Genomic DNA, 55,861 nt, shown 5'->3' with positions numbered 1-55,861 from the left:
GCGGCCATGGTCACAGAGCGATACCCAATCACCCCATTCGTTCAGGACTACAAGGTAATCATTTCTGAGGCAGTTCAAGCTCATTTCATGGGGCTTGATCACATCGCGGTGGCTGGCTTGATGCCGGTGATCGAGGGTGCTGCCAAAAGGATCGCAGCCGATCGTGGGGTGCACTTTGGAAATATTCGGCCCGGATTCAAAGCGCTTGCTGATGATTGCAAAAAAGACGCCATTCAGAACGACAAAGGCGCAGTGGGCGAACTGGCTTCAATGATGGATTCCTTCTCGGACTTTACTGAAGGGAATATGTACATTGGGTCAGAAAAATATCCGCACCCCGATATGACAAACCGACACGGAATTCTTCATGGCGCGTACGCCGACGAAGACTATGGAAAGCCAATCAACTTCTACAAGTCCATCGCCGCAATCGATTTTTTGTGCCTGATCTCAGCGTTCAAGGCCCATGTATCCTGGATGTCTCCTAACTCTACTACCGAGTCGAGCAACCTTGCGCGTTTCTACTTTGCGTGCCAGGTTCTATCCAAGCAAAATCCACTGAAAAAGAATCCAACATAACTGTTCAGAACTTCTACACTCGACTAGACGTTTGCATTCGAATTGACCCACTTTTCCAATTAATCAATGTCAACGACGCCACAGGAAGCCATAAATGCGCGATCGGCTTGAGGGCGTGAAAGAAAGGCTGGTCACAAACGGCTGGGCTGTAGTCACTGCCCCCGGCTCAGCAGTGGAAACCCTTCAGGATCAGGTTTTCGATATAGCCCAGCAACTGGGATCGCCTAGGGCCAACCGCAAGGGAGGCGATCTGGTAGATCATCTTCGACCCACCAATGCCAGCACAGCTAAACCTAGATCCTTAAGTGCGCTTTATGGTACTGGATCATTTCCGTGGCACACCGATGGCGCACACTGGCCGGTTCCCCCTCGTTACTTGGTCTTAGCCTGCGCGCAAGCTTCAGCAAACACGGCAGCAACCATCATCTGGGATGCCCGTCAATGCCTTGCGCTGAATAGCGACGCGGCCCGGCAAGCAAATTTCAGGGTGTCCAATGGCGCCAACAGTTTCTACGCGACGGTCACAAGTCCACTACAGTCGTACTACCGCTTTGATCCGGGCTGTATGTTTCCTCTGGACTCAACCGCGCAGCGCCTGCAGGAAACGGTAGAGGAAGAAGGAACCTCGGTCTCAGACGAAATTGCATGGGCGCCTGGGCTAATCGCAGTAATCGACAATTGGCGATGCCTGCATCGGCGAGCGAATGCCGAGCAAGACTCTTCCCGCTATCTTCTTCGCACAACGGTAATGGAGTGACGATGAGCGACATGGAAAAGATGGATAAGCACTCGAAATCGACGCCGGGCAAACACGAGCCTGTGACGCTATCCGCAGGCGCGCTTTTTGCGAAGTCTCGAGTTTTCGCACATCGTGCGCTGAAAGCCAAAGATGGTGCGGATAATGACGTTTTCCAGATGTGGGCGGCCTTGGCTTTGGAGCTGTTAGCAAAGGCGTCGCTAGCAAAAATTCATCCCAGCCTTGTCGTCGATGCCGTCAATCCAAACAGCCTTCTTGAAGCGTGCGGATTCAATACCAACACAGTAGTAAGAACGGTTGATGCTAACGTCGTTTTTGCCCGGCTCAAGCATACAGTTCCGAATTTCGGCACACCCAATGCTGAGGCTTGCAAGCGCATATCAGCTCGCCGAAATGCCGAACTTCATTCCGGTCACGCAGCATTTTCCGGGATGCCGTTGGACGCGTGGGAAGGCGAATTCTGGAGCGCCGCGCAGCTTATCTTAATCTCAATGGGTCTGGATCTAGAGGCTTGGGTAGGCGCTGAGTCCCAAATTCCTTTGGAATTGCTACGACACTTTCGTGACATTAAGGCTCAGGCTGCGCGACATAGAATTGCCGATGCGAAGGCGACGTTTGTCAAAGACCACACCAAAAAAGACCAGGAGGCACTTCAGATTGCGGCAAGAAGCTTTAACAGCGTCTCTTACCTCGAAAACTTCCGTTATTCCTTGGATCACCACTGGGAGCAAACCTGCCCTGCGTGTACCTGCACAGGCTTCCTAGGGGGCGATCGGGCAGATGAGGAAGTGATTGATCAAGACTTTGGTTCAGGCTACGAGACGGTCAATGAGTTCTACTCCCCTATGGAGTTCTACTGCCCAACCTGCCAACTACACCTCGAGGGCGAGGACGCATTGGACGAAGCTGGTCTTTCCGACGAGTACTCCGAAGAAAGCGAACGAGAAATGGAGTACGAGCCGGAATATGGAAATGATTGATCGGCTTCACGTGCGCTTTATTAAAAAATCTCGATAGCTCAGCGAGCTTTTCTTAAAGCTCGCTATTTACCTTTTGGCCAATCCAAATCCCTAAGCTTAAGGATTTCGTTGACGACAGCCTTGGAGAAAGCGAAATAAATTCTACTGCGCGTACTATCTATCGCGACTTGCAACTTCATACTTCCGTTAATAAAGCTAGGTGCTAGGCCGTTAATGAGCCTATCCAGACGTTCCACGTCCTCTATCTCAGGTCCTTCTATAACCAAGATGGACGGGTCTATTGCGGCTCGCTCTGGAACAGAATCTATCTCAAAAGATGCCTGTTTTTGCATCTGTGCCAAGCTCGTCAAAATGGTTTCGATAGCTCCTTTTAGATAAGAAAGGTCATCGGGTGTGAGTTTCGTTTCGGCATTACTTTCTCGAAATGCATCCTGTAAACATTGGCCTGCGTTGACCTTTAATAAGCTTTCTGCGTAATGATTGCTCGTATCTGAACCAAGGGCGCGCGGCGGCTCCATGAGCCCTGAGCAAAGTGGTGCAGCGGAAACTATTCCTTTAACCAAATCGTTTCTATTACGCTCGTACATTTCAAGTTTTACCTTTGCAAGCGCAACAGTTGCAGCCTCAAGCTTCGTATTGGTGGCGCTTAGCTCTGATTCACGACGTGCAATGCTTTCCTCTAAAGCCGCTGTTTTGTACAGAGGTATCACCGTAAAATAAAGCGCACCTATGGTGAGCGCAAAAAGACCGAACTGAGAGATGTGGCTCAGCCGAGAAAGCCAAACATCCAGAGTGTTTGGGTGATTGTTTTGATTCGTGTGATTCTTGGGGGAATCAGACCTTTCTTCAATAGACCGTTTTTTTTGCAGGCGTTGCATGCGTATCACTCTCAAAAAAGGTATTGGGAGGCAACTGCATTGCAGATGGCTGTTTAGCATGATTAGCCAGAACTACAAGGCGGTCGCCATCCTCATTAAAAGCATCCCCTGGTTCTCTCCGTGAGTTTATTCAGGAGGCGAGTTCGGGCCGATCAGAGTAAAACCACTTTCCTGGAGCTCCTGTAACTCAACCATGGAGAGAGGCGTTTTTGCACGATCATAAAATGCACTAAAAAGATCGGCAAAAGCGGTTGGCCGTGGGTCCTGATCTAACCAGTATTCGAACTCATCTATACTGAGTACCAATAAGTGGGTGTGCTGCGAAAGTGGCTCAGGCATCAGACTGACAATTATATAATCCCAGGCTCCTGAGATAGGGTAACTTGAAGAACTACCTTTGAGATGATCGATTCTACGCTGAACTTTCTTTTCCCAGTCTCGGGTACGCTTTACATGGTCTTCAACAGCATCTGGCGCTCTAAAATAAACAGGAAGGGGTAATGAATGGCCCTTGCCTTCAACCAATACAGTGTGCCCCGTTTTTGGGTGGCGCAAAATTAGGTCAATGTCTCCTATATCGTACCTGCCTTCTTTCAAATCAAGTTCCCGTTCAAACTCTTCATAACCAGCGCCCGCTGCTACCATCGCCACCTTATCGATGAACTGGGCTGATCTGTGCTCCATGTACTTAGCCTTGGCTACAGGGCTTTCTAGCAAGGTGAAATGCGTATTGCCCAAGACACTATCGAAGATTAGCTCAGGGCTGAAAATGGCAAAGCCTTCACCAAATAAGAAAGGGCGCCTGGATAAATAATGGAATCGCAGTTCAGTGTCGCTGAAAGCAGTTCCGTCAAAAGTATGACTACGCAAGTAGGTTACGAACTCTGGACTGAAAGCAGCTTCCAACTCGGAGTCTGTAAACAACATCGCGTTCGCAATGGCGATGAAAGACTCCGCATGCGTTAGATCTATTCCGCCATCTTCATGGAGACCGCATCTACCTTCAGCCTCCTGAAGACGCGCAACAAGCGCAGAATGTAGTTCAAGCATCCCTTCACAATAGACCTCCAGGGTGACCCCCGTGGCGGTTGCAAACAAATCTGCGACGTCTGAGTAATCGTCATGAAGCTTTTTCATCAGGTCAATTATTGGAACGGTACCGTCGTTTCCTCCTGATGCAGACTCAACCCGCAATCCGTAATGTAAGTACTCTGTACGCCGCGGATCATCAAGGCCGGCGGCAAAGTCGATCATACAGTTCTGGCCACGGTCCCCTACAAGGCGCACGTTCGCAAAGTGCAGAACAATTTCGGTTTCGAACTTGGTATTTATATGCCGCGTATATTGGGAAATGGTCATAACACGCTCGTTGTCAAACCCATCAAGAGGTTTGTCCGCAGAGGTGTCATCACACCATTGTCCGTGCTTTGCTAGCAATGCGATCGCGTATTTCAGGGACTCAGTGCCCAGATCCAAGGCAACCTGTTCCGCGTGACTCAATGTCTCTGATGCACCGGGAACAGGCATGCTGAGCATCCGGGTGACTCTCAGCAAATAGCACAATCGTAAAAGATCCCAAAGGCCGCAGCCGGCCGCTACATCTGCGGTCAAAGCAATATCTTTGCTGAGCTCAGATCGAAGCTTACCGATTGCTTGAACTCGGAGGATTTCAGTTGTTGCGGCATCAGCGGCAATCATTATTCGTCCATGTGAATTGGTTCAGACAAAGTATATCCGTGTCCGAAAAGTTTCCTGAAGAAGATCGCTGCCGACAGCGAGTAAATGACTCACGCTCATGGCCCCTTTAACCGTGTTGTATCGACCGGTTGAATCCACAGCCAAAGCAGTCTCTCCGATGTGTTTTCCTCATCCACCACAGTAAAGAATTCACATAAAATACGGGTTTTATTAGGATAAACATAGGGATAGAAATTTTAGACATCAGAATAATTTCATTGTAAAACAGTTGCTTATTTTTCTATTCGAGTCCAGGTCGTGAGCCAGATAGAGAAAAGCCTGCAGAGATGCAGGCTTTTTTTTGTCCGGGATTTGACCCGGCAACAGCGTGGTATTAACGAGCACTACGCTGCAGGAAGCGATGCTCGAAACTCAACCGTCAGGTGACTGACTTCATGAACAGGCTTCAGCCGTTCCCGAATGTTATCTGCATTGATTGTAGTGTCACCGAGAACACTGACAATCGCAGCGTGGGCTTGCGGACCGACACGCCACACGTGCAGGTCGGTAATTTTGGCGTCGCCAGGTTGTTCAACCAGCTCGCGAATTTCCTCTGCAACATGCTCGTCGGTTTGATCAAGTAGAACACCCGCAGATGCGCCCATCAGGCTCCAGGCCCACCGTGCGATGACTATCGCGCCAACGATACCCATGGCCGGATCAAGCCAGACCCATCCGAGGTAGCGGCCAGCGAGCAGGGCAGCGATGGCAAGAACAGACGTCAGGGCATCCGCGATCACATGGACGTACGCTGACCTGAGGTTGTTGTCACCTGCGTGATGACTATGGTCGTGATGGTCATGGTCATGGCTGTGACCGTGGCCGAGCAAGAGCGCGCTCACTATGTTGACCATCAGGCCAACGACGGCAATCAGCGTTGCCGTTCCGAACTGGACGTCGGTAGGCTGGAGCAGGCGGATGACCGATTCAACGCCAATTCCCAGGGCGACCAATCCCAGAATAAGCGCTGACGCAAAGCCACCCAGATCACCAACTTTGCCGGTGCCAAAACTGAATCGAGTGCTGGAGGCATTACGCTTGGCATATGCATACGCCACCGCTGCGATCCCCAGCGCTCCCGCATGGGTCGCCATATGAAACCCGTCGGCCAGCAGCGCCATGGACCCCGTGATGTACCCAGCAGCAATCTCACCGACCATCATCACAACCGTCAGTAGCACCACCCAGAGGGTGCGCTTTGCATTCTCATCATGTGCCGCGCCGAGATATACGTGCTCGTGCGTGAAGCCCGTGTTGCCGTTCATGAAATCTGCGCCTGCGTTCGTCATTTGGAATAACGTCGAATGGCTACCAGAAGCTCTTCGACGCCTTTGGCGCGCTCTTCGTCGCTCAGCGCCGGATCAGCAACATGCTCCCTGGCGTGATTTTCGATGATTTCGTCCATCAGGCCGTTGATGGCCCCGCGCGTGGCGGCCACAAGGTGGAGCGTTTTGGCACAGTCATGATCTGACTCCAGCGCCCGTTCTACCGCTTGGATCTGGCCTGCAATGCGCTTCACGCGCTTGAGCAGATCGTCTTTGTTCGATGCCAGATGGCCCATGGTATACCCCCCTTACCTATGCCGAGAATTGCATACCCGCCCCCCCTATGCAAGACAGCGGTGCTTAAGCAGGGTTGCGAAAGCGTTGGGTCGCGCAGTAGGCATGCCAGCAATGCGCCGCCTACCTGCAATCACTCTGGGTTTATACTGGCCAGCTTCAAACACATTGAGGTCCCCATGAGCACTTCCCTTTCCCTGACCCCGGCGCGCAAGCCGTTCGCGCCATTGGTGGCCTTTATCGTCCTGATGGCGGGCGCCGTATTCCTGCAAAACACAGTGGGTGTGCGCCAGGTGTTGTTGCTGGTCGTCGGCGCCGCATTGGGCTTGACGCTGTACCACGCCGCCTTTGGTTTTACCTCGGCCTGGCGCGTGTTTATCAATGATCGGCGCGGCGCCGGGTTGCGCGCGCAGATGGTGATGCTGGCGGTGGCGGTGTTGTTGTTCTTCCCGGCGCTGGGCGCGGGCAGCTTGTTCGGCCAGCCGGTGGTCGGGCTGGTGGCGCCGGCCGGAGTGTCGGTGGTATTCGGCGCGTTTATCTTCGGCATCGGCATGCAGCTGGGCGGTGGTTGCGCGTCGGGCACCCTGTTCACCGTGGGTGGCGGCAATGCGCGCATGCTGGTGACCCTGTTGTTCTTTATCTGTGGATCGTTGATCGCCACGCACCACGTTGACTGGTGGTTTGCGTTGCCGTCGTTCCCGCCCGTTTCAATCGTCAAAAGTTTCGGCGTATTGCCGGCGTTGCTCCTGAGCCTGGCTGTTTTCGCGCTCATTGCGCTGGTGACCGTGCGCCTGGAGAAGGGCCGCCACGGTCAGCTTGAAGCCGGCGTGACCAGCGAACATCAGGGGCTGCGTCGTTTCCTGCGCGGGCCGTGGCCGTTGGTGTGGGGGGCGATTGGCTTGGCCTTGCTCAACTACGCCACGCTGGCGTTGGCCGGGCGGCCATGGGGCATTACTTCAGCGTTCGCGCTGTGGGGCGCCAAGGTGGCGAGCGGGCTGGGGGTGGACGTGGCCAGTTGGGCGTTCTGGCAGGTGCCGGGCAATGCCAAGGCCCTGGCCGCACCGGTTTGGGAAGACATCACCAGCGTCATGGACATCGGCATTATTCTTGGCGCGCTGTTGGCCGCCGGCCTAGCCGGGCGTTTCGCGCCGAGCTTGAAGATCCCGGCGCGCTCGTTGATCGCGGCGGTCATCGGCGGCTTGCTGCTCGGGTATGGTTCGCGCCTGGCGTACGGCTGCAACATTGGCGCCTACTTCAGCGGCATTGCCTCGGGGAGCCTGCATGGTTGGCTGTGGCTGGTGGCGGCGTTTATCGGCAATAGCGTGGGCGTACGCCTGCGACCGTTTTTCTTCGCCGGCGAACGGCCTCAGGTCGCCTTGAGTGGTTGCTGAACGAGCGGTTCATAGTCGCCTGGCTGGCAGTTGCCGGCCATGGCATCCAATGGCATGTCCGAATCCGTCCTGAATCGGTCCGCCTTGCGCCTGTTGTGCATCCGGCAGGGTCTCTACCATGGCTTGCAGCACTGCCTCCATACATAAGCCAAAAGGACCCGCCATGAACCGCAAAGCCCTGATCGTGATCGATGCCCAGCATTCATTCCGTCATTCACCCTACTGGTCCGAAAACGACCTGCCGAATTACCTCGCAAACCAGCAGGCCCTCATCGACGGCTGTGTTCAGCAGGGCATCCCGGTGGTACAAGTCTTTCATGTGGAAGACCAAGGGCACTTTTCGATGGCATCGGGTAACGTCAAGACATTGAGCGAGTTATCGATCGATCCGCAGTTGGTCATCCATAAGCACTACCACAGCGCTTTCGCCGGTACATCGCTGGCCGCGCGCCTCACGCAGATGGGCGTCACCACCTTGATCATCAGCGGCATTCGTACCGAACAGTGCTGTGAAACCACCACGCGGCAGGCCTCGGACAGCGGTTTTAACGTCGACTTCGTCAGTGAGGCTACGCTGACCTTCCCGATGACCCACGCACGCAGTGGCCGGGTGTACACCCCGACGGAGATACGCGAGCGTACGGAACTGGTGCTGGAGGATCGGTTTGCGCGCATCGTCACCGTCGCCCAGGCATTGGCGGGGTGAATCCATGAGCGTGCCGGTGCTGTTCGTGCTGTTGCCCAATGTGCTGATGCTCGACCTGGCGGGGCCTGCCGAAGTGCTGCGCCTGGCCGCGCAGGCCGACGACCCGGCGGCGGTGGATTTCGAGCTGCAGTACGTCAGCCCGGTGGAATCCCTGCACAGCTCCATCGGCCTGCCGTTAACGGGCCTGGCGCCCTTGCCGACCCGCTTGGCGCCGGGCACCCTGGTGGTGTTGGTCGGCTCCAGCATGAAGGTGCACAAAGCACGCCAGCAGGCCTTCGAATCCGCCAGCGACAGCCTGGTGCAGTGGTTGCAGACGGTGTTTGCACCCTCAGCCGAGCGCTTGATATGCGTGTGCGCCGGTGCGCTGACTGCCGCCCGTGCCGGGCTGCTCGACGGGCGCCAATGCACCACGCACCACACGCTGTGCGCCACCCTCCAGGCGCTCGCGCCCAAGGCCCGGGTCCTGGAAAACCGGCTGTACGTCACCGACGGTCGGGTCAGTTGCAGCGCCGGGATCACCGCCGGTATCGATTTGATGCTGCACTTGATCGCCGAGCGTGCCGGGCCAAGGCTGGCGTGCGCCGTCGCGCGGGACATGGTGGTGTACCTGCGTCGCAGCGGCGCTGACCCGCAGTTATCGCCGTGGATAGCCGGACGTAATCACCTGCACCCGGCCGTTCATCGCGTACAAGACGCCATTGCCGCCACCCCCTGCGACGCCTGGACCGTCACCCGCATGGCGGACCTGGCCTGCACCGGCAGCCGCCATCTGGCGCGCCTGTTCCACGAGCATGTCGGCATCAGCCCGCTGGATTACCTGCACCGTCTGCGCCTGGCCGTGGCTCGCGAGCTGCTGGTGGAGTCGAGCCTGGACATCGAAACCGTCGCCGAGCGCGCAGGCTTTGGTTCGGCGCGCCACCTGCGGCGTATCTGGGGCAAATATGAAACGGGCACGCCTTCAGCGATGCGCCTTATTCAGCCAGCGTCTCAGGGGGCGTAACCGACTCCTGGCCGGTCTCGGCCGCCAGCTTTAAACGGTCCGCCTTGCTGACGTATGTATCTTTGCTCTTCGGCGCCAGTTTGGCACTGGCCTTTTTGGCCTTGGCCTTGAAGAGCTGCTTGAGTTTTTTCTGGCGGTTCATGTGCGTTGGCCTGATGGGGGAGGGCGCGGATGATACCAGTTTGAAAACTGTGGCCGTGGTCCTGGATTGAAAGGCACCCCTCAAGGATGCGCTGTACCTGCGGCGATGGAGCAAGCGCCTTCGCCACAGATTAATGTGCGAGGAACTTGCTGATCAGCGTGACCACCTGCTGCTGGATCGCCGCCCGAGGCCGCCCGCCCGCGCCATCCTGGCAAATGATGCCGTCGCCGGGCGCATCCTCGTCGAGCATTGCCGCTGCGCCGGGTTTGCACTGCGCCATAAAGCTGAAGTGGCTCGCATCGCTGATTTCCACGTATTGCGTTGACGCCTTGGGGAGCCGCTTGGCCAGGTCGGCGGACTCCAGTTGCGTAGGCAATTCCACGGATGGCACGCCAGCGGCGATTACCAGTACCGGCACTGGCAGCGCGGCCAGGCTTGCATCGGTAAAACCGCGCGACAGGCCAATGTCCAGGGACACCACCGCAGTGACGCGCTTGTCGCTCAAGTCAGCAGCCAATTGAGCCTCGCCAGCCGGTGTACCGGCGGGGTTCATTTGCTGGTAAACGCTGCAACTGCTCAGTTGTGGATGGACGCCGCAATCCTTGGCAAAGCGCGCGTGATCAAAACGCGCACCGGCGCTTTCCAGCACGGTCCAGGCGCCGAGGGAGTGACCTGCCAGTGCAATGCGGCTTTGCGCCACGGCGCCGAACTGCTTGGGCTGTGCAAGCACCGAGTCAATGGCACGACTCAGGTCTTCGGGCCGCTGCCACAATCGTGCGGCGGCGGCGGGGCTGCGATCTTTGGTAGTGCTGCCCGGATGGTTGACCGCCGCCACGATATAACCCTGACGGGCCAACGCACTGCCCAGCCACGCCTGATTGCCCCAATTGCCACGATAGCCGTGGGAAAGCACCACCAGCGGGTGTTCGCCGTTGGCCGGCGGTGCGTCGGGTACGGCAAGGGTGCCGTAGAAAACCATGTCGTCTCGGATCAGCCGTGGCGTGGCTTCGGTTATCGCGGGATACCAGACCACTAATTCCCGCGGGCGCAGGTTGTGTACATCGGACAGCGTGGCGGTTTTGAAGCCGACAGGGTTGTCGTTGGCGAATGCGTGGCCGGTCAGGCAAATCAGGAACAGGGCGGCGAGGGCGGTTTTCACTGTTTTTATCGTCCTTGAAGTGAGGGCGCAGCATGAACTGGAACAGGCAGTTTTGGTAGGCGCGCAGGCCTTTTACCGCCGAACGCTTTACGGATCATCCTGAACAAGGAAAGCCGCCTGCTGCTCAATCGTAAGCGAACTGGTCAACCAACCCCAGACGTGGAACATGGCTGTTGGGTAGCAATATCGCGCCGGGAGCGATGACTGCATTTGCGCCAATCTTGCAGCCGTCGCCCACCAGGGCACCGAATTTGTTCACGCCTGTCTCTATCACGCCGGTTGCATGGCGGATCCTGATCGCCGCTCCATTCAGTTCGTTACGATAATTGGCGATGATCGCGCCGGCCTCAATGTTCACGCCTTGGCCAATCAGGGAGTCGCCGACAAAATTGAAGTGCGCCAGCTTGCTGCCCCCCAGCATGAAGGTGCTTTTCAATTCGCAACTGGGCCCCACGATGCAATGGCTGCCCAGATAAACCCCGCCCCGCAGGTACGCACCCGCCGCCACGAATGAGCCTTCGCCGATGATAATCGGGCCCTTCAGCACAGCGCCTTCTTCGACGATGGCGCTTTCATGGATGGCGCAGTCACCGTGGCGGCGAAAGCCTGGGCCAAGGCGCGAAAGCAGGGCTAGCACCTGGTTTTCGCAGTCTTGGGATACCTGCCAGGCGGTTGGGGGAGTCAGGCCGAGTGAGGGCCATTGGTAATGAAGGTGCTGATGTTGGGTGAACTCATGGAAAGCCTCCGGTTCGGGCTGCGAGCGTCAGGACAGAATAATGCGAGCCAGGTGACTTTTTACAGGGGTTGGCCTACGCCGATCCAAATGTGGGAGGGGGCTTGCTCCCGATGGCGGTGTGTCAGTCAGCCATTTTTTAACTGATAGACCGCCATCGGGAGCAAGCCCCCTCCCACATTGGATGTGTGCTGTGTCAGCGGGCGATCAGGGCGCCACGCCGGGGCGCCGTTGTTTGATCGGCCGCTTTAAACGCGGGGGAAACAGGTGCTAATAGTATCGATCGGCCGCTCGGGCGGGTGCTGGACTAGGGTTTTGCTTGCGGCTTTCATCGCAATTAAAAATTCACTGGCATCAACAGGGAGTAGCCAGTAGGCTACATGTGGCTTTGTGATCAATACGATTGGCAGGACGCCCGAGTTCGATACATGGCTCGACGGTATGAAGGATGTTTGGGGGAAAGCAGCGGTGCTGACCCGTCTCGACCGCGCCGAAGAGAACAATTTTGGCGACTGTGCGCCTGTCGGCGACGGCCTGAGCGAAATGCGTGTTTTTGTCGGGCCAGGCTACAGGATTTATTTTGTACGCACGGGCATCACCGCTTACTTGATGTTATGGGGAAGCGATAAAACCGACCAGAAAAGAGGAATCAAGCGGGCAAAAGAGATCCTCGATGCCCTGAGAGGTGGATGAAATGAGCAAATCGAAATTCAAACCCGAGGACATGCCGATCCTCGATCTGGATACATCCGGTACCCGTGTCTACGAAGCTTCACGCTTCCTCGACAATCCGCAGGCTATCAGCGCTTATCTGGCGCAGAGCATGAAGTCTCAGGACCCGCACGTCCTCATGAAGGCCCTTGCCGAGGTGGCCAAGGCCCAGGGCGTGAACAAGGTGGCCGAGGCGGCGGGGGTTAATCGGGAGAGTCTTTATAAAACCCTCAAAGGCGGCTCCAAAACGCGCTATGAGACGATCCAGAAGTTGATGGTGGCACTCGGAGTGGAGCTGACGGTGCAGCCGATTGCGAGCAAGCAAGCGCCTGGGGCAAAGCCGGCGACGGCCGGCCAATAATCGACCATGACACTGAAGACAGTGGCCGGCTTTGCCTCGAGGTCTTACCGCACCAGGCAAGGTCGCTTGTTGTTGAAGCTCCAACCTGGAATCAGGTACTGCATCGCCACGCTGTCGTCCCGCGCGCCCAGCCCCATGCCTTTGTATAACTCATGGGCCTTGGCCACGGCATCCATGTCGATATCCACCCCGAGGCCAGGCTTGGCCGGCACTTTTACGTAGCCGCCTTCAATCTGCAGGGGCGCCTTGGTCAGGCGCTGGCCGTCCTGCCAGATCCAGTGGGTGTCGATGGCGGTGATCTCGCCGGGTGCGGCGGCGGCCACCTGGGTGAACATGGCCAGGGAAATGTCGAAATGGTTGTTGGAGTGCGAGCCCCAGGTCAGGCCCCACTCGTTGCACAGTTGCGCCACCCGCACCGAGCCCTGCATCGTCCAGAAGTGCGGGTCGGCGAGGGGAATGTCCACCGATTGCAGCTGGATCGCATGGCCCATTTCACGCCAGTCGGTGGCGATCATGTTGGTGGCGGTTTTCAGACCCGTGGCGCGGCGGAATTCGGCCATGACTTCGCGGCCCGAGTAACCGTTTTCCGCCCCGCAGGGGTCTTCGGCATAGGCGAGTACCTGATGCTGGTCACGGCACAGGCGGATCGCTTCCTTGAGTGACCAGGCGCCGTTGGGGTCGAGGGTGATGCGCGCATCGGGGAAGCGTTCGGCCAGGGCCGTAACGGCTTCGATTTCTGCATCGCCACTCAGCACGCCGCCCTTGAGCTTGAAGTCGTTGAAGCCGTATTTGGCTTTGGCGGCTTCGGCCAGGCGTACCACGGCGTCGGCGGTCAGGGCTTTCTCGTGGCGCAGGCGGAACCAGTCGTCGTCGGCGTCGGCCTCGTTGCGATAGGCCAGGTCCGTTGCGCTGCGGTCACCGACGTAGAACAGATAACCGAGCATTTTCACCGCATCGCGTTGCTGGCCCTCTCCGAGCAGGGCCGCCACCGGTACTTCGAGGAATTGCCCGAGCAAGTCGAGCAGGGCAGCCTCCATCGCGGTAACGGCGTGAATGGTGATACGCAGATCAAAGGTTTGCAGCCCACGACCGGCCGCGTCCCGTGAGGCAAAGGTGGTGCGCATTTGATTGAGGATGCGCTGGTACTGCCCGATGGGCTGGCCGATCACCAGGCCGCGCGTGTCTTCCAGGGTTTCGCGGATGCGCTCGCCACCGGGCACTTCGCCTACGCCGGTGTTGCCGCAACTGTCCTTGAGAATGACGATATTGCGGGTGAAATAAGGGCCGTGGGCGCCGCTGAGGTTCAGCAGCATGCTGTCGTGGCCGGCGACCGGGATGACTTGGAAATGGGTGACAACAGGCGTGTTCATGGCAAAGTCCTTATACGCTCAAATAGATTTGCTGGCGGCGGCGCCAGTGGGCGCAACGCTGGGCGACATCAAGCCGGCAGACGGTGACGTCTTGGCGAAAAACACCAGGATGGCCGCGAGCACAGAGGTGCCGGCCAAGCCGTAAAGCCCGCCCTGGATCGAGCCGGTGGTTTGTTCCAGAAAACCGAAGGTGGTCGGTGCGACAAAGCCACCCAGGTTACCGATGGAGTTGATCAACGCGATCACCGCGGCGGCGATGCGCACGTCGAGGTAGCCCTGTGGGATCGGCCAGAACAGCGAAGAAGCGGATTTGAAACCGATGGCCGCAAAGCAGATGGCCACGAAGGCGAAGATCGGCCCGCCCGTGGTGGACATGAACATCCCGGCTGCCGCGATCAACAAGGCTGCCGCGACCCAGGCCTGCTGGAATTTGAATTTGCCCGACAGCGATGCGAAGGCGTACATGGCGATGATCGAGATCAGCCAGGGAATCGAGTTGAAGAACCCGACCTGCACATCGCTCAGGTCACCCATTTTCTTGATGATGCTCGGCAGCCAGAACGTCGCCGCATAGATCGTCAGTTGGATGCAGAAATACAAGGCGCAGAACAGCATGATCTGACGGTCCTTGAGCAGTTTGCCGATGGTCGGTTTGACCGTGGTCAGGGCTTCGCGATCACGCTGTTCCTGATCGATGGCGCCCACCAGCGCGTCCTGTTCTTCGCGGCTCAGCCACTTGGCGTCATGGGGCTTGGAGTCCAGCCAGAACCAGACGAAGAAGCCCAGCGCCACCGAGGCCAGGCCTTCGATGGCGAACATCCATTGCCAGCCGTGAAAGCCCAAGCCTTCAATCTGCAACAGCGCACCCGACAGCGGGCCGGAGATCAGTGAAGCAACCGCCGAGCCACTGAGGAAAATCGCAATGGCTTTGCCGCGCTCCACGCCTGGCAACCAGCGGGTGAAGTAGTAAATCACGCCTGGGAAGAAGCCCGCTTCAGCCACGCCCAGCAAAAAGCGCAGGATGTAGAAGTGGGTTTCGTTCTGGATGAACGCCATCATCGTGGCGACGATGCCCCAGGTGAACATAATGCGGGTCAGCCAGATGCGCGCGCCGACTTTTTGCAGCAGCATGTTCGACGGCACTTCGAAGATCGCGTAGCCGATGAAGAACAGCCCGGCACCGAAGCCATAGGCCGCCGCGCCGATGCCCAAGTCGTGCTCCATATGCGTGCGCACGAAGCCGATGTTGACCCGGTCGATGTAGTTGAGGATGAACATGATCACGAACAGTGGGAGCACATGGCCCTTCACTTTGCCCACGGCGCGAGCGAGCACCGAATCAGTTTCTGGTGTGGCAGATGCATGGCTTGAATTGTTCACAATTCAAAACTCCCCCTGATTTGTTTTTATGCGGGTTTGCGTGTCTTGTTGCCAGACATCATACAAGTTGTTTTTTGAAAACCGCAATGCGTTGGGATCTGTATTTATTCTTATAAAAGCGAAGAGCAGGCGTTCTTTTGGTTATTTAATAGATCTTTAATGGGTTTAAAAGCCTTGTAGCCGTCAGAATCCCCGGCAAAAAATCCCCGATACAGGAATGGAATTGATGTGTTTCAGGTTGGTTGTCATACAAGTTGGACGTTTCATGAATCAACCCAGCGCCGCGCCTGAGCCCAGTGTTAAGCTCCCACCTGCCCAACCCCGTGGAACCTGGCAATGCCCATTGAAAACGCCCCCGCTGTGCGCAAACGCTCCACCAACCTGGCCCAGGGCGTGGTCGACGCACTGACCCAGCGCATCCTGCTCGGGCAGCTCAAGCCCGGTGAAAAACTGCCGTCCGAATCCACCATCGTGCTTGAGCACGGGGTCAGCCGTACGGTGGTGCGCGAAGCCATCTCCAAGCTGCAAGCCTCTGGCCTGGTGGAGACGCGCCACGGCATCGGCACATTCGTGCTGGCGCAACACCCCCAGCAAGGCTTGCGCCTGCATGTGGACACGGTCGCCAGCGTGCGCAACATGCTGGAGCTGCGCCTGGGCCTGGAAGTGCAAGCCGTGGCGCTGGCCGCGCTGCGCCGTACCGACGAGCAACTGGCGCACATGCGTCAGGCGCTGGACGACTACCAGGCCTCCCTGGCCAACAACGACAGTTGCGTGGAAGAAGACAAGCGCTTTCACCAACTGATCGCCGAGGCCACCGGCAACACGTTTTTCAGCGAAATCATGCAGCACCTGGGCACTGCCATGATCCCCCGCACCCTGGTGCTGGGCGCCGAGCGCGGCGGCGCGGATTTTGCCAAGCTGGGGCAACTGGCGAACCTGGAGCATGAGGCGATCTTCAATGCGCTCAAGCGCCAGGATCCGGATGCCGCGCGGGCGGCGATGGTGCTGCATTTGACCAATAGCCGGGATCGATTTTCCGGCGAATGACAAGGAATCCCTGTTGAACGAACATACATTGTCCATGCGCCTGGAGCGCGTAGCGGCATGGGTGCCGGTTGGCGCGCGCCTGGCTGATATCGGCTCGGACCATGCTTACCTGCCGGTGGCGCTGATGCGTCGTGGTGTGATTGCCGGGGCCGTGGCGGGAGAGGTCGCGGCCACGCCCTTTCGCGCAGCCCAGCGCACCGTGCGCGCCAACGACCTGGAGCAGTGCATCCGCGTACGCCGGGCCGATGGTCTGGCAGCGATCGAGCCAGACGACGCCATCACCGCCGTCAGCCTGTGCGGCATGGGCGGCGAGACGATCCGCGACATCCTCGACAGCGGCAAAGCGCGGTTGAGCGGCAAGGAACGCCTGATCCTGCAACCCAACGGCGGCGAGCAACCGTTGCGCCACTGGTTGATGGACAACGGCTACCGAATCCTGCACGAGGAGCTGCTGCATGAGAATCGCTTCTACTACGAAATCATCGTCGCCGAACGTAGCGGGCCGGTGAACTACACCGATGAGCAGCTGTACTTCGGACCGCTGCACCTGCAGGCGCGCACCCCGATGTTCGTGGCGAAATGGCAACGCCTGCTGCGCGAGAAACACAAGACGCTTGCCGGTTTCGAGAAGGCCAGGCAGTCGGTGCCGCAAGCAAAACGGCAAGAAATTGCCCAGCACATCCAATGGATTACCCATGTGCTGGGCTGAACGCCGCCGCGTACAGCGTAGCTCCCCCGAAACTTTTGTCCCCGGCGGTTACAGGGCCTGCCCGCCGCTGAGTGCTTTTGCCCCATTTTCGCGCACCGTCGGTCGGTTTCGCGGTGCCATTACGCCTATCGCCAAGGTTTCAACCTGCGGCCCATATCTTGCTAATCAATGACATGGCATTTTGCCGTTAGTTATTTCACACGCTGTGAAGCTTGAGTTTGTTCAGGGGAGTTGCAGGGCATGCAAAGACTTTTATCACCGGGTATCCGCCTGCTTGGACGGTTCGGTTTCGCGCGCAAGTTCCAGGTGCTGTTCTTCCTGTTCATGCTGCCGCTGGCCGGGAGCTTGTGGATGATCGGCCAGGATTACCGCGACAAACTCGCGGTGATCTCCAGCGAACAGTCCGGTGTGCGCCAACTGTTGGCGCTGGACTCGCTCGATGTGCAACTGACCGCCCAACGCAACCTGGCCGCCCGCTGGAAAGCCCTGGATATTCTGCATACGCCAACCCCTGCCGCCCAGGCCGCAATGGACAAGGTGGACGCTGGCAGCCCAGTGATCCAACAAGGCCTGCAAACCCTGGGCGACGCGCTCAGAACCCATAACGCCAGCGCCGATACCCTGGCGCGCTTCGACACCTTGCAGGCAGCGGTCAAGGGCATGGACACCCAGGCCCTGCGCACCGTCGGCTGGTGGCCGGATGGCTATGACCGCTTTACCGCGGCCCTGACCGCGATGCAATCGCTGCGCGAACAGATCACCCTGGACGCCGGCCTGATCCTCGATCCGTGGCTGGAAACCTACCTGCTGATGCAGATTTCCAGCCAGCACACCCCGGACCTGATCGAGCGTATCGGGCGCACGGCCAGCGTCGGCCAATCCTCGATCGCCTCGGGCCAGTTCACCCTGCAAAGCCGTTTGCAGATGCGCGACCTGCGCGGCCGCATCGGAGATGCGCGCGACCAGTTGGTCAAGGCAGCCGGCGCGCTCAAAGCCAGGCAATACCCAGGCCTCGAGCCTTGGACGGTGCAGTACGAAACCAGCCTGCAACGCCTGGACAGCGAGCTGAAGACCCTGGACGAGGGCGTCTTCGGCGGCACCATCAAGCTCGACACCGCCGCGTTCAACCAAAGCGTTGACGCCATGCTCGCGGCCTTGGGCGCGTTGCGCAGCCAGTCGCTGCATTCGCTCGACGCGCGCTTGAGTTACTACCGTGAGCGCTCGCTGCAGCACTTCATCCCCGTGGCGGCGACGTTCAGCCTGCTGGCGCTGGCGGCGTTGTACCTGTTCGTCTGCCTGCAAGCGTCGATCCGCCGCAGCGCCAGCGGCATCACGACGCTGGCCGAGTCCTTGCGCGACGGCAACCTGCGCGTCGAAGTGGCGGTGGAGGGGCGCGACGAACTGGCCGCCATCAGCACGGCGCTCAACGTCGCCGTGGTGCAACTGCGCGCCAGCCTGCTCGGCGTCAATCATGAAACCCAGCAGCTGGGCGCCACCGTGCTCACCCTCAACGCGCAATCGGGCAGCACCCTCACCGAAGTCGAAGACCAGCAACACCAGATCAGCCAGATTGCCGCAGCCGCCACCCAGTTGGCCGCCACCTCCCTGGGCGTCGCCAAAAGCTGCGAGCAGGCTGCCGACAGCGCTCAGCAGACCCGGCGTATCGCCGAGGACAGCAGCCGCGACAGCCAGCGCACCACGGCCAGCATCCAGCAACTCAACCAGCGCCTGACCGACACCGCCAACGCGCTGGAACAAGTCAGCCAGCAGGGGCAGCAGATTCAATCGGTGGTCGACACCATTCGCGGGATCGCCGAGCAGACCAACCTGCTGGCCCTCAATGCCGCCATCGAAGCTGCCCGCGCCGGCGAGCAAGGTCGCGGATTTGCCGTGGTCGCCGATGAGGTGCGCAGCCTGTCGCAACGCACCCAGGCGTCCACCGCGCAGATCGCCAGCACCGTGGACAGCCTGCGCGCCACGGTCAGCCAGGCCGTCAGCCTGATGGGCGCCGCCTGCAACCAGGCGCTCAGTGACGCCGAATCCGTCACCGGCCTGGGCACGCGCCTCGGCGAAATCGCCGGTGCCGTGCAGAACGTCACCGACACCCTGGCGCAAATCGCCGCCGCCGTGGAAGAACAGGCAACGACGGCCGACGAGGTGAGCGGCAATATCCAGCAGGTGGACCAGGCGGCCGGGCGCTTGCTCGACGGCGCACGGGCAGTCAATCAGGCCGCCGACAGCCTGAGCAAGGGCAGCCGGGCGTTGAGTGCTAACACGGCGCGGTTTCGATTGGACTGAGCGCCCATTCAGGGCACTCTGCCGCCGTCGTGTAGTCTTCTCCTTAACCCTAACGGAGCTGCCCCCCTATGATTACCGTTCACCACCTCAACAATTCGCGCTCCCAGCGCATCCTCTGGTTGCTCGAAGAGCTGGGCCTGCCCTACGAGATCAAGCGCTACCAGCGCGACCCGAAAACCAACCTCGCGCCTCCCGAGCTCAAGGCCATTCACCCGCTGGGCAAATCGCCGGTGATCGAGGACGGTTCCCGTGTACTGATTGAATCGGCCGCCATCATCGACTACCTGATCCGCCGCCACGGCAACGGTCAATTTCAACCCGATCCGGCCAGCGCCAGCTACGACCAATACGTGCAGTGGCTGCATTTTGCCGAGGGCTCGGCCATGCTGCCGTTGATGCTCAACCTCTACGTCGGGCGCCTGGGTGAAGCCGGCGCACCGCTGCATCCGCGCATTGAATCAGAGCTGGCCAACTACCTCGGCTACCTGAATGACGTGCTCGGCAAAACTCCGTATCTGGTGGGTGATGAACTGACCGGTGCGGACATCCAGATGAGCTTTATCGGCGAGATTGCCAAGGCGCAGGGCAAGCTGCAGGCGTACCCGAACCTGGCGGCATGGGTAGACAAGCTCCAGCAACGACCGGCTTATCGCAAGGCAGTGGAGCAGGGCGGCGAGTATGCGTTCGCCAAATAGAGGCGCATGAAGGACCGCTGAACCTTTGCGCCAGGCAGCGCTCACTTAACCAGTGGCGCTGTCTTCTGGTCGAAAGGAATCTGCATGCATCCCATCTCGTCAACCCTCCCCGTAGAACGCGAACTCAGCCTGCGGGCAGTCATCACCGGGGTCCTGCTCGGCATCCTGCTGACCCCGTCCAATGTGTACGCGGGCCTGAAGATCGGCTGGTCGTTCAACATGTCGATCATCGCGTTGCTGATTGGCTATGCGGTCTGGCAGGGCCTGGCCAAACGCTCTGCTGCGGCGGTGCCGTGGACGCTGCACGAAAGCAACATCAACCAGACCGTCGCTTCGGCCGCCGCGTCGATCATTTCCGGCGGGCTGGTCGCGCCCATCCCGGCTTACACCTTGCTCACGGGCAACCAGCTGGAGGCAATCCCGATGATCGCCTGGGTGTTTTCGGTGAGCTTCCTGGGGATCTGGATCGCGTGGTACCTGCGGCCCTCATTGCTCAATGACAAGGCGCTGAAGTTTCCCGAAGGCATGGCCACCCTGGAGACCTTGCTGCACATCTACAACCACGGGCGCGAAGCCGCGACACGCTTGAAAGTGCTGCTCAGCGCCGCCATTTTGTCGGGGCTGGTCAAGTGGGTGGATACCTTCCTGTGGGCGCTGCCGCGCTGGTCGCCGACCGCACAGCTTGAGCGCCTGACGTTTAGCGCAGACCCTTCGCTGCTGTTACTGGGGTTCGGCGGCATCATCGGCATTCGCGTCGGCCTGACCTTGCTGCTCGGCGCCGTGCTGGCCTGGGGCGGGCTGGGGCCATGGCTGTTGGCGCAAGGACTGGTGAACATTGCGGCGGGTAGCAGCGGCCCACAATTTGCCGCGCTGGTGGAATGGCTGCTGTGGCCAGGGGTGAGCCTGATGGTGTGTTCCACCCTGGCGTCGTTGGCGATTCGCTTGTGGGCGCTGCATCGCTCCACCCGGGCGGGCGGCGGCACGCCGTGGACGCTGCCCAAGCCGGGCCCTGCCGCCGGCTTCATCCTGGCGATCGGCTTGGTGGTGAGCCTGCAGGCGCTGTTGTTCGGTATCAACCTGTGGATGGCACTGTTGACCATTCCCCTGGCAATCTGCCTGGCTGCCGTGGCGGCGCGGGTGGTGGGGGCCACTGGTATACCGCCGATTGGCGCAATCGGTCAGCTGTCCCAACTGAGCTTCGGCATCGCCGCGCCGGGGCAGGTGCCGATCAACCTGATGAGCGCCAACACGGCCGGCGGTTCGGCCGGGCAATGCACGGACTTGATGAACGACTTCAAGGTGGGCAAGGCGATTGGCGCTACGCCACACAAGCAGGTTATCGCGCAAATCCTGGGGATTTTCGTCGGCAGCATCGTCGGCGTATTCGCCTACCTGGCACTGATCCCCGACCCCCAGAGCATGCTGCTCACCGAGCAATGGCCGGCACCGGCCGTGGCCACCTGGAAAGCCGTGGCGCAAACCCTGACCCACGGGCTGGACTCACTGTCGCCGAGCATTCGCTGGGCGATTGCCATCGCGGCCTTGATCGGTGCAGTGCTGGGTGTGCTCGACAGCATGTTGCCTGTCGATCGTGCCCGCTATCTGCCCAGCGCTGCGGCATTGGGACTGGCGTTTGTATTGCCGGCCTCTGTGTCGCTGATGATGGCGTTGGGGGCGGTGGTGACCTGGGTGATCAGCTGCCGTTGGCCAAGCCTTACCGAGCGTTTTGCGATTACCGCAGCGGCCGGGCTTATCGCCGGCGAGAGCATCACCGGCGTGGGGGCTTCCTTGTGGCAGATGATGATGCAGGCGGGTTGACGCACGAACGGTGCGTGAGTTGCCAGGTGGAACTGTTCGTGGAAGTTCGCCACTCATAGTCCGCCCCTCTTACATGCATTGAAAGGGGGCATCTGGATAATTCAGGAAGGTCGGTTATAACCGCTTGAGGCACAGTGGCTGACGCTTGAGGGCATAGGCTGTGAATTCTGATATATCGAAAATACTACGCGAGACTTTATTGGATTTTGGCGTGCCCCAAGAACAAATAGGGCACTTTGATCGTCACTCGTCGATTGTACTTAACTTTAAAACTATCAGCCCGATCATGCTGACTGCTGATCATCACAGGGTGTGGATGTGGAGTGAGTTAAATACCTTGAACGGCGCCACGCTGAATACTCATGCAGAAAAACTGCTGCTTGCACTGCAATACCCATTGCCATCGGTAGTCACGGGCCAGGCCGTGTTGGGTAAAGGTCTACGTGGTTACGAAGTCAAGGCTTTGCTGGATGATATCTGTAGTGGTTCAGCCACACATCTGCAGGGGGCGTTGGATGGGTTTTTCAGGCTGATGATATCGCTGCACGGCATTTTCAAGTAAGCATCGTCCGACGTTAGTTATCTTATCCAATGGGAGTGAACACTGTGCCGATTAACAATACTACCGTTTTAAGAGCGTCGGCCGAGCTAGCGTCTGACCCTGACAGCAACTTGAAGAATGTCGAGTTCGTGAAGAACTTCGATTACCTGAAAAACAAGCCTATTGAACTGCAGTCGAACGCAGTGCCCACAGTCACGCTCAACGCTGAGGGGCAGGCGCGCCCGGTCAGTTTTCTCTACGGCGACGCGCAGCCCGCGCAAATCAGAAATGGCGCCATTTATAACGCCGTTATCACCAGTGATATCGTTGAAAAATACTCTCAGGACCGTATCTTGCCGGGCAAGGCGTTAATCAAGGATGGTGCGCTGAGCCTGGGGTTGAACAGGTTCAGGATGGCGGGGCCGACTGAAACCCAAACTCAGAAAATTCTCACTCGACTGCGCAGTATCCACGATCCTGATCAGCGTAAAGCAGAGCTGGTCAAGCTGGTCGTCAACGGCTCAGCGCAAGCTGCTGACGGTGCGATGAAGCTGAAAATGGTCAACGACCCGGTACGGCGTGCATTCGAAAGCTACTATGCCAAACATGCGTTGCAGGATTACTTCCGCTCGCCGGACATTTATAAAACCTTCTGCGCTATCTCAAACAACCAAGTGAATTACATCAAGGACAACTATGTCAGCGCACCGTTGTTCGAGAAATATCAGGCCGCTTGGAAAAATCAAAGTTTCGACACCCGCATCGTCGGTTTGGATCAGCTTCAGGGTTTCTACACGCGTGCCGAGAAAACCTTGGAAACCTTGAGTATTTCACCCGAGGCCAGAGCGGCCTTGTTTGATATCTACAAACACCGATATTTGAGCTACGCGCTGAAAAATGAACCGGATGCCGAGGCAAAACTCCCGGCAGGTCATTGGGACGGTGTGTTTGATCCCATCAGGGCACCGGGCAAAGGCCGTATAGAACTCAATGCCCGAGAAGGCAACCTGTTCAGGCAGGCCGACAGTTACAACGTCGGTATTTTGCGAAACATCGACGCGGCGCCCAGGGATTTGCGCCTGAACGAACCTTTTAATATTACGTATGAAAATGACTACAAGAACCAGTTGTTAGCCAGCGCCAGCACCCGTTGCCCCGACAGGCTTGAGATGCAGGATCCTGAACATCCTGATGCATCTCAACCCGGTTCTTATATGAAGACGCTTTTTGAAAAAGGCACAGGGACTTACGTCAACGGGCCGTCGGGTTCAATCGTGATTGAACAGGGGGCGGTACGTGCTTGCAAAGCGGTGCATGCCGATACACACCCTGACGACCTTGAAACCTATTTGGCCATCCAGGCCTTGCTGTTCATTTACGTGGATGGCGGGCACTCGATGGATGAAATTTCATACGCGCTGACGCATCCGAAGGTCCAGAATAAATTGCTTGAGGATTTTTCGGGTAGACCCGGGTTCGAGCATATTGGCGATAAGCTTTTCATGAATTATCACGCCCTGGAAAATGCCGCGAAAGACGCCGCTGCCTTTAATGATGTGCTTAAGGCCAAGGACGCCGCTCACCTGCAAATCACCCATGGCGACCCGGCGCGACAGGCTTCCCGGGCGACCACCAAAGAGTTGGCCTTCGCACAGACCGTCGCGGCGAGAAGCGTGCTTTACAAGCCCAGTGACATCCTGACCGGAGAGCTTGCGGCGGCAGCCAAGGTGTTGCATCGCGTGGTCTCGAACCTGAGCGCAGAACATCAGAAAATGATGGGTGCTCATTTGCTGGGGGAAGGACGGCTGCTGGCTGGAAAAACGACGGATGACTTGCTTGCAGCATTGGCGCGAGCCGCAGGCGCGCAGGCGGCAACGGGCAGCGTGGCTGCGAGCGCCACCGATAGAGCGGTGGTTATCGCACTGATGGGCGATATCGGCGGGTTTTACACCACCCCCGGCAATGCAGATGAGGGGCTGATGACAGCCCTCAACCATCTGCTCAAAGCCCAGGGGCTGGAGGTGCCGGATACTGTCGCCATCCAGCACTTGCGTGAGCAAGGCGGCTCTGCGGTTGTCGGCCCGGATAAACGCGCTGAACGAAAGGTCCGTTCGTTCAATTCGCCGGCCGACATGCCTTTTCGAGCAGGCGTACATAACAGCGGGCTGGAAGCGGATAAGGCACTCAATGTCCCCGCATCTGAACGTATTCCTGACAATCGCTGGGCGGTTTTTGACATTGGGACGGCCCGCGTCAAAGAAACGACCGAGCCGCTTGTCGGGCATATGTCAGCGTCGCCGGCCGAGATTTTACAGGCTTGGGACATGCTGCGCGGCGTAAGCGCACACGATCAATACGTGGGTGCGCTGCCCGATGGTCCCCGCGCTCAAGACGGTGGCACCATCATGCCTATGTCGGTCTTGGCGCCGGCCGAGCAGGACCAGCGCTATGCGCGTGCGGCAGGGGCGGGTGCGTTTTTGGTCGGCTTGGGTTATCACAGCGCGGTCGAAGTGCTGGAAGGAACGTTGGTTTATACCGGGCAAAGCATCAGAGCCGAAGGCACACTGGATCCTTCCCAGCGTGATTCCGCTGATGTCTTCGGGCATGGGGCGGCAACCGACCTCATGAGCGAGCTATTCAAGTCCAGTACAGCAGCGTGATGGGCTGTCGGGCAATCATGCGTCCCCATTGATTGCCCGGTGCGCATGCTGTGCCCTCAAACGTTGCAGTCGATTGGCCGATGTCGAGATCAGACACGATGATGCCGCGCTCAGGCTACTTTGGCGTTGTCCTGCGCACTTAAGGTGAGGGGTATTGGTCGCCCGAGAACCACAAAAACAATGAATAGTCTCAACTCCAACGATTCCAACGCTCAGCTGGCGCAGGGTTTCAAGCCGCGTCACGTCACCATGTTGTCCATCGCAGGCATCATCGGCGCGGGGTTGTTTGTCGGCTCCGGGCATGCCATCGCGGCGGCGGGGCCGGCGGTGTTGCTGGCTTATCTGTGCTCCGGCCTGCTGGTGGTGCTGGTGATGCGCATGCTCGGGGAGATGGCGGTGGCGCGCCCCGACACCGGCTCGTTTTCCACCTATGCCGACCAGGCCATTGGCCGTTGGGCAGGCTTCACCATCGGCTGGTTGTATTGGTGGTTCTGGGTGTTGGTGATTCCGATCGAGGCGCTGGCTGCCGGGCATGTGCTCAATCAGTGGTTTCCTCAGGTCGATGCATGGTTGTTTGCGTTGTTGTCGATCATTTTGCTGGTGATCACCAACCTGTTCAGCGTTGCCAAATATGGCGAGTTCGAGTTCTGGTTCGCGATGGCCAAGGTCATCGCCATCGTCGGTTTCATCGGCCTGGGGTTCAGCGTGCTGATGGGCTGGATTCCGGATCGTGAAGCCAGCAGCTTGAGCCGCTTGATGCAAGAGCACGGCGGCTTTGCACCCAATGGCCTGTCGGCCGTGGTGGGGGCGTTCATCACCATCATGTTCAGCTTCATCGGTACCGAGGCGGTGACCATCGCCGCGGCCGAATCGAGCAACCCGGCGCAGAACATCGCCAAGGCGACCCGCTCGGTGATCTGGCGCATCGGCGTGTTTTACCTGTTGTCGATCTCGATCGTTATTTCCGTGGTGCCGTGGAACGATCCCCTGCTGGCATCCGTGGGTTCTTACCAGCGTGCGCTGGAGTTGATGAACATTCCCAACGCCAAGTTCATGGTCGACCTGGTGGTATTGATCGCCGTGGCCAGTTGCATGAACTCCTCGATCTACATCTCCTCGCGCATGCTGTTCTCCCTGGGTAAACGCGGCGATGCGCCACGCGCCCTTAAACGCACTTCAGCGGCGGGCGTGCCCAGGGCGGCGGTGATCGCCAGCACCATCCTGGGTGCGGGAGTGACGCTGCTGAGTTACTTCATGCCCGCTGGCCTGTTCCAGTTTCTGCTGGCCAGTTCCGGTGCCATCGCGTTGCTGGTGTATCTGGTCATCGCCATCTCGCAACTGCGCATGCGTCGGCTGCTGCTCAAGCAGAACGTCGAGCTGACCTTTCGCATGTGGCTGTTTCCCTGGCTGACGTATCTGGTCATCGTGTTCATCTGCGCGGCGCTGGCCGTGATGATGGTGACGCCGGAACACCGCACCGAAGTGTCCTCGACGATTGGCCTGGCCCTGGTGATCTCGTTTATCGGCCTGGTCACTTCGCGTCAGCAGGGGCAGGCGGTGAAGCCGGTGGCGCTGGAGCATTCCTGATCATCTGTGCGCAGTAGGCGGGACGCGGAGCGTCCCAGGAGGCATTCCCACGCAGAGCGTGGGAACGATCAGGTGCGGTTCAGCGCACCCGCGTCCGGCTTTGCACCGCCAGGTCCAGCGCCTTCTGCATATCCAGCCGAGCCGAGCGCCCGACGTCCTTGTCGTTGAGCTGGTAGTTGCGCTCGGATGGAAGGATCGGCGCGGTGAGGTCCTGGGCGTCGCTGCGCTCAAAGTCGTGGTTCTCGCCGATCGCCATGGCGCTGCGGCGCAACAGCATGCGCAGCTGTTCGGGTTGCAGTTGCGGGTTGATCGACAGCATCGCCGCCAGCAAGCCTGCGACCATCGGCGTGGCGTAGGAGGTGCCGCAATGCACGGCGCCTTCCTGGCCGGCGTCGGGCGTGGACGCGTGGGCGCAGGCGGCAGCGGTGATGTCGACGCGCATGTCCACATTCGAGGAGCTGCGTGTAAGGGCATAGGCTGGGTTATCGACGGCGACGCCGCCACGCACGTTACGCTGGTGTCCGCCCACCACCAGCAACTGCTCGGTGATGAAGGAGGAGGGCAGGCGGTACTCGTCGCTGCCAGAAAATGCCGAACCGTTACCGGCGGAGTTCACCACGATCACATCGGGGTGTTCCTTGCGCAGCCACAGGAAGAACTCTTCGAGCAATTCTTCGTAGCCACTCATGGCAATTCCCGAGCGCACCAGCGAGTCGACGTCATTGCCATTGACGTCCTTGGTTCCGACGCGATGAATGCCCCAGCTCCAGTTGAGCACGCGCACCCCGTCCTCCACGAGGTTGACCGAGGCGGCGATATTGGCCGTGATGCCGGCATCGGAGTTGCGCTCGACAATCACGTCAAAGCCACCGCTGGCCTTGTCCAGCCCACGCAGAAAGCCGGTGTTGCCGCCGTTGTCCCAGCCTGCCGCGAGGATGCCGGCGACGGTGGTGCCATGGCCGCTCGCCGCATCTGTATCGCGGGCGTAGACGCAGGTACGCCTGGGGGCGCAGGCGCCGAGGTAGTCAGCGAAATCTGCGGTGTCGAAATCCACGCCGCGCTCGATCAGGCCGATGCGCACCGGTTGCGGCGTGATGGGCGTGTGTTGGCCCGGGATGCGCCGCTGATAATAGGCCACCGCATCGAGAAAGCGGTTGGCGGCCCATTCATCGGAGTCGGGCGATGGCTTCTGCGGTTTTTCGTGGCGCGTGGCGGCGTGCTCGGTTTCTTCGGCGGCGGATTCTTCGATCACCACCGCATCCACGCTGGTCTCGCTGCCCAGGCGTAGCACCAAGGCGTCGCGCTGCAGCAGGTCGGTGGCCGGCAGGCGCAGTTGGAACAGGTTCAGCGGCGCGATGCTGCCGACCACGCTCGCGCCGTATTTGCGCGCGAGGCGCTCGGCTTCCTGGCGGCCGTCGTGGTCTTCCTCGATCAGCACGCTGACCAGGTCGACATAGGTGGTCAGGCCGTCCATGTTCTTCGCCACTTCGCTGGGCCCGGCGGCGACCACATGGCTATTGCGCAGGGTCAGCCAGGCCGCATTGCTGGCGCGCGGGCCGTCTTCGAGCCACAGCGGGCCGCTCTGGTAGAGCGTGCTGTCCAGGCGCAGGCGCAACTGGTCGCCGTCACGCTGGAGGGCTTGCGGCGGCAGCGTCTTGCCCGACAGTTTCACCTGCGGCGTTGCTTCACCCAGCCCGCGCGCACTCAGGCACCAATCCTGCTCCCGGCTTTGCAGCAGGTCGCCGCAGCGTTTCAGGTTTTCCAGTCGCAGCGGCTCCTGGGCCATGGCCGCCGTGCTGGCGGCCAGGGTGAGCAGCATCGCGAGGGCAGCGTTATTCAGAGGCATCAGTGGGTTCCTTGCCGGGGCCTGATACTGCGACTCCAACCACTCGCCGTTCGTTCAGCGCGACCACGTTGAACTCCCTCGCCCAAGCCTCACTCCTAACTGGACGAGGCAGTGCACATGGACGGATGTGACAATGACCCAGCCACACTCAAACACCCCTGGCACGCTGTTCGAGACCGACCTGCCCGCGCGCCTGGACCGCTTGCCCTGGGGCCGCTTCCACACCTTGCTGGTGTTCGCCCTCGGGATCACCTGGTTGCTCGACGGCCTGGAAGTGACCTTGGCCGGCTCGGTGTCCGGCGCGCTGAAAAGCAGCACCGGCCTGAACTTCAGCAACGTCGACATTGGCCTCGCCGGTGGCGTCTACATCGCTGGCGCCGTGCTGGGGGCACTGCTGTTCGGCTGGCTAACCGACCGTCTGGGGCGACGCAAACTGTTCTTCATCACTCTGTGGCTCTACGTGGGCACCACCGCAGCCACGGCGTTCTCCTTCAACCTGGAAACCTTCCTGCTGTTCCGCTTCCTGACCGGCATGGGCATCGGTGGCGAATACACCGCAATCAACTCGACCATCCAGGAATTCACCCCGGCGCGCTATCGCGGCTGGGTCGACCTGACCATCAACGGCACCTTCTGGCTGGGCGCAGCCCTGGGGGCCGGTGGCGCCATCGTGTTGCTCGACCCGCAGGTCGTGGGTGGCGACCTCGGCTGGCGCCTGTGCTTCGGCATCGGTGCCGCGCTGGGCCTGATCATCCTGGTGATGCGCCTGTGGCTGCCGGAAAGCCCGCGCTGGTTGCTGATTCACGGCCAGCACGACGAAGCGCGACGCATCGTCGACGGCATCGAAGCGCGCCTGCGCGAACAAGGCCACGCACTGGCCCCAGTGACCGCCCCGCCGTTGCGGCTGCACGCGCGCGACCACACACCGCTGGCGGAGATTTTCCACACCCTGTTCGTCAGCTTTCGCCGTCGCGCCCTGGTCGGCATGACACTGCTCACTGCCCAGGCCTTCTTCTACAACGCGATCTTCTTCACCTACGCGCTGGTGCTCACCGACTTCTATGACGTGCCCGCCGAGCGCGTCGGCTGGTACGTCTTGCCGCTCGCCCTCGGCAACTTCTGCGGGCCGTTGCTGCTGGGACGGTTGTTTGACGTGGTCGGCCGGCGCGTGATGATCAGCTTCACCTACGCCACCTCCGGCGTGTTGCTGGCGCTCAGTGGCTACGCGTTCCAGCAAGGCTGGTTCGACGTGACCCAGCAAGCCGTGGCCTGGATGGTGATCTTCTTCTTCGCCTCGGCAGCGGCGAGTTCGGCGTACCTGACCGTGGCCGAGACCTTCCCGCTGGAAATACGCGCGCTGGCGATTGCGGTGTTCTATGCGTTCGGCACCGGACTGGGCGGGATCATCGGGCCGACCTTGTTCGGGCAATTGATACAGACGCAACAGCGCGGGAGTTTGTTCGTGGGGTATTTGATCGGGGCAGCGTTGATGTGTGCGGCTGCCCTGGTGCAGGCAATTTGGGGTGTGGCGGCCGAGCGCAAGGCGTTGGAGCAGGTGGCGCGACCATTGTCGCAGGCGTCTGATTGAGGGCAGGCAGGTGGGCGCGCCCAGGCCGTTGGTGCTCGAGGTTCAACGACGGTTGTTTACGTCCCGAGCTGGTCTAAAGATCAAGCCTTTCACGTCGATAACCTTCATGAACCCGCCAATCATGGACAGATTGAAATGACACTCTCCATCAGCGCTACCACCATAGCCCCTGCCAATATCCGACTTGCGCCTTCCGAGCAGAAACTGACGCCCCAGGCACTGCCGGAGGCGGCCAAGCAACCTTTGGCAGATGCCGGGCCGGCTGCGGTCTATCATCCCAGCGAAGCCGCCCAAACCGCGAGCGAGCCACCGCAGGTGACCGACGTGTGGGTCGGGCGCTCCGAATCACCGGAGTTTCCTCGCTTCGTCGACCGCTTCCATAGTGCCCAGGCGGTGCTCAAAAGCGCCTTCACCGCGTTCGCATCCACCCTTAAGAGCACCGCCCCCGACCTGGCCAGAACCGATTATGGTTTTACCGTCGAAGCCGATGGCCGCCTGAAAGTCATCGACAAGGCCGGTCAGCTGAGCGACGCGAATATCAAGCGGCTCACCGAACTGCTCAATGGCTCCGCTGATTTGAAAACGGCCGCGGTGACCTTCCGCAACGCCGCCATCGACATGACAGACGCCGGCTCGCCCTGGTCCGGCAGCGGCATGGGCTACTACAGCCTGACCAACGAAAATTTCGCCAAGACCATTGATCTGGCGCCGTTGTTCAGAACCTATGACCCTTCGGATGTGAAGGGTGGCAGGGAACGTTTTTTTATCATTCAACTGACCTACAAAGGTGAGCGGGCCACGGCGGAGACGGAGCAGGCGATGTATGCGCGGCGTGCGGGGCAGGCGTACTAACGGCGCAATGAGTTGTGTGAGGCTGAGCGAGAGGGGGCAGGTATTTAGCCACTTTCGGCGCAAAGTAGCCCCTTTCCTTGCCAGCTGGTCTACCATGCCCATCCCGGCAGTGATCTATGCGCTACCGTTCATTTTTTAAAGGTACCGCCATGTCCATCGACCAAATCTCCCTGCCCAAAGGCGTCGGCCCCGTTGCTGCCAAACTCCTCGACGCCATCACCGGCGCTGCCACCCACGAAGAACTCAACCGCGCGGGCGGCAAAGCCGAGGGTTTTGTGTTGGGCCTGGAGTCCAGCAAGGCTATCAAGAGCCAAATCGCCGAGTCGTTATATGTGGCTTACGATGATGCGGCGAGCAATCGGGCCAGTGAGTTGAAGGGCTGAGGGTAAGTCGGTCCTGATGAACCCGGCCCGATTGGACCCATGCTTATGCCCGCCTCCCGAACTCGCCCCTCAACCGCGCCTTTCCTCAACCCAGGCGAGACCGTGGTGCTCTTCGACGGCGTGTGCAAGCTGTGCAATGGCTGGGCTCGGTTCCTGATTCGCCATGATCGTCAACGGCGCGTGCGATTGGCGGCTGTACAGTCGCCAGAGGGCCAGGCACTGCTCGCCTGGGCAGGGCTGCCGTTGGATCAGTTCGATACCATGGCGGTAATTCGTGACCGGCATTACTGGGTGCGCTCAAATGCGGTTTTCGAAATCATTGCCCAACTGCCTGCCGGCTGGCGCCCACTGGGGCTGTTGCGTGGCATCCCACGCCCAATTCGGGATTGGGCCTATGATCGCATTGCTTTAAACCGCTATCGACTCTTCGGAAAATATGACACCTGCCTGTTGCCCGACCCCGATCATGAACAACGTTTTTTGAAGGAGGGCGCCTGCTAAACCTACGATTTTGGTTGCCGCAGCAGGTTCTGCGGCGGACTTTTCAAGCTGAACCCAAGGTGCGTTAGTTAACGACTTCGCAGGGTCTGGTTGACGAAATGTAAGCCGCGCAGGTTTGAGGCACTCGGGCGCGCAATGCCTGTCTCGCATTGTTCTTGGCGGCTGTGCAGGCGGCATGATCGGTGCCAGGCGCGGTTCCCGTCGCGCTGGCCCCTCGGTTTGCAGGGGGGCATGGCATTGGAGCATTCGCTGCAACTGTTGCGGTGCCGATACTTTGACCGCGTGCCGCCGCTTCAGCTTTTGGTGTGTCGGCTGCGTAAGTACTGGTGGAGATTATTCCGGCCAACACCAATGCAGTTGCCATGATATTGAGTGACTTCAACATGTTCGATCCCTCGATTAGTTAAGCGATGAGTACTGTTTACCGTCCCTATGAGCTGCTGTTTTGCCTGATAGAGACTAGATCTCATAAAGCCACTCTGTAATATTTTTTATTGGTTCATCTTTCGCTTTCCCACCGGAGCCCGCAATGCCCTCCACCAAACGCGACAGCGTAGGTATCGAACGCCGTCTGGTTGCCGCCCTGACCGAAGCCTGTGAAACCGCCAAGGCTGAAATCCCTGGCTTTGAATGGCTGACCCACGAAGTGAACTACGCCGCTTTCCCCCAAAGCCTGCGAGTGATCTGGGTATTCGATACCCGAATAAGCAAGGAGCAAGCCCTGGCCAAGGGAGAAGACCAGCGAATGCGTGAACTGACAGGCATCGCGCTGAGCGATGCCGGTGTGGATCTGCCGTTACTGCACCGCTGCGTAGGATTCGATTCCGAGGAAGAATGCGATCTCCAACACGGTGGGAATTGGCGTCTGAGGCTGGCCAAGCGGCATGCGGTAAGAGGGTAGGTATCAAGAGTCCGTTGGCAACTGCGGCTCATGTAGCGTGCTGAGGACCCTCATGAGTAGCTGACATTTTCTTCAGCGTTGCGGAGCGACTATTGATGAGTGTCCGCTTCCTCAGCCGGATAGAACTCGCCGTTCTTCCCCATTTCTTCCAGCCGTTGGCGCGCGATCGACTCAACGCTGGCAACTTCACCTTGATCGTCAGCGTTGACCAACTGCAAGCACAGACGCCGGACATTCTGATCGTGGGTGCCCTCGCTGAGCATTTCATGGGTGAAGACTTGCTCACCCCGCCATAGACATAGCGGCCTGTGAGCCCCGCCGAGCCATATCTCGTTGATCGATCGAAGGTCAGTGGTAGCCAGTTGATCCAGGGTGATTGTCTTGTCCATTGCGCTGTACCTTAACGATGGGTAGAGACGGGTAGACTTACCGGCGCAGTGGGTCGTTCCCGGTTTCGGGAGCGCAACTGCACCAGTGGTGGTGAGCCATGCGCCGGAGCAAGGTTGGGGGCGATCAGCAGTTGCGGCACGGTTCGCGGTGGTGTGGGGACTATGGAGCGACTGACAGCTAACGGCCAAATGCAGCCATTGCGCCTATCTAGTAAACCAGGGGCGATTCACCTTTATTTCAAGCCTGGTAAGACGCTCGTTCTTCTCACTTATTGCTTGACTCATTCTGATTGATCAGGTCTGTTAACGCCGCCTCTTCCGCCATTAATAAGGAAATTATGAAGCCTCTTTACCTGTGTTCAGTTCTGCTGCTTGCAGGCTGCGCCCCAGCGCCGAAATATTTTGTGCCTGCGGGGGCGCCCCAGGCGATGATCCGCAGCGAACTGGTCTCTATGGAAAATTATCGAAACGGCGTGACTCTGGTCCAGGCGCCTGCCATCGGCTGCAAATACGGCAGAACCGTGGCGACTGAGTCGGGGATGGGGAAGCAGTTGGTTTCCGTTTATAAGAATGTCTCGACGCCGGAGGGTTTTTTTCCGATTGAAGCCGGCAAACCGCTGCACTTGGAAATGCGCGGCGTGGCCAATGCCAATCGCTCGTGCAGCGTAGCGTTTGTCAGCGAATTTGCGCCGGGCGCACGCTATGTGATCAAGGGAGGGATTGTCGACGTCCCGGGCTCGCTGAGCCGGTGTTACATCGACATATTCAATGTCGATTCGGGCGTACGCTTGCCCACCGCCGGTGAGCCGAAAATAGAACGTACTTGTGCGTTGGACCGGTTACCGACGCTGTAGCGTAAAAACGGGGTCAGGCTACCATCGTAAAAGCGGGGGGACCAGAAGCAGTCCTTTCGCAAATCTCCAAGCGCGTTTACAAACCAGATACCGGCACAAGTTTAGGCGAGACTTCATGACACTTTCCAAAGGCGACATCATAAAGCTGATCGATGTTGGCCAAGCAAAGGTAGTGCTCTCTGATTGGTTGAACTCCCGGGAGGTGGCTCCTGGAGATATCGCGGAAGTGGAAGAGATTTCAATGGGTGAAGCTGGATGTATCGCTCGCTTGCTGTGCGAGTCACATGCAGGATCTCTCGAATGGAGAGCCTCATATATTTTGAGTGGATTGACCTATGAGGTGCTTCGTAGCTATCCCAATGATGTCCCCTCTTGAATGTCTGTTCGGGGCCGACTTCCATCTGTCGCCACAGTCAGCTTAGGGTCGCTTCCTGCCCCTCACGACAGGCAACATTCGGCCGATTGTGTTGAAAAAGTCGACCCGGCCTGAGTACCCATGCATTGAGCGGTGAAAACGCCTTTTTGCTCGCTGCTACGTCAAATCTGAGCCCTGAACCTTCTGCGCAAAACACAGATTTCACTCTCAGACGCGTACTTTTCTGCCATGGAAACCGAAGCCGACTTTTTCAACAGAATCGGCCAAGAACCGCCAGTCGACGTCCCTTAAATAAGCGCTAAGCAGGGTAAATTTCGCGATGAAAAGCGGGATAGCTAATACGAAAATTAATGCGCTGTTAGGGACTAGCACCTATACGTGAGGCCGAGCGCGCAGGGTTCGGGGATCGGCTCGGATGTACTCGCACAGATTTTCGAAGCAGCGGATGCAGCCGCACTGCCGATCACAGTAGGTGCCCTCAAAGAAAGTGCCTCGAACCGTTTTACACCCGCCATGGCTTCGTGTTCGTCGAAAGCAGTGAATTCGACAATTATTATGACCGTCAGCACCTTACGCCGCGCTGTGCACCTTGCCAGCCAGGTGAAATGATTTGAATCCAGCGCCCGCCTTCTAGACAATCCCCGCCTTTGGCTCGAAAGGATGCGTGCGATGAAGTTCGAAGGGACTTTCCAATACATGGGCAATCACGGGATCGTGTTCAACGTCTCGCAGATCACCCTCACCGACAGCGAACGCGGGCGGCTGCGCGAGCTGCATTTTGGTGAGGCGAAGAGCGCGCACTACGAGGTCAACCGCAAGGTCGTCGAGGTGTACGACAAGATGCTGGCCAAGAACCTGCCGTGCCTGATGATGATCGGCATCTCCAAGCCGCTGACTCGGCAGCAGGGCGATGTGCTCAACGCCCAGCGCACCAGAATCGCCAACTTGGCGGCCTCGGCCTTCGCGGGCGTCACCTCTTACGTTGCCTCCCCCTACGTGGGGCCCCCCGTCGGCGCCGGTGTGCGCATGTATGTGAATGAAACCCTGCCCACCTATCATGCAGGCGACATACTGGTGAGCATCGAGGCGCAGGTGAACGGCGGTATCGGCCCGCAACGTACCGCCTCGACACTGATCATCAAGACCTGACGGGAGAAACCCATGTCTGATATTACCCAACTGGTCGCTGCTCTGGTGCTGTTCTTTCTGCTCGATCGGTTTCTTAAGTCGTACCCGCTTCGCAAGTGGTTAGGGGTACTGCTGGTGGCGATGGGGGCGGTCGGCTGCGTTGCGGCGAGCCACATCCGCTTGCTTGGATTTGACTTGGGGTTGCTGTCGATCTTTGCCGTTGCACTGGGGGTGGGGTTGTTCCTAAAGCGGCGGCGGTTCGAGCAGATGGGTTGAAGGTGGCAGGGTTCTCCGCGGTTTAGTGCTCCAATGCCTGTCATACAGGAAGCAGCGGCGCAAACAGTTGTTGTGATGCTTACGGCAGCGCTCTCTCTGCGACAGCCCTTCAGCGCCCAATCCATGATCGTTCCCAAGCTCCGCGTGGGAACGATCAGCATGGCGTTACGCCGTGGCGTGTGCTCCATCAACAACGACGTTATACGGCGCTTGCTCACGATCCCGCAGGCCGTAATCACGAATGACCGAAGTCACGCGAACGCGGTAATCGTCGAAGATCTTGTCGCGCCCGGCGCGTTGTGCAGACAGGTGCGCGGTGACGTTGCGCCACTGCACCACGGCTTCCTCATCGCGCCAGGTGGTCACCGACATCACCTTCTTGGGGTTCAGCGTGCTCTGAAAACACTCGACGGAGATAAACCCGTCCATGGGTTCCAGCAACGGGGTCAGCTTATTGACCAGGTCCACATAGGTCTCGCCCTGACCGGGCAGTGCCTGCAATTCGAATAACACGACGATCATGTTTGACTCCTCATCCTTGACGGTTTTTTTCAGGTGGTCTTAAACGGCGGCGGTTGCCCGCCGCCAGTGGGTTAACGGGGGCCCAGGTTGTTCAGCCAGGTGCGCATCACGTTGCCAGCGGCGCGGGTCAGGCGATCGCCCAGGCCAGCGGCCGTGGCGCGCAGTGCGACGACGTCGATGCCGGCGTGGGCGAGTTCACTGGCGTGGCCAACCAGCCACTGTTCGATGTGAGTGGTGTTGGCTTCAAGATGAAACTGCAGGCCCAGAATCGTGCGGCCCACGGCAAACGCCTGGTGGGCGCCCACTGGTGTGCTGGCCAGCAATACGGCACCTTCGGGCACATCGAACTGGTCGCCGTGCCAGCGCAACACGGGCGTGTCCATCAGCGCGGCGAGCGGTGAGTCCTGGCCGGCCGGAGTCAAGGTCAACGCGGAAAAACCGATCTCCTTGACGCCCAACGGGTAGACCTTGGCGTGCATGGCGCGGGCGATCAGCTGTGCGCCCAGGCAGATGCCCAACAACGGTTTGCCGGACGCCACGCGCTGGCGCACCAGCTCCAGTTCGTCGTGCAGAAACGGGTACAGGTCCTCGTCATACGCGCCAATCGGGCCGCCGAGCACAATCAGCAAGTCGGCCTGCAGCACCTGCTCCCTATAGATGGTGTCCACGGTGGGGTCGAGGTAAATCAGGGTGTAGCCTTCATCGGCCAGCACCACATCCAGGGTGCCCACGTCTTCAAAATGAATGTGGCGCAGTGCAATAGCAGTTTTCATGGAAACACTCAGCGGTTGAAATAAGGGCGTGACGGTTTATGCAGTGGGGTTGAGGTCGACCTTGATCGTCCCCGATTGCGGGAAGGTGCAGCAGGCCAACGCAAAGCCTTCGCTCTTGTCCTTATCGGTCAGGCAAAAGTCGGGTTCGAGGGTGTATTCGCCCTCGGACAATTTGATCCGACAGTGGCCGCAGATCCCGGCGCGGCACAGGCTGCGCACTGCAATGCCGCTGGATTCGAGCATCTCCAGCAGGCTCTTGCCGGCGGGCAGTTCCAGTAACTCGTTGGTGTGGCTGATGTGCAGGCGCAGCGCATCGCTGGTCGCAGGTTGCGCCTGCGCGGCCCTGACCGGCGGTGTGAAGGATTCGATCAGCAATTGGCTGTCCGGAAACAGCGCCAGCGTTTGGTCGCGCAAGCCTTGGGCAAAACGATGACTGCCGCAGATCACCAACGTGTCCGGGTTACCCAGCAGGTTCAGGTCGGCGGCGGTGGGGCGGCCGGCCCTGAAATGGCCGTTGCTGCGTACAGCTTCGCGGGTAATGAAGACCTGCAGCGAAAACCAGCGGGTGTTCAGTTCCAGGTCCAGCAACTCATGCAGGAAGGGAATGTCGGCCACCGTCGGCACACACAACAGCAGGCTTACCTCGGGCACCGCCAGGCCGCGTCGTGCGCGTTCCAGCAGGCCGCGCAGCAAGGCGATTGGCAAGGTGATCCCGATGCCGCCAGCGAGCATGCCGACGTGCTTGCAGCCGATGATCGACCCCAGGCTGATGTCCCCGGCCACAAACTCCACCGCGACCTGCGAGCCCTCCTGCAAGGTAGCGTGCAACTGGTCCGAGACCCCGCCATGGCCTTCGCGCTTGACCGCAATCTCGAACCCGTCGGCGCCTTGCCTGCGAGTGATCGAATACAGCCGTTGCTGCGGCGTGCCCGTAGTGTCCGGAAAACGCAGCGCCACGTGCTTGCCGGGTTCCAGGCGGTCGAGGAACTCGGCGTGGGCGCCCACGGCGCGCAGGCTGAAGACGTTGATCGCGGCGGTTTCAATGGTCACGCGTTCGCAACGGGCCTGCAGTGGGGTCATGGCGTTCATGCGCGGGCCTTCTCGCTCAAGGTTTCGATGGCGTGTTCGGCGCTGCTCAGGCCTTTGCCGGTCAGGCCGATACGGTCGATCAGGGCCTGGAGCGAGTCGGTGTATACGCTGATTTCGTTGTTGTCGCCCACGTCATGCAGGATCTCGCTGGCATGCGGCATCTGCAGTATCGAGAACACCTTGGCCCATGCGCCCATTTCGTTGTTGGCGAACATCTGCACGGTGCGCAGGATGATTGAGCGCAGGTACTCGCGCTCGGTGCGACTCAGGCCATGAACGATGTCGGAGGCGACAAAACTGAACACGCTGGAATGGCTCCATTCATCGATGGCGTGGGTGCGTGTGACCTCGTGGCACACCGCCTGGATGCTGGTGTCTTCGGCCATGGTCTTGAGGTAATCGGTGATCAGCGTTTCACTCGCGCACGCCACACCAAAACGGGTCAGGCGGCGCTCCCATTCGGCCGTGCAGTCGGCCAGCAGGGCTTCACGCCAGGTCACCAGGTTGAACGCGCTGAAATCCAGCGGGGTCAGTTTGCGCATGTCGTAGATGTAGTTGCAGGCCATGATCGACATGCGCGTGTGCAGGGCTTCGTCCAGCAGTGCCTGGGACATCACGTCCTGCAGCAGGGCGCGGTTCTGGCTGTGTGGCGGGGTCTTGATGATGTCCTCGCAGGCGGGCACCACCACGTCGCATTCGATGTAGATCGTCTTGAGGTTGTAGATGCCCCACGCGTAGGACAGGCACTTGGATTGCAGGTCCTGCGGTGCTTCGAGCCAGGCCTGGTGATGACGGAACGGCAGCAGCGACAGGCTGAAATCCTGCTTCTTCGGGTCAAAGGTCAGGCCCCAGTAATCCGGTTGCGGATTGTTCACGGCAGCGCGGGTTTTCCAGAGCCCGGACAACTTGGCGAGCATGTTTTGTACCACGTCATCGGTACCACAATTCAAACGGTCCATGTTTTAGCTCCAAAGAAAACAGCTATTGGTGTTCGGGTTAAGAGTGCAGTCCTTTGTAAACACGACGGGGCCGCACAAGCGGGTTGCCGCGTAATAAATGCGGGACGTTGCCCTTCAAGTTTGCGCCAAAAAAACGCTGGGGATATTGCTCCAGGTCAGTTGAATTGCGGGTGTAATGCGGGCATTTTCCGGACTTTGGCCAAGTGCCGTTCCTGCATCAGGGTCAGCGCGACCGTCAGGCCCATAAAGGCAGCACTGGCCCAGAAAATCGAGTTGTGGTGGCCTTGGTCGAGTAGCCAGGCGAACCCGACCGGGCCGATGGTGCCGCCGATATTGAAGCCGGTGGAGACAATGCCGAAGGTCTTGCCTTCCGCGCCTTTCGGCGACGCTGCGCGCACCAGCATGTCGCGGGACGGTGCGATCACCCCGGTCAGGAAACCCGCTACACCGAGTATCAGCACCAGTGCCAGCTCGCTCAAGTGCGCCGTGGCGACCAACAATATCAACCCGCTGGCCAGGGCAAACGCGCTGGCGGCCACCACGCCATGGCGGCGGGTGCGGTCGGCCAGTGCGCCGCCTGCCAGCACGCCAAAGGCGCTGGCAAACAGGAACGCGGTGAGTGCCGAGTTGGCCCAGGTCAAGGCCACGCCCTGGCCTTGCATAAGGGCCGCGACCGAGAATTTTTCAATTGCGCCGGTGCTCAGGTTCAGCAGCACGAACAACAACGTCAGGCTCAGCACCAAGGGCGAAAGCAACGAGCGCCGACGCGTGTCGAGGGCCGCCGGGTCGGCCGCTGGTGACACATAATTGACTTGGGCCAGTGCCGCGCCAGGTATCGACAACACCGCCAGCGTGACAAACCCTACGCCTGCGGCGGCGGCAAACGCCATGGCCGGCGTGCTCGCCACGGCGATGCTCAACAAAAACACCGGGGCCACGGCGGCGCCGAGGAAGCCGGCGAAGGTGTGCACGGAGAACGCTTTGCCAATGTGGGCAGGATCAATATGGCGGGACAGCAGGGCATAGTCGGCCGGGTGGTAAACCGCGTTGGCGACGCCGGCCAGCGCCATGCCGATCAGCAAGCAAAGGTAGCTGGGCACTAGTGCAATCAACAGGAAACTGCTACTGCCCACTGCCAGCGCGGCTAACAGCAGGCGCCGTGCGCCGAAACGGTCCACGGCAAATCCCATCGGCGCCTGCACCAGAGCGGTGACGATGTTGAACAGGCTCAGGGCCAGGCCCAACTGCACGTAATCGACGTCGAAAAAAGCCGCGAGGAGGGGAAACAACGCCGCCAGCACCATGATGTGCAGATGACTGACAAAGTGCGCGGCTGCGACCTGCGGCAGCAGTCCGATACGAAAAGACGTCATGGCAGAACCTGTGGAATGGGGGTGACAAAACCGGCGCAGAGCTTAGTGGGGCGTTGGTCTTGCGGAATAGTCCAATGTTCAAAGGTTCACCAGACCACTTTGCAGCGCTACTGGTTTCGCGCCGTGGCGCAGCGCCGCGCAGTGGTCTGCAACGCTGGCGCAAACTGGTATACCGGCGCGGGCCGTGGGCCGCTAGGGTAGACGCCGTTGCCAATCGACGTTTTCACAGGGAGTGACCATGCCGCATTCCGCTTATCGAGACGGGCACGCGCTGCCGGTGCTCAGTGGCGTCGCACTGGCCCAGGCGGACGGGGATGTGTGGCGTGCCATCGACGCCGAGCGCCAGCGCCAGATGCAGTCAATCGAGCTGATTGCTGCCGAGAATTTTGTCAGCCGTGCAGTGCTTGAAGCCCAGGGCTCGGTGCTCACCAACAAGCATGCCGAAGGGTATCCGGGGCGCCGTTATTACGCCGGCTGCTGCAACGTCGACGCGGTAGAAGAGCTGGCCAACGAGCGCGCCCGGCGGTTGTTCAACTGTGCCTACGCCAACCTGCAACCCCACTCGGGCAGCCAGGCCAATCAGGCGGTGTTTCTAGCGCTGCTGGCACCGGGCGACAAGATCCTCGGCCTGGACCTCAAGTCCGGCGGGCACCTGTCCCACGGCGCGGCGTTCAATATGTCCGGGCGCTGGTTTCAGGCCCTCAGTTATGGCGTGCATCCGCTGACCCATCGGGTCGACATGGACCAGGTCGAGCAGATGGCCCGCCAGGAACGCCCGCGATTGATCATCGTCGGCGCTTCGGCCTATTCACGGGCGCTGGACTTCGCGCGCTTTCGCGCAATTGCCGACGAAGTCGGGGCCTTCCTGATGGCCGACATTGCCCATGTCGCCGGACTGGTAGCGGGCGGTGCGTACCCGTCGCCGGTGCCATTCGCCCACGTCACCACCATCAGCACCCACACCACACTGCGCGGGCCGCGCGGCGGGATGATCCTGTGCAACGAGCCGGGCATTGCGCAGAAAATCAATGCGGCGGTGTTTCCCGGCCTGCAAGGCGCGCCGCTGATGCACACGCTGGCGGCCAAGGCAGTGGCGCTCGGCGAAGCCTTGCAACCGGCGTTCAGCACCTACGCGCATGCGGTGATTGCGAACGCCCAGGCCTTGTGCGGGCGTTTGGCCGAAGGCGGGTTGTCGGTGGTCTCGGGCGGCACCGACTGTCACCTTGGCGTGATTGACCTGCGGCCGTGGGGCTTGGTCGGCAATGTCGCCGAACAGGCGCTGGAAGCGATCGGGATTACCGTGAACAAAAATATCGTGCCGGGCGACGAGGTCAAACCCAGTGCCACCTCCGGCATTCGCATCGGCAGCGCGGCCTGCACGTCGCGGGGCATGGGCGTGGATGAATTTCGCGAGATCGGCGACATGATCCTCGCCATGCTCGGCGGCGTGCGCAGCGGCGCCCTCGACAGTCGCACCGAGCGCTCGATTCGCGAAGGCATCGGCGAACTGACCAAGCGTTTCAAGCTGCCTTACTGAGCGGCTGCCTCTAGATTTTCAGCGCATTGGCCAGGCGCAGCATGGCGGCTTCGATTTCATACGCGGTCAACGACGAGTAGCCCAGCAGCCAGCCGTATTGCTGCGGTTCGCCTGCGTACAGCTTGCTGAGTCCGGACAATTGCACGCCGGCGGTGGCCGCCTGGCGGATGGTTTTTTCTTCGCTCCAGCCCGCTTTCAGCAGACAGGGAATCTGCAACCCGCCCGGCGGCAACTGGGCGGTGACGACCTCGCCCAGGTACTTGCCAATGGCGTCATGCATGATCGAGCGGCGCCCGGCATAGAGCTTGCGCATGGCCCGCACGTGGGCGTTGTAATGGCCGTCTTCCATAAACCGCGCCAGGGTCAGTTGCAGCACTTGCGGCGTATGCCCGTCCATCATGCTGCGCGCGTAGGCAAAGGGCTTGACCAGTTCGTGGGGCAGCACCATGTAGCCCATGCGCAAGCCGGGGTAGAGCGTCTTGCTGAACGTGCCGATGTAGAGCGTGCGCTGATACTTGTCCAGACCCTGCACGCAGGCGGTGGGTTGTCCGTCGTAATGGAACTCGCTGTCGTAGTCGTCCTCGATCAGCCACTTGCCTTTTTCCGCCGCCCAGTTGATCAACTCAAGGCGCCGTTCCAGCGGCAGCGTCACGCCGGTGGGGTATTGGTGCGACGGTGTGACGTACACGCAGTTGGCGCCGCTGCGGTCGGCGTACAGCAGGTCGGTGCGGATGCCGCGTTCATCGACATCGATGGGCAGCACCTTGGCTTCAGCGATCTCGAAGGCTTTGCGTGCGCCGTAATAGCCAGGGTTTTCCAGCAGGATCGGCTTGCCGGCATCCACCAGCAACTGCGCGCAGAGGTACAAGGCCTGGCGCGTGCTGCTCAGCACCAGCACCTGATCGGGTGAACACTTGGCCCCGCGCTCTAGGTTCAGGTAGGTGGCAATCGCCTTGCGCAGCGGCTCGGCGCCTTGCGGGTCGCCGTGCAAGAGCACGTTGGCGCGATAGTCCTTCATCACCTGGCGCTGCAGGCGTTCCCAGACATCCGTGGGGAAACTGCGGGTTTCCGGCAAACCGGTGGCGAAGGCCTTGATGACTTGCTGGTCGCTGACGCCGCCCGTTTCGAAGATCATCCGCCCTCGCTGGCTCAGCTCGACGCCGGGCGCGGCGGCGTTGCTGCGCACTTCCTGGGCCTTGATGCGCCGGCGTGTGGCGCCGCGCAATTCGACGCCGACCGTGTCGCAGACGTAACTGCCGGCACCCTCGCGGCGTACGATAAACCCGTCCCGATGCAACTGCACGTAGGCGTTCTCGACGGTGTCGCGGGCGCACCCCAGTGACTTTGCCAATACCCGTGTGGCCGGCAGTTTCAGGCCGGGGCCGAGGGCGCCGTCGAGGATCAGTGCGCGCAACGCCCGTTGGATGCGCTGGTGCAAGTCCAGCAGCTGAAACTCCACGTCGTTGAGGCGCATTTTCAGGGTTTCGAGCTCGAAGGTTTTTGCCATGCGGTCTGCTCCATCCTTTGGAATTGGCCTGTAATGGCAGGCCAGTCTATCCGTAGAATCCAGCCCTCGCCAGCCCGGCCCCGGCGCGTGGCGAGCCTGCACGATGCGAGTGTTCTTGAACAGGAGTTACGCGACGATGGCCAGATCCCACAACTTCAGCGCCGGCCCCACGGCGGTGCCGCTGGAAGTGCTCACCCAGGCACACGAAGAATTTTTTGATTTTGCCGGCACCGGTATGTCGGTGATGGAGATCAGCCATCGCTCCCGCGTGTTCATGGACGTTGCCCGCCAGGCGGAGCAGGACCTGCGCAACATTCTCGGCGTGCCGGACGCATACAAAGTGTTGTTTTTGCAAGGCGGCGCCTCGCTGCAGTTCGCCCAGGTGCCGATGAACCTGTTGGGCGACAAAGGCACGGCGGACTACCTGCACACCGGCCTCTGGTCGGGCAAGGCGATTGAAGCGGCGCGGCGTTATTGCGATGTGCGAATCGCGGCCAGTGCCCGCGCAACCGGCTTCGACCGCGTGCCTGACGCAGCGAGCTGGCACCTCAATCCTGACGCCGCCTACCTGCATTACACCGAGAATGAGACGGTCCACGGCGTGCAATTCATCGCCCCGCCCGATAGCGCCGCGCCGCTGGTGTGTGATGCCTGTTCAAGCCTTTTGTCCAAGCCGATGGACGTCGCCCGGCATGACCTGGTGTATGCCGCCGCGCAGAAAAACATGGGGGTGGCCGGGTTGACGGTGGTCATCGTCGACCCCGCATTACTGGAGCGCTCCCATGCCTTCACTCCGGACATTCTCAACTACGCCCACATCAGTGATGCGCAGTCGATGCTCAATACCCCAGCGACGTTTCCCTGGTACCTCACCGGCCTGACGCTCAAGTGGATCAAGCACAACGGCGGCCTGCCGGCCTTGCATGAGCGTAACCAGGCCAAGGCGCACCGGCTCTATCGCGCCATCGACGAGAGCGGCGGGTTCTACCGCAATCGGGTGCAGCCGGCGTACCGCTCGATCAACAACGTGCCGTTCGTGCTGGCGGATTCGACGCTGGAGAAGACCTTCTTGCGCCGCGCCGAAGACGCCGGCCTCAACGGCTTGAAAGGCCACGCCAGTGTCGGCGGCCTGCGCGCCAGCCTCTACAACGCCGTCTCGTTAACCGCAGTCGAGGCGCTGACTGACTTTATGGCTGACTTCGCACGCGCACATGGGTAAGCGCCCCTGCGCGAAAAAGTGGTCTGGTCTGCTGCGCACAAGCGTAGGGGCAAACCCCACCATTCAACGGCTATAAATGACCGCCTGGCCACGGCCTGATCCATTGTCCAGCAAGGAGCCAAGACTTATGCCCTCTACTCAATCCCAGTCGTCCCTGCGTCTGCGGGATGTGCTGCACCCGGTGGTTGCCGGGCTGATTTCGGTGATCGTCAATTACGGCGGCACCTTCATTCTAGTGTTCCAGGCCGCCAAGGTTGCCGGCCTCAGCCCTGAGCTGACGGCGTCGTGGGTCTGGTCGGTGTCGATTGGCGTCGGTGTGACCGGGTTGTTCCTCAGTTGGGTGAGCCGCGAGCCGATTATCACCGCCTGGTCGACCCCGGCGGCGGCGTTCTTGATCGTTGCCCTGGCGACCACGCCCTACGCCGAGGCGATTGGTGCGTATTTGATTTCAGCGGCGGCGTTCGTGCTGCTGGGGGTTTCCGGCTATTTTGAAAGGGCTGTGCGCCTGATCCCGCCCGGCGTTGCGGCGGGCCTGCTGGGCGGCATTCTCTTGCAGTTCGGCATCGGTGCATTCGCGAGCATGACGGTCGACCCGCTGTTGGTGGGGCTGCTGATCGGCGCCTACATCGTGTTCAAACGCTTGAGCGCACGCTACGCGGTGGTCGGCATTCTGGTGCTGGGGCTAGGCTTTTTGCTGATGCAGGGGCGAGTGGATTTTTCCGGACTGGCGCTGGAGTTCGCCACACCGGTATTCACGCGGCCCGAGTTCTCGCTCAATGCGTTGCTGAGCGTGGCGTTGCCGCTTTTTTTGATTACCCTCACGGGGCAATACATGCCGGGCATGCTGGTGCTGCGCAATGACGGCTTCAAGACCAGCGCCAACCCGATTCTCAGCGTGACCGGGCTGGGTTCGCTGCTGATGGCGCCATTCGGCTCCCATGCGTTCAATATCGCGGCAATCACGGCGGCGATCTGCACCGGCAAGGAAGCGTCCGAAGACCCTTCCAAACGCTGGATCGCCGGGGTAGCGGCAGGGGTGTTCTACATCCTGGTGGGGATTTTTGGCGTAACCCTGGCGGCGGTGTTCATGACCTTTCCGGCGACGTTCATTACCACCCTGGCCGGGCTGGCGCTGCTCGGCACCATCGGCGGCAGCCTGGCCAATGCCATGGCGGACGTCAAATCCCGTGAAGCCTCGCTGATCACCTTTCTGGCGTGCGCCGCCAACATCACCTTGCTTGGCATTGGCGGCGCCTTCTGGGGCTTGCTCATCGGCCTCGCGGCGTATGCGGTACTCAATGGACAACTGCCACGTCGTGAAAAAACTGCTGCGGTGACCACTAAGGGAGCGACCCACTGATGAATGGGCAAGGCGAACACCTCACCACGCTCCACGCCGATCATGGTCGCTATCCGCAGGCGGTCAGCGTCGAGGACTTTCGTCGCAACCTCGCCGCTGTGCAGCAACGCATCATCGATGCTTGCCACCGCGTCGGGCGTGACCCGGCCACCGTGCGGTTGCTGCCGGTCAGCAAGACCTTCGACGAAGCCCATCTGCGCCTGGCCTATGCCGCCGGTTGCCGCCTGCTCGGTGAAAACAAGGTGCAGGAGGCCCAGCTCAAGGCGCAAGCCATGAGCGACCTGCACGGCCTGCAATGGTCGGTCATCGGCCACCTGCAAACCAACAAGGCCAAGCAGGTTGCGCGTTTTGCCAGTGAATTCCAGGCGCTCGACAGCCTGCGCGTGGCCGAAGTGCTGGACCATCGCCTGCAGCTCGAAGGTCGGCAGATGGATGTGTTCGTGCAGGTCAACACCTCGGGCGAAGCCAGCAAGTATGGCCTGGCTCCCGAGGATGTGGCGGCGTTCATCGCGGCGCTGCCGGCATTCCCAGCGCTGCGGGTTCGCGGGCTGATGACCCTGGCGCTATTTTGCGCCGACGTGGCGCGGGTGCGCCCCTGCTTCGTGCGCTTGCGTGAATTGCGCGACCGCTTGCTCGCGCATGTGCCCGAGGGCGTGTCGCTGCAGCAGTTGTCGATGGGAATGTCGGGCGACTTTGAAATTGCCATTGAAGAGGGTGCAACCGTGGTACGCGTCGGTCAAGCCATCTTCGGTGCCCGGGCCATGCCCGATGCCTATTACTGGCCCACGGCCGACGCTAGACCGCGCAACGACGACGAGTTGCCGGCGCTCGCCCCTTAACGTTGATTGATCTCTATAGGAGGCCTGCAATGTCCGCAGCACCCGCTTACCTGATGCACACCTCGTCCCGTCAGCCGGTCTCGTTCAGCCGAGGCCTGGGCGCCCGCCTGTGGGACACCGATGGCGTTGAATACCTGGATGCCATCGCCGGCGTGGCCGTGACGAGCCTGGGGCACGCCAACCCGGAAATTGCCGCCGTCATCGCCGAGCAGGCCACGCAGTTGCTGCACACCACCAACATGTTTCGCATCCCGTGGCAGGAGCAACTGGGCGAGCGGTTGTGCCTGTTGTCCGGCATGGAGCGCGCGTTTTTCTGCAACTCCGGCGCAGAGGCCAATGAAGCCGCGCTGAAACTGGCGCGGCTGCACGGCCATGCCCGAGGCGTGGCCCAGCCGCAGGTGCTGGTGATGGACAACAGCTTCCACGGGCGCACCCTCGCCACGCTGGCGGCCACCGGCAACCCGGCGGTGCACGTCGGTTTCGAACCGTTGATGCGCGGCTTTGTGCGTGTGCCGTACAACGATATCGAGGCGATTCGGGCGGTTGCGGCGCAGTCACCCAACATCGTTGCAGTGCTGGTCGAACCGGTGCAGGGCGAGGGCGGGGTGCACGCGGCGTTCGCGGGCTACCTGCAAAGGTTGCGCGCCCTGTGCGATGAACACGACTGGCTGATGATGATGGATGAAGTGCAAACCGGCATGGGCCGCACCGGCGCCTGGTTTGGCTTTCAACACGCGGGCATCGAGCCGGATGTCATCACCCTGGCCAAGGCACTTGGCAACGGCTACCCGATAGGCGCATGCCTGGCGCGGGGCAAGGCCGCCGAGCTGTTTTCCCCCGGTCACCACGCGTCCACGTTTGGCGGTAACCCGCTGGCCTGCCGCGTGGGGTGCACGGTGCTGGACATCATGCAGCGTGAGCACCTGCCACAACGCGCCGCCGCCAGCGGCCGACGCCTGCTGGCCGCGCTCAAGCTGGCGCTGGGCAACCATCCCGAGGTGGTGGCCATTCGTGGTATCGGCTTGATGGTCGGCGTCGAACTCAACCGCCCGTGCGGCGAGCTGGTCGACCGCGCCCGTGAAGAACAACGCCTGCTGATCACCGTCACCCGTGGCACCACCGTGCGCCTGTTGCCCGCACTGATCTGCGATGACACACAGATCGACGAGATCGCCGCACGTGTCATTCGCCTGCTGTCGCCCGCTGTTTGAATTTGTTAACCGAGGACGCCCCCACCATGTACGACTCAACGCTCACCCTGGATGCTTTCGACCCTGAACTGCGTGAGGCGATTCATAACGAAGCGCATCGCCAGGAAGACCACATTGAGCTGATCGCGTCGGAGAACTACGCCAGCCCGCTGGTCATGCAGACCCAGAGCACGGTACTCACCAACAAGTACGCCGAGGGCTATCCCGGCAAGCGCTACTACAGTGGTTGTGAATACATCGATGTGGCCGAGCGCCTGGCGATTGAGCGGGTCAAGACCCTGTTCAACTGCGACTACGCCAACGTGCAGCCTCACGCGGGTGCGCAGGCCAACGCGGCGGTGTTCCTCGCGTTGATCAACCCCGGTGACACGGTGATGGGCATGAACCTGGCCCAGGGCGGCCACCTGACCCACGGTAACCCGGCGAACTTTTCGGGCCGGCATTACAAGATCGTGCCCTACGGGCTGGACCCGAAAACTGGTTTTCTCGACTACGACGAGATGGAACGAATTGCCCTGCAGACGCGCCCGAAAATGTTGATCGGCGGCTTCTCGGCGTACTCGCGTTACAAGGACTGGGCACGCATGCGCACCATCGCCGACAAGGTCGGCGCCATATTCTGGGTCGACATGGCCCACGTCGCCGGGTTGGTCGCCGCCGGCGAATACCCGGACCCGCTGCCCCATGCGCATGTGGTCACCAGCACCACGCACAAAACCCTGCGCGGCCCACGGGGCGGTTTGATTCTGTCGAAGGGCCAGGACGAAGCCTTCTACAAGAAACTCGATTCGGCAGTGTTTCCCGGCGTGCAGGGCGGCCCGCTTATGCACCAGATTGCAGCCAAGGCCGTGGCGTTCAAGGAAGCGCTGACGCCCGAGTTCCGCGTCTACCAGACCCAAGTGGTGACCAACGCCCGCGCCATGGCGGCGGTGCTGCAAAAGCGCGGCTACAAGATCGTCTCGGGCGGAACCGACAACCACATGATGCTGATCGATCTGTCCGACAAGCCCTACACCGGCAAGGACGCCGATGCGGCATTGAACAGCGCCTACATCACCGCGAATAAAAACTCGGTGCCGAATGACCCACGCTCACCCTTCGTGACCTCCGGCTTGCGCATCGGCAGCCCGGCGGTGACGACGCGGGGCTTCGGTGTCGAGGCCTGCGAGCAAGTGGCAGGGTGGTTGTGCGACGTACTCGACGCCCTGGAATATGGCGACAGTGACAAGGTCGGCCACCACGTGCGCGAACAGGTTGTCGCACTGTGCCGGCGTTATCCGGTTTATCGCTGAATGGGTTTGGGGGGGGCCGTGTGGACGGCCCTGATTCACTTCTTTGCCGATAAGGACGCTCATGCAGCCTGCTTCCAGCTTTATCAGGCGTTCAATCTGGGGGAGTGGGTGCGTCGTGATGATCTGCCGGAGACTGATCCCGGTGAGCCCGAAAGTCACAGCCCAGGGTACGTCCCAAAAAAATGATCTCGATTTGCTGGCTCACCGGGTCCTGCCGCTTCAACTGCGTGTTGGAAGTGGAATCAACTTTTCATGTGATCGTAATGGCGGGTGGTCAGGGTTACATCGTGCACGTTCGTAACGGACTGCTCTTAAAGCAGTGATAGTGAAGTAGATCTTGCCGGACACTCCCCATAGGCCGAATTCCTTTTGCTCAAACCATTGGCCGGATTTGTCGGTCACGCGGAAATTCACGTTGAAAGTGCCATCGGCGCGACGTTCACTCAGTTGCTGCGTACGTTTACCGTCGAGGGTGGTCGCTTCGCCGTACCATTTACCGATCATCAGGGCAATTCATCACTCTAGCAGTTCCGCCGCCGTTCACGGATTCAGGAACTTGCTGACAGCGTCGGCGAACAGTTCTGGCTGATCCAGCATGATGAAGTGAAAACTACCGTCGATACGCCTGAAGCTGATATTTGGGGTCGAGACGTAGGCGTTACGGAACATGGCATCAACGTGGGACGCCTCTATGCCGTAAAGCGGGTCATAGGCATAGACGACCTCGACAGGCATCTTGATGCGTCCAAGCTCAGGGCGCAGGTCAGTGACCATCAGCTCATACATGGCATTGGCCATAGTCTCTCGGTCCGAGTTTATCCCCGCTGCGACCAAGGCTGGCCTGACCGCTTCAGTTTTGGCGAGACGGGCGATGGAGGCATGCTGCAGGGCTTGCGCCTGTTCAGGGGTTGCGGTCAACATTGCGTCGCGCATCGCAGCCGCCTGCGGGGTCGCCGTTTCACGGGTCGCGAAGGGATCGAACAGCAATGTATAAAAAGGCATCGCATCGACAATCATCAGGCGTCCCACTTGATCGGGATGACGAGCACCCAGCATCAGTGCCACCTCACCACCCAACGAATGACCGATGATGATCGGCGCTTCGAGGCGCTGGCTGCGTATGTATTCAGCGATTGCCTCGACCGTCGGCGCGACTACTTTCCCTTCTGGGTCGGACACGGCAGGCGAGCCGGCAAAGCCAGCTACTTGTACAAGGTGGAGCCGATGGCTCTGTCGTAGTCTGGAGGCCAAATCAGCCCATACGTCGCAGGACGAGGCAAATCCTGGAATCAGGATGATATCTGTCCCCGAGCCTTGTACCCGCACCGAGATAACACCCTGGTTGACAGTTTCCAGCGGCAGGGGCGCAGGCTGGGCTGGCGATGCAGACAGCAGCGCCAACGTGGTGCCGATTCCGGCAAGAATCATTTCTGCACGCATGGCGTTTTCCTTTGCGCGCAATGCGAGATGACTTTTACAATTTCACGGGCGCCGATTACACCGACGAACAGGCAGGTTAACGGATTCATCGCCATTCCTTTGACCGAAAAAATATTTCCACTATACGGCGCACACAGGCACTAGAAAACTAGCGCCGCCTGCAATCCTTAGCATCCTCCCAGAAAAACAAGATGGCCCCTTTGACAGTCGGAGGACGGCTGAGCCGAGTTTATTGGGGTAATTTGGCAATCACCTTGATCTCGAAGTCGAACCCGGACAACCAGGTCACACCAATAGCGGTCGCCGTCGGATAGGGCGCTTCGCCCCAGTACTCGGCCACCACTTCCCAGATAGTTTCGAATGTCGACTCGGGGTCGACCATGAAGATGGTCGTGTCGACCACATCCGCGAAACTACTGCCGGCCTCGGTCAGGATCGCGTTGAGGTTGGCGAAGGCCAGGCGAACCTGTGTCGCGAGGTCCGGCTCGGCCGAGCCATCCTTGCGGCTGCCGACCTGACCGGATACGAACAGAAATCCGTTGGAGCGAATCGCCGGTGAGTAGCGGTGGAGTTCGTACAGTGCATGGCGGTCAGGCGGGAAAACCACATCACGTTTGCTGGTCATTGCATCTCTCCTTCGGGGCCGACGTGGCCCGCTGTTTACGATGGAGCCAGTGTAAAAAGACGGGCGACCTGAATAAACGCGCAACGCTGGTCATGACTGTTTGTAGAATCCAAACTATCCAGACCCCAGTGAGGCGTGAAATGGACCGTTTCGATGCAATGCAGGCCTTTGCCCGAGTGGTGGAAACCGGCAGCTTCACCAAGGCGGCAGCCACCCTGCACATGAGCAAGACCACCGTGACGCAGCTCGTTCAGCAACTGGAAGCGAGGCTGCGCGTGCGCTTGCTCAACCGCACCACACGCAAGGTCAACGTCACCGCCGATGGCGCGGTCTACTACGAGCGCGTCATCCGGCTACTGGTCGATATGGACGACGCCGAGACCAGCCTGTCCAGCGCGTCGATGACACCACGCGGGCGCCTGCGGGTGGATGTGCCCAGCCCGTTTGCGCGAATGCTGCTGATACCCGCATTGCCGGGGTTCTTTGCACGCTACCCGGAAATCCAACTGACCCTGGGCGTGAGCGATCGGATTGTCGACATCATTGGCGAAAACGTCGACTGCGTGGTGCGCGGCGGCGAAATCATCGATCAGTCGCTGATGGCAAGGCATGTGGGCGATCTGCACATCGGCATTTATGCCGCGCCCGGCTATCTGCAACGCTTCGGTACGCCAGCCCACCCCCGTGAGCTGGAGGAGGGCAGGCACAGTACCGTTGGCTTCCTCTGGTTTCGCACAGGCAAATCCTTGCCCTACGCGATGCAGCGTGGTGAGGAACGCATCGAGATCCAGGGGCGCCCGCAACTGACGGTCGACGACGGCAATGCGTACCTCGCCGCCGGCCTGGCGGGCCTGGGCATGCTTTGGCTACCGCAGTACATGGCCAAACCGCACCTGGCCAGCGGCGAGTTGCTGCCGCTGTTCGAGGACTGGCACATGGCGCCGATGCCGATGTACCTGGCATTCCCGCCGAATCGGCATGTCAGCGCCAAGGTGCGGGTGTTTATCGACTGGGTGATAGAGTTGATGGCCGAGCATGCGCCGGTGGTTAGGTGAAATAGGTGTAAAGCCGTTTCAGGGCTAGATGCTCTAAACGTCTGTAATTGGCCGATCGCTGATGGTCGGCGTGGTTCAGATTCAAACGCAGATTGAGCAAGCCGGTCTCTCACCCAGCCGCTCTACCAACCTGATGAGATAACCGTCGGGATCCTGGACGATGAATTCGCGCTGGCCTACTTCTACATTGTCAGCCCGATACCAGGTGTCCTTGCATTCTCGAAAGAGTGGAAATCCAGCCTGATCAAGTTTTCGCAAGATGGGGGCAACGGCATCAACATCAATCTGTAGGTTGATTCCTCTTCCAAACGGCTTGGTCAACGGCGCAGTCAGCCATTGGCCTGCCTGCGAATCAACCTGCTCAAGCATTACTTGAGCACCATTCAAATCAAGGTAGGCGAATCCATCTTCCGGGCGCTGATAGGCTACTGTGAACCCAAGGCAAGAAACCCAGAAAGCGAGGCTGCTTTCGAGGTTGGTGACCATAATTTCCGGAACCAGTTTGTTGCGTTCGAACATGAGATGACTTCCATTTCAAAGACTTATATGCGGGCGGCATGTTCTGCACCGCGAAGGAATCAAAGTGAGCGTGATGATGTACGGTCGGATGGGAATTATCGAGATGCGTTAAGTGGCTGCTTCTGGCCGAAAGCAGCCTCTCGCGACATACAATGACCGGCATACAACGTAAAACCGGGATCAGACCACAGGTCAAATATAACCCCCGCTTTTACGATGGTAGCCTGGCCCCGTTTTTACGCTACAGCGTCGGTAACCGGTCCAACGCACAAGTACGTTCTATTTTCGGCTCACCGGCGGTGGGCAAGCGTACGCCCGAATCGACATTGAATATGTCGATGTAACACCGGCTCAGCGAGCCCGGGACGTCGACAATCCCTCCCTTGATCACATAGCGTGCGCCCGGCGCAAATTCGCTGACAAACGCTACGCTGCACGAGCGATTGGCATTGGCCACGCCGCGCATTTCCAAGTGCAGCGGTTTGCCGGCTTCAATCGGAAAAAAACCCTCCGGCGTCGAGACATTCTTATAAACGGAAACCAGCTGCTTCCCCATTCCCGACTCAGTCGCCACGGTTCTGCCGTATTTGCAGCCGATGGCAGGCGCCTGGACCAGAGTCACGCCGTTTCGATAATTTTCCATAGAGACCAGTTCGCTGCGGATCATCGCCTGGGGCGCCCCCGCAGGCACAAGGTATTTCGGCGCTGGGGCGCAGCCTGCAAGCAGCAGAACTGAACACAGGTAAAGAGGCTTCATAATTTCCTTATTAATGGCGGAAGACGCGGCGTTAACAGGCCTGACCAATCAGAATGAGTCAAGCAATAAGTGAGAAGAACGAGCGTTTGACCAGGCTTGAAATAAAGGTGAATCGTCCCTGGTTTACTAGATAGGCGCAATGGCCGCATTTGGCCGATTCTGTTGAAAAAGTCGGCTTCGGTTTCCATGGCAGAAAAGTACGCGTCTGAGATTGAAATCTGTGTTTTGCGCAGAAGGTTCAGGGCTCAGATTTGACGTAGCAGCGTGCAAAAAAGGCGTTTTCACCGCTCAATGCATGGGTACTCAGGCCGGGTCGACTTTTTCAACACAATCGGCCGAATGTTGCCTGTCGTGAGGGGCATGAAACGACCCAAAGCGGACATTGCCTGTAGCTGAAGTTGACCGACCATGAATCCGTATTGCAGCATGGAATTGAAGTGTGACACCGCTGTGCGGCCACTCTGTAAGCGCTACCTTCGCACCTAACAGGAAGAAGCTCATGATCATGGTGTTATCGAAGGTCGAACTCAAGGAACTGTCGGTGAAAGCGGAAGCAGAGGGTTTAATGCTGAGTGATCTAGTCCCCATTTGCGAAAGGTTCGGCGTTGCACCGCATGATGTGCTGAACGAACTGTCCGTCGCGGTTGCGGAAGGCTATCTACAAGGATCTCTACCCTATGATTTTTGCGACGGCGTTATGAACGGGATCATAAATGCTGTGGTTGAAGTAGGGATGACTAACGATATGCCTCTGCCCGCTTTCTCGCTCTACCAGGCATTCGATCAAGGTGAATGGTTCCGCAGTAACGACCCACCGGAAACTGACTCCAGTGAGAAATACACGAAGCATGTGGTCGAGGAAATAATGCGTACCCTTAGAGACTAGCTTTCACAGATCGAGAGGTTTTCGCTTTTCGGCTGGAAGGTGGTGGATCGAACGCCGCTTTTGGCCGATCTCTGCCTGTCGCGAGTGCCGTAATCGGCCAGGACGGAACGTATCGGAAGTGTATTATGACAAGCAGCAAAAAGCCGCAATACTGCACGATCTGCGGATGCCTACTCGACAATCCGGATGATCCGCTATCAGGCAATACCGGTGGCGATTGCTGGGGATGCACAGGCGCTATAGAGGCGGAAATGGGATGCGCAGAGTCACTCGCCTACGTACGCAAAGAATACGAGGCAGGACTTCGGCCTGGATGGATCGATCCATTCAAGACCTGATCCGGAAGCTGCACTACGACCACTTTGGGTTGACCGCAGCCCTTCAAGGCCGGCAGCTTTCCTCTCCTGACTATTGGATTCATAAAACCACGTCATTTACAAGTTTGCACCAGCCATCCTTTGCCTCCTGCTCCGAGGTGAAGACCTGTACCTTTGGCTGCCAGAACTGCCCCTCAATGACGATGCATTCCAGGGTAGAGTCCTGAAACGTAAAGACGTAATGGATAGCATTTTCCATGAACCGCTGTTTATCGTGTCGAGGGTGAATGGCGTTTCTCTGCTCAAGCTCTGCTAGCCAAGGCGAATTATCTATCCGATGAATTTGGTAATGCTTAAGGCCAAGTCCAATAAGCGGATGGCCGCCCAAAGTCTCGTCGTTAGGCGAGCCGAACTGGATTTTCTTTACTAGCGGAAAATGAACTACAGCTACTTCTTCTCCAGCGGTGCAATACCGTAAACATAGCTGCGTATCCGTGGCGAACACCACGGGTTCGGGAGACGTGCTTGGCTGTGGCCAGGAGTCGAGCAGCACTACGGTCGCTAATGACATGGGGGAGCCTAATGCACACATGGGAGTTCAACAGAGTGCGAGAGCCACTCGTTGTCGTCAAACCTTTCTGATCACGACAGACCGCTTCTGGCCGAAAGCCGCCACCCACTCATTCGAT

At 59.6% G+C, this 55,861-nt stretch carries 55 protein-coding genes and 2 pseudogenes (1 of these 57 cut by a window edge); 34 read left to right on the top strand and 23 right to left on the bottom strand.

All coding sequences use genetic code 11. From position 1 onward, the window contains the following. The 3 genes from C4J86_RS17575 to C4J86_RS17565 form a co-directional block, all read left to right on the top strand. Window positions 1–579: the 3' portion of a hypothetical protein gene (locus C4J86_RS17575; RefSeq protein WP_124371331.1), read on the top strand. Its footprint begins 273 nt before the window's first position; the window shows 579 of its 852 coding nt (coding positions 274–852); the start codon falls outside the window, past its left edge; it ends in the stop codon at window positions 577–579. Between the two features lie 94 nt (window positions 580–673). Next, window positions 674–1,336 carry a TauD/TfdA family dioxygenase gene (locus C4J86_RS17570; RefSeq protein ID WP_124372455.1) on the top strand — a complete coding sequence of 221 codons (663 nt, stop codon included), beginning with the start codon at window positions 674–676 and terminating at the stop codon, window positions 1,334–1,336. 2 nt (window positions 1,337–1,338) lie between these two features. Continuing rightward, window positions 1,339–2,316 carry a hypothetical protein gene (locus tag C4J86_RS17565; RefSeq protein ID WP_124371330.1) on the top strand — a complete coding sequence of 326 codons (978 nt, stop codon included), beginning with the start codon at window positions 1,339–1,341 and terminating at the stop codon, window positions 2,314–2,316. Between the two features lie 62 nt (window positions 2,317–2,378). Here the strand turns inward: C4J86_RS17565 and C4J86_RS17560 are convergent, their stop codons facing one another. The 4 genes from C4J86_RS17560 to C4J86_RS17545 form a co-directional block, all read right to left on the bottom strand. Then, window positions 2,379–3,194 carry a hypothetical protein gene (locus tag C4J86_RS17560; protein WP_124371329.1) on the bottom strand — a complete coding sequence of 272 codons (816 nt, stop codon included), beginning with the start codon at window positions 3,192–3,194 and terminating at the stop codon, window positions 2,379–2,381. Between the two features lie 126 nt (window positions 3,195–3,320). Further along, window positions 3,321–4,892, bottom strand: a complete 1,572-nt coding sequence (locus tag C4J86_RS17555; RefSeq protein ID WP_124371328.1) for a hypothetical protein — start codon at window positions 4,890–4,892, stop codon at window positions 3,321–3,323. Between the two features lie 383 nt (window positions 4,893–5,275). Continuing rightward, entirely contained in the window at window positions 5,276–6,196 is a 921-nt protein-coding gene (gene dmeF / locus C4J86_RS17550) for a CDF family Co(II)/Ni(II) efflux transporter DmeF (protein ID WP_164487782.1), read from the bottom strand. Window positions 6,197–6,216: 20 nt separating this feature from the next. Next, window positions 6,217–6,492, bottom strand: coding sequence for a metal/formaldehyde-sensitive transcriptional repressor (locus C4J86_RS17545; protein WP_124371326.1), 276 nt, complete (start codon window positions 6,490–6,492; stop codon window positions 6,217–6,219). A gap of 177 nt (window positions 6,493–6,669) precedes the next feature. Between C4J86_RS17545 and C4J86_RS17540 the strand changes: the two genes are divergently transcribed. The 3 genes from C4J86_RS17540 (at window position 6,670) to C4J86_RS17530 (ending at window position 9,587) form a co-directional block, all read left to right on the top strand. Beyond that, window positions 6,670–7,881 carry a YeeE/YedE family protein gene (locus tag C4J86_RS17540; RefSeq protein ID WP_124371325.1) on the top strand — a complete coding sequence of 404 codons (1,212 nt, stop codon included), beginning with the start codon at window positions 6,670–6,672 and terminating at the stop codon, window positions 7,879–7,881. Between the two features lie 163 nt (window positions 7,882–8,044). Further along, window positions 8,045–8,587 (top strand): cysteine hydrolase family protein, encoded by a 543-nt coding sequence (locus C4J86_RS17535; RefSeq protein WP_124371324.1) that lies wholly within the window; start codon window positions 8,045–8,047, stop codon window positions 8,585–8,587. Between the two features lie 4 nt (window positions 8,588–8,591). Then, on the top strand, window positions 8,592–9,587 hold the full coding sequence (locus tag C4J86_RS17530; protein ID WP_124371323.1) for a GlxA family transcriptional regulator: 996 nt from the start codon (window positions 8,592–8,594) through the stop codon (window positions 9,585–9,587). On the opposite strand, the gene C4J86_RS17525 is transcribed toward C4J86_RS17530, so the two are convergent. The 3 genes and pseudogenes from C4J86_RS17525 to C4J86_RS17515 form a co-directional block, all read right to left on the bottom strand. After that, window positions 9,559–9,729: a DUF2986 domain-containing protein gene (locus C4J86_RS17525; protein WP_124363663.1), complete on the bottom strand. Its 171-nt coding sequence runs from the start codon at window positions 9,727–9,729 to the stop codon at window positions 9,559–9,561. The genes C4J86_RS17530 and C4J86_RS17525 overlap by 29 nt on opposite strands. 130 nt (window positions 9,730–9,859) lie before the next feature. Further along, the gene (locus C4J86_RS17520) at window positions 9,860–10,888 is read right to left on the bottom strand and encodes an alpha/beta fold hydrolase (protein WP_124371322.1); all 1,029 of its coding nucleotides are present in this window, start codon (window positions 10,886–10,888) and stop codon (window positions 9,860–9,862) included. Window positions 10,889–11,012: 124 nt separating this feature from the next. Beyond that, window positions 11,013–11,623 (bottom strand): annotated as a pseudogene (locus C4J86_RS17515) (transferase). Between the two features lie 388 nt (window positions 11,624–12,011). On the opposite strand from C4J86_RS17515, the gene C4J86_RS17510 reads away from it, so the two are divergent. Together C4J86_RS17510 and C4J86_RS17505 are read left to right on the top strand one after the other, a co-directional pair. Then, complete coding sequence (locus C4J86_RS17510; protein ID WP_124371321.1) at window positions 12,012–12,314, top strand: type II toxin-antitoxin system RelE/ParE family toxin; 303 nt, start codon at window positions 12,012–12,014, stop codon at window positions 12,312–12,314. Window position 12,315: 1 nt separating this feature from the next. After that, window positions 12,316–12,693, top strand: coding sequence for an addiction module antidote protein (locus C4J86_RS17505; RefSeq protein WP_124371320.1), 378 nt, complete (start codon window positions 12,316–12,318; stop codon window positions 12,691–12,693). Window positions 12,694–12,737: 44 nt separating this feature from the next. Here the strand turns inward: C4J86_RS17505 and gudD are convergent, their stop codons facing one another. After that, window positions 12,738–14,063, bottom strand: coding sequence for a glucarate dehydratase (gene gudD / locus C4J86_RS17500; RefSeq protein ID WP_124371319.1), 1,326 nt, complete (start codon window positions 14,061–14,063; stop codon window positions 12,738–12,740). 18 nt (window positions 14,064–14,081) lie between these two features. Next, on the bottom strand, window positions 14,082–15,443 hold the full coding sequence (locus C4J86_RS17495; RefSeq protein ID WP_124371318.1) for an MFS transporter: 1,362 nt from the start codon (window positions 15,441–15,443) through the stop codon (window positions 14,082–14,084). A gap of 336 nt (window positions 15,444–15,779) precedes the next feature. On the opposite strand from C4J86_RS17495, the gene C4J86_RS17490 reads away from it, so the two are divergent. The 8 genes from C4J86_RS17490 (at window position 15,780) to C4J86_RS17455 (ending at window position 26,798) form a co-directional block, all read left to right on the top strand. Further along, complete coding sequence (locus C4J86_RS17490; protein ID WP_124371317.1) at window positions 15,780–16,490, top strand: FadR/GntR family transcriptional regulator; 711 nt, start codon at window positions 15,780–15,782, stop codon at window positions 16,488–16,490. A gap of 13 nt (window positions 16,491–16,503) precedes the next feature. Continuing rightward, window positions 16,504–17,199 carry a tRNA (adenine(22)-N(1))-methyltransferase TrmK gene (locus C4J86_RS17485; RefSeq protein WP_124371316.1) on the top strand — a complete coding sequence of 232 codons (696 nt, stop codon included), beginning with the start codon at window positions 16,504–16,506 and terminating at the stop codon, window positions 17,197–17,199. A gap of 240 nt (window positions 17,200–17,439) precedes the next feature. Then, window positions 17,440–19,497 (top strand): methyl-accepting chemotaxis protein, encoded by a 2,058-nt coding sequence (locus C4J86_RS17480; RefSeq protein WP_124371315.1) that lies wholly within the window; start codon window positions 17,440–17,442, stop codon window positions 19,495–19,497. Between the two features lie 68 nt (window positions 19,498–19,565). Continuing rightward, window positions 19,566–20,192 carry a glutathione S-transferase family protein gene (locus C4J86_RS17475; protein ID WP_124371314.1) on the top strand — a complete coding sequence of 209 codons (627 nt, stop codon included), beginning with the start codon at window positions 19,566–19,568 and terminating at the stop codon, window positions 20,190–20,192. 84 nt (window positions 20,193–20,276) lie between these two features. Then, complete coding sequence (locus C4J86_RS17470) at window positions 20,277–22,010, top strand: OPT family oligopeptide transporter (protein WP_124371313.1); 1,734 nt, start codon at window positions 20,277–20,279, stop codon at window positions 22,008–22,010. Window positions 22,011–22,221: 211 nt separating this feature from the next. Further along, window positions 22,222–22,572 (top strand): type III secretion apparatus InvB, encoded by a 351-nt coding sequence (locus C4J86_RS17465; RefSeq protein ID WP_177413162.1) that lies wholly within the window; start codon window positions 22,222–22,224, stop codon window positions 22,570–22,572. Window positions 22,573–22,682: 110 nt separating this feature from the next. Further along, window positions 22,683–25,211 carry a hypothetical protein gene (locus C4J86_RS17460; protein WP_218567878.1) on the top strand — a complete coding sequence of 843 codons (2,529 nt, stop codon included), beginning with the start codon at window positions 22,683–22,685 and terminating at the stop codon, window positions 25,209–25,211. Between the two features lie 180 nt (window positions 25,212–25,391). Continuing rightward, a complete protein-coding gene (locus C4J86_RS17455) occupies window positions 25,392–26,798 on the top strand; it encodes an amino acid permease (RefSeq protein ID WP_124371310.1) in 1,407 nt (468 codons plus the stop codon). A 79-nt stretch (window positions 26,799–26,877) separates the two neighbouring features. Here C4J86_RS17455 and C4J86_RS17450 read toward each other — a convergent pair whose 3' ends face one another. Continuing rightward, window positions 26,878–28,644 (bottom strand): S8/S53 family peptidase, encoded by a 1,767-nt coding sequence (locus tag C4J86_RS17450; protein ID WP_124371309.1) that lies wholly within the window; start codon window positions 28,642–28,644, stop codon window positions 26,878–26,880. 133 nt (window positions 28,645–28,777) lie between these two features. Here C4J86_RS17450 and C4J86_RS17445 point away from each other — a divergent pair, with 133 nt between their 5' ends. The 5 genes from C4J86_RS17445 (at window position 28,778) to C4J86_RS17425 (ending at window position 32,869) form a co-directional block, all read left to right on the top strand. After that, window positions 28,778–30,232 (top strand): MFS transporter, encoded by a 1,455-nt coding sequence (locus tag C4J86_RS17445; protein WP_124371308.1) that lies wholly within the window; start codon window positions 28,778–28,780, stop codon window positions 30,230–30,232. 135 nt (window positions 30,233–30,367) lie between these two features. Next, on the top strand, window positions 30,368–31,084 hold the full coding sequence (locus C4J86_RS17440) for a hypothetical protein (protein WP_124371307.1): 717 nt from the start codon (window positions 30,368–30,370) through the stop codon (window positions 31,082–31,084). A 149-nt stretch (window positions 31,085–31,233) separates the two neighbouring features. After that, a complete protein-coding gene (locus C4J86_RS17435) occupies window positions 31,234–31,467 on the top strand; it encodes a hypothetical protein (protein WP_124367724.1) in 234 nt (77 codons plus the stop codon). A 45-nt stretch (window positions 31,468–31,512) separates the two neighbouring features. Then, complete coding sequence (locus C4J86_RS17430; protein WP_124371306.1) at window positions 31,513–31,968, top strand: thiol-disulfide oxidoreductase DCC family protein; 456 nt, start codon at window positions 31,513–31,515, stop codon at window positions 31,966–31,968. Window positions 31,969–32,497: 529 nt separating this feature from the next. Then, window positions 32,498–32,869, top strand: a complete 372-nt coding sequence (locus C4J86_RS17425; protein ID WP_124371305.1) for a hypothetical protein — start codon at window positions 32,498–32,500, stop codon at window positions 32,867–32,869. An 89-nt stretch (window positions 32,870–32,958) separates the two neighbouring features. On the opposite strand, the gene C4J86_RS17420 is transcribed toward C4J86_RS17425, so the two are convergent. Beyond that, on the bottom strand, window positions 32,959–33,258 hold the full coding sequence (locus C4J86_RS17420) for a hypothetical protein (protein WP_124371304.1): 300 nt from the start codon (window positions 33,256–33,258) through the stop codon (window positions 32,959–32,961). Window positions 33,259–33,686: 428 nt separating this feature from the next. On the opposite strand from C4J86_RS17420, the gene C4J86_RS17415 reads away from it, so the two are divergent. From C4J86_RS17415 to C4J86_RS17395, 5 genes and pseudogenes are all read left to right on the top strand, one after another. Continuing rightward, window positions 33,687–34,112, top strand: a complete 426-nt coding sequence (locus tag C4J86_RS17415; protein WP_256681358.1) for a hypothetical protein — start codon at window positions 33,687–33,689, stop codon at window positions 34,110–34,112. 115 nt (window positions 34,113–34,227) lie between these two features. Further along, window positions 34,228–34,488 (top strand): hypothetical protein, encoded by a 261-nt coding sequence (locus tag C4J86_RS17410; protein WP_124371303.1) that lies wholly within the window; start codon window positions 34,228–34,230, stop codon window positions 34,486–34,488. Between the two features lie 369 nt (window positions 34,489–34,857). After that, window positions 34,858–35,102 (top strand): annotated as a pseudogene (locus C4J86_RS27110) (GNAT family N-acetyltransferase); the annotation flags it as partial. 55 nt (window positions 35,103–35,157) lie between these two features. Next, entirely contained in the window at window positions 35,158–35,637 is a 480-nt protein-coding gene (locus C4J86_RS17400) for a hypothetical protein (protein ID WP_124371302.1), read from the top strand. A 12-nt stretch (window positions 35,638–35,649) separates the two neighbouring features. After that, on the top strand, window positions 35,650–35,892 hold the full coding sequence (locus C4J86_RS17395; protein WP_065874196.1) for a hypothetical protein: 243 nt from the start codon (window positions 35,650–35,652) through the stop codon (window positions 35,890–35,892). Between the two features lie 165 nt (window positions 35,893–36,057). Here the strand turns inward: C4J86_RS17395 and C4J86_RS17390 are convergent, their stop codons facing one another. The 5 genes from C4J86_RS17390 to C4J86_RS17370 form a co-directional block, all read right to left on the bottom strand. Beyond that, complete coding sequence (locus tag C4J86_RS17390) at window positions 36,058–36,414, bottom strand: antibiotic biosynthesis monooxygenase (RefSeq protein WP_065880860.1); 357 nt, start codon at window positions 36,412–36,414, stop codon at window positions 36,058–36,060. A gap of 71 nt (window positions 36,415–36,485) precedes the next feature. Continuing rightward, window positions 36,486–37,187: a glutamine amidotransferase gene (locus C4J86_RS17385; protein WP_124371301.1), complete on the bottom strand. Its 702-nt coding sequence runs from the start codon at window positions 37,185–37,187 to the stop codon at window positions 36,486–36,488. Between the two features lie 36 nt (window positions 37,188–37,223). Further along, window positions 37,224–38,276, bottom strand: a complete 1,053-nt coding sequence (locus C4J86_RS17380) for a 2Fe-2S iron-sulfur cluster-binding protein (RefSeq protein ID WP_124371300.1) — start codon at window positions 38,274–38,276, stop codon at window positions 37,224–37,226. Further along, window positions 38,273–39,235, bottom strand: a complete 963-nt coding sequence (locus C4J86_RS17375; RefSeq protein WP_124371299.1) for a diiron oxygenase — start codon at window positions 39,233–39,235, stop codon at window positions 38,273–38,275. Before C4J86_RS17375 ends, C4J86_RS17380 begins: the two co-directional genes overlap by 4 nt. A gap of 155 nt (window positions 39,236–39,390) precedes the next feature. After that, window positions 39,391–40,608, bottom strand: a complete 1,218-nt coding sequence (locus tag C4J86_RS17370) for an MFS transporter (RefSeq protein WP_124371298.1) — start codon at window positions 40,606–40,608, stop codon at window positions 39,391–39,393. 238 nt (window positions 40,609–40,846) lie between these two features. On the opposite strand from C4J86_RS17370, the gene C4J86_RS17365 reads away from it, so the two are divergent. Further along, on the top strand, window positions 40,847–42,145 hold the full coding sequence (locus C4J86_RS17365; protein WP_124371297.1) for a serine hydroxymethyltransferase: 1,299 nt from the start codon (window positions 40,847–40,849) through the stop codon (window positions 42,143–42,145). A 10-nt stretch (window positions 42,146–42,155) separates the two neighbouring features. On the opposite strand, the gene C4J86_RS17360 is transcribed toward C4J86_RS17365, so the two are convergent. Beyond that, window positions 42,156–43,652 (bottom strand): PLP-dependent aminotransferase family protein, encoded by a 1,497-nt coding sequence (locus C4J86_RS17360; protein WP_124371296.1) that lies wholly within the window; start codon window positions 43,650–43,652, stop codon window positions 42,156–42,158. A 136-nt stretch (window positions 43,653–43,788) separates the two neighbouring features. Between C4J86_RS17360 and serC the strand changes: the two genes are divergently transcribed. The 5 genes from serC (at window position 43,789) to glyA (ending at window position 49,573) form a co-directional block, all read left to right on the top strand. Then, window positions 43,789–44,871: a 3-phosphoserine/phosphohydroxythreonine transaminase gene (serC, locus tag C4J86_RS17355; protein WP_124371295.1), complete on the top strand. Its 1,083-nt coding sequence runs from the start codon at window positions 43,789–43,791 to the stop codon at window positions 44,869–44,871. A gap of 127 nt (window positions 44,872–44,998) precedes the next feature. Then, entirely contained in the window at window positions 44,999–46,231 is a 1,233-nt protein-coding gene (locus tag C4J86_RS17350; protein ID WP_124371294.1) for a benzoate/H(+) symporter BenE family transporter, read from the top strand. After that, the gene (locus C4J86_RS17345; protein WP_124371293.1) at window positions 46,231–47,070 is read left to right on the top strand and encodes a YggS family pyridoxal phosphate-dependent enzyme; all 840 of its coding nucleotides are present in this window, start codon (window positions 46,231–46,233) and stop codon (window positions 47,068–47,070) included. The genes C4J86_RS17350 and C4J86_RS17345 overlap by 1 nt, the downstream gene beginning before the upstream one ends. Before the next feature lie 29 nt (window positions 47,071–47,099). Beyond that, window positions 47,100–48,281, top strand: coding sequence for an aspartate aminotransferase family protein (locus C4J86_RS17340; protein WP_124371292.1), 1,182 nt, complete (start codon window positions 47,100–47,102; stop codon window positions 48,279–48,281). A 26-nt stretch (window positions 48,282–48,307) separates the two neighbouring features. Then, window positions 48,308–49,573 carry a serine hydroxymethyltransferase gene (gene glyA, locus C4J86_RS17335; RefSeq protein WP_124371291.1) on the top strand — a complete coding sequence of 422 codons (1,266 nt, stop codon included), beginning with the start codon at window positions 48,308–48,310 and terminating at the stop codon, window positions 49,571–49,573. A 219-nt stretch (window positions 49,574–49,792) separates the two neighbouring features. Here the strand turns inward: glyA and C4J86_RS17330 are convergent, their stop codons facing one another. From C4J86_RS17330 to C4J86_RS17320, 3 genes are all read right to left on the bottom strand, one after another. Beyond that, a complete protein-coding gene (locus C4J86_RS17330; RefSeq protein WP_256681359.1) occupies window positions 49,793–50,077 on the bottom strand; it encodes a hypothetical protein in 285 nt (94 codons plus the stop codon). A 36-nt stretch (window positions 50,078–50,113) separates the two neighbouring features. Next, a complete protein-coding gene (locus C4J86_RS17325) occupies window positions 50,114–51,013 on the bottom strand; it encodes an alpha/beta fold hydrolase (RefSeq protein WP_124371290.1) in 900 nt (299 codons plus the stop codon). A gap of 229 nt (window positions 51,014–51,242) precedes the next feature. Continuing rightward, on the bottom strand, window positions 51,243–51,638 hold the full coding sequence (locus C4J86_RS17320; protein ID WP_124371289.1) for a RidA family protein: 396 nt from the start codon (window positions 51,636–51,638) through the stop codon (window positions 51,243–51,245). 140 nt (window positions 51,639–51,778) lie between these two features. Between C4J86_RS17320 and C4J86_RS17315 the strand changes: the two genes are divergently transcribed. After that, entirely contained in the window at window positions 51,779–52,693 is a 915-nt protein-coding gene (locus C4J86_RS17315; RefSeq protein WP_124371288.1) for a LysR family transcriptional regulator, read from the top strand. Window positions 52,694–52,774: 81 nt separating this feature from the next. On the opposite strand, the gene C4J86_RS17310 is transcribed toward C4J86_RS17315, so the two are convergent. Together C4J86_RS17310 and C4J86_RS17305 are read right to left on the bottom strand one after the other, a co-directional pair. Further along, window positions 52,775–53,212: a VOC family protein gene (locus C4J86_RS17310; protein ID WP_124371287.1), complete on the bottom strand. Its 438-nt coding sequence runs from the start codon at window positions 53,210–53,212 to the stop codon at window positions 52,775–52,777. 241 nt (window positions 53,213–53,453) lie between these two features. Continuing rightward, window positions 53,454–53,879: a hypothetical protein gene (locus tag C4J86_RS17305; protein WP_256681358.1), complete on the bottom strand. Its 426-nt coding sequence runs from the start codon at window positions 53,877–53,879 to the stop codon at window positions 53,454–53,456. 589 nt (window positions 53,880–54,468) lie between these two features. Between C4J86_RS17305 and C4J86_RS17295 the strand changes: the two genes are divergently transcribed. Then, window positions 54,469–54,855 carry a hypothetical protein gene (locus C4J86_RS17295; protein WP_124371286.1) on the top strand — a complete coding sequence of 129 codons (387 nt, stop codon included), beginning with the start codon at window positions 54,469–54,471 and terminating at the stop codon, window positions 54,853–54,855. A 417-nt stretch (window positions 54,856–55,272) separates the two neighbouring features. Here the strand turns inward: C4J86_RS17295 and C4J86_RS17285 are convergent, their stop codons facing one another. Beyond that, window positions 55,273–55,743, bottom strand: a complete 471-nt coding sequence (locus tag C4J86_RS17285) for a hypothetical protein (RefSeq protein ID WP_124371284.1) — start codon at window positions 55,741–55,743, stop codon at window positions 55,273–55,275. Between the last annotated feature and the right edge of the window lie 118 nt (window positions 55,744–55,861).

The organism is Pseudomonas sp. R2-7-07, assembly GCF_003852355.1.
Lineage (GTDB): Bacteria > Pseudomonadota > Gammaproteobacteria > Pseudomonadales > Pseudomonadaceae > Aquipseudomonas.
This window is presented reverse-complemented; position numbering and strand designations above follow the sequence as displayed.

Excerpts from the sequence above, each read along its gene's own strand:
- C4J86_RS17570 (WP_124372455.1), top strand. The coding sequence starts at position 674 with ATGCGCGATCGGCTTGAGGGCGTGAAAGAAAGGCTGGTCACAAACGGC.
- C4J86_RS17565 (WP_124371330.1), top strand. The coding sequence starts at position 1,339 with ATGAGCGACATGGAAAAGATGGATAAGCACTCGAAATCGACGCCGGGC.
- C4J86_RS17560 (WP_124371329.1), bottom strand. The coding sequence starts at position 3,194 with ATGCAACGCCTGCAAAAAAAACGGTCTATTGAAGAAAGGTCTGATTCC.
- C4J86_RS17555 (WP_124371328.1), bottom strand. The coding sequence starts at position 4,892 with ATGATTGCCGCTGATGCCGCAACAACTGAAATCCTCCGAGTTCAAGCA.
- dmeF (WP_164487782.1), bottom strand. The coding sequence starts at position 6,196 with ATGAACGGCAACACGGGCTTCACGCACGAGCACGTATATCTCGGCGCG.
- C4J86_RS17545 (WP_124371326.1), bottom strand. The coding sequence starts at position 6,492 with ATGGGCCATCTGGCATCGAACAAAGACGATCTGCTCAAGCGCGTGAAG.
- C4J86_RS17540 (WP_124371325.1), top strand. The coding sequence starts at position 6,670 with ATGAGCACTTCCCTTTCCCTGACCCCGGCGCGCAAGCCGTTCGCGCCA.
- C4J86_RS17535 (WP_124371324.1), top strand. The coding sequence starts at position 8,045 with ATGAACCGCAAAGCCCTGATCGTGATCGATGCCCAGCATTCATTCCGT.
- C4J86_RS17530 (WP_124371323.1), top strand. The coding sequence starts at position 8,592 with ATGAGCGTGCCGGTGCTGTTCGTGCTGTTGCCCAATGTGCTGATGCTC.
- C4J86_RS17525 (WP_124363663.1), bottom strand. The coding sequence starts at position 9,729 with ATGAACCGCCAGAAAAAACTCAAGCAGCTCTTCAAGGCCAAGGCCAAA.
- C4J86_RS17505 (WP_124371320.1), top strand. The coding sequence starts at position 12,316 with ATGAGCAAATCGAAATTCAAACCCGAGGACATGCCGATCCTCGATCTG.
- gudD (WP_124371319.1), bottom strand. The coding sequence starts at position 14,063 with ATGAACACGCCTGTTGTCACCCATTTCCAAGTCATCCCGGTCGCCGGC.
- C4J86_RS17490 (WP_124371317.1), top strand. The coding sequence starts at position 15,780 with ATGCCCATTGAAAACGCCCCCGCTGTGCGCAAACGCTCCACCAACCTG.
- C4J86_RS17480 (WP_124371315.1), top strand. The coding sequence starts at position 17,440 with ATGCAAAGACTTTTATCACCGGGTATCCGCCTGCTTGGACGGTTCGGT.
- C4J86_RS17475 (WP_124371314.1), top strand. The coding sequence starts at position 19,566 with ATGATTACCGTTCACCACCTCAACAATTCGCGCTCCCAGCGCATCCTC.
- C4J86_RS17470 (WP_124371313.1), top strand. The coding sequence starts at position 20,277 with ATGCATCCCATCTCGTCAACCCTCCCCGTAGAACGCGAACTCAGCCTG.
- C4J86_RS17455 (WP_124371310.1), top strand. The coding sequence starts at position 25,392 with ATGAATAGTCTCAACTCCAACGATTCCAACGCTCAGCTGGCGCAGGGT.
- C4J86_RS17450 (WP_124371309.1), bottom strand. The coding sequence starts at position 28,644 with ATGCCTCTGAATAACGCTGCCCTCGCGATGCTGCTCACCCTGGCCGCC.
- C4J86_RS17445 (WP_124371308.1), top strand. The coding sequence starts at position 28,778 with ATGACCCAGCCACACTCAAACACCCCTGGCACGCTGTTCGAGACCGAC.
- C4J86_RS17440 (WP_124371307.1), top strand. The coding sequence starts at position 30,368 with ATGACACTCTCCATCAGCGCTACCACCATAGCCCCTGCCAATATCCGA.
- C4J86_RS17435 (WP_124367724.1), top strand. The coding sequence starts at position 31,234 with ATGTCCATCGACCAAATCTCCCTGCCCAAAGGCGTCGGCCCCGTTGCT.
- C4J86_RS17430 (WP_124371306.1), top strand. The coding sequence starts at position 31,513 with ATGCCCGCCTCCCGAACTCGCCCCTCAACCGCGCCTTTCCTCAACCCA.
- C4J86_RS17425 (WP_124371305.1), top strand. The coding sequence starts at position 32,498 with ATGCCCTCCACCAAACGCGACAGCGTAGGTATCGAACGCCGTCTGGTT.
- C4J86_RS17420 (WP_124371304.1), bottom strand. The coding sequence starts at position 33,258 with ATGGACAAGACAATCACCCTGGATCAACTGGCTACCACTGACCTTCGA.
- C4J86_RS17415 (WP_256681358.1), top strand. The coding sequence starts at position 33,687 with ATGATCCGCAGCGAACTGGTCTCTATGGAAAATTATCGAAACGGCGTG.
- C4J86_RS17410 (WP_124371303.1), top strand. The coding sequence starts at position 34,228 with ATGACACTTTCCAAAGGCGACATCATAAAGCTGATCGATGTTGGCCAA.
- C4J86_RS17400 (WP_124371302.1), top strand. The coding sequence starts at position 35,158 with ATGAAGTTCGAAGGGACTTTCCAATACATGGGCAATCACGGGATCGTG.
- C4J86_RS17395 (WP_065874196.1), top strand. The coding sequence starts at position 35,650 with ATGTCTGATATTACCCAACTGGTCGCTGCTCTGGTGCTGTTCTTTCTG.
- C4J86_RS17390 (WP_065880860.1), bottom strand. The coding sequence starts at position 36,414 with ATGATCGTCGTGTTATTCGAATTGCAGGCACTGCCCGGTCAGGGCGAG.
- C4J86_RS17385 (WP_124371301.1), bottom strand. The coding sequence starts at position 37,187 with ATGAAAACTGCTATTGCACTGCGCCACATTCATTTTGAAGACGTGGGC.
- C4J86_RS17380 (WP_124371300.1), bottom strand. The coding sequence starts at position 38,276 with ATGAACGCCATGACCCCACTGCAGGCCCGTTGCGAACGCGTGACCATT.
- C4J86_RS17375 (WP_124371299.1), bottom strand. The coding sequence starts at position 39,235 with ATGGACCGTTTGAATTGTGGTACCGATGACGTGGTACAAAACATGCTC.
- C4J86_RS17370 (WP_124371298.1), bottom strand. The coding sequence starts at position 40,608 with ATGACGTCTTTTCGTATCGGACTGCTGCCGCAGGTCGCAGCCGCGCAC.
- C4J86_RS17365 (WP_124371297.1), top strand. The coding sequence starts at position 40,847 with ATGCCGCATTCCGCTTATCGAGACGGGCACGCGCTGCCGGTGCTCAGT.
- C4J86_RS17360 (WP_124371296.1), bottom strand. The coding sequence starts at position 43,652 with ATGGCAAAAACCTTCGAGCTCGAAACCCTGAAAATGCGCCTCAACGAC.
- serC (WP_124371295.1), top strand. The coding sequence starts at position 43,789 with ATGGCCAGATCCCACAACTTCAGCGCCGGCCCCACGGCGGTGCCGCTG.
- C4J86_RS17350 (WP_124371294.1), top strand. The coding sequence starts at position 44,999 with ATGCCCTCTACTCAATCCCAGTCGTCCCTGCGTCTGCGGGATGTGCTG.
- C4J86_RS17345 (WP_124371293.1), top strand. The coding sequence starts at position 46,231 with ATGAATGGGCAAGGCGAACACCTCACCACGCTCCACGCCGATCATGGT.
- C4J86_RS17340 (WP_124371292.1), top strand. The coding sequence starts at position 47,100 with ATGTCCGCAGCACCCGCTTACCTGATGCACACCTCGTCCCGTCAGCCG.
- glyA (WP_124371291.1), top strand. The coding sequence starts at position 48,308 with ATGTACGACTCAACGCTCACCCTGGATGCTTTCGACCCTGAACTGCGT.
- C4J86_RS17330 (WP_256681359.1), bottom strand. The coding sequence starts at position 50,077 with ATGATCGGTAAATGGTACGGCGAAGCGACCACCCTCGACGGTAAACGT.
- C4J86_RS17325 (WP_124371290.1), bottom strand. The coding sequence starts at position 51,013 with ATGCGTGCAGAAATGATTCTTGCCGGAATCGGCACCACGTTGGCGCTG.
- C4J86_RS17320 (WP_124371289.1), bottom strand. The coding sequence starts at position 51,638 with ATGACCAGCAAACGTGATGTGGTTTTCCCGCCTGACCGCCATGCACTG.
- C4J86_RS17315 (WP_124371288.1), top strand. The coding sequence starts at position 51,779 with ATGGACCGTTTCGATGCAATGCAGGCCTTTGCCCGAGTGGTGGAAACC.
- C4J86_RS17310 (WP_124371287.1), bottom strand. The coding sequence starts at position 53,212 with ATGTTCGAACGCAACAAACTGGTTCCGGAAATTATGGTCACCAACCTC.
- C4J86_RS17305 (WP_256681358.1), bottom strand. The coding sequence starts at position 53,879 with ATGATCCGCAGCGAACTGGTCTCTATGGAAAATTATCGAAACGGCGTG.
- C4J86_RS17295 (WP_124371286.1), top strand. The coding sequence starts at position 54,469 with ATGATCATGGTGTTATCGAAGGTCGAACTCAAGGAACTGTCGGTGAAA.
- C4J86_RS17285 (WP_124371284.1), bottom strand. The coding sequence starts at position 55,743 with ATGTCATTAGCGACCGTAGTGCTGCTCGACTCCTGGCCACAGCCAAGC.